This is a genomic window from Paractinoplanes aksuensis (genome assembly GCF_024137025.1).
Taxonomy (GTDB): domain Bacteria; phylum Actinomycetota; class Actinomycetes; order Mycobacteriales; family Micromonosporaceae; genus Actinoplanes; species Actinoplanes aksuensis.
In genome coordinates, this window is the sequence record NZ_JAMYJR010000024.1 from 1 (window position 1) to 55672 (window position 55672).

Annotated in this window: 57 protein-coding genes and 1 tRNA gene (1 of these 58 cut by a window edge); 29 read left to right on the forward strand and 29 right to left on the reverse strand. The window is 71.8% G+C overall.

Annotated elements, in window-relative coordinates; all coding sequences use genetic code 11:
• Positions 1 to 292: 292 nt before the first annotated feature.
• Positions 293 to 364 (reverse strand) — tRNA-Val (locus M1L60_RS21945).
• Between the two features lie 50 nt (positions 365 to 414).
• A complete protein-coding gene (locus M1L60_RS21950) occupies positions 415 to 816 on the reverse strand; it encodes a TIGR02611 family protein (protein WP_253239346.1) in 402 nt (133 codons plus the stop codon).
• Positions 817 to 1092: 276 nt separating this feature from the next.
• Between M1L60_RS21950 and M1L60_RS21955 the strand changes: the two genes are divergently transcribed.
• From M1L60_RS21955 to M1L60_RS21970, 4 genes are all read left to right on the forward strand, one after another.
• Positions 1093 to 1524, forward strand: a complete 432-nt coding sequence (locus M1L60_RS21955; RefSeq protein ID WP_020514863.1) for an SsgA family sporulation/cell division regulator — start codon at positions 1093 to 1095, stop codon at positions 1522 to 1524.
• 183 nt (positions 1525 to 1707) lie between these two features.
• Complete coding sequence (locus M1L60_RS21960) at positions 1708 to 2559, forward strand: helix-turn-helix domain-containing protein (protein WP_253239347.1); 852 nt, start codon at positions 1708 to 1710, stop codon at positions 2557 to 2559.
• A 66-nt stretch (positions 2560 to 2625) separates the two neighbouring features.
• Positions 2626 to 3081 carry an RrF2 family transcriptional regulator gene (locus M1L60_RS21965; RefSeq protein ID WP_184956002.1) on the forward strand — a complete coding sequence of 152 codons (456 nt, stop codon included), beginning with the start codon at positions 2626 to 2628 and terminating at the stop codon, positions 3079 to 3081.
• 67 nt (positions 3082 to 3148) lie between these two features.
• A complete protein-coding gene (locus M1L60_RS21970) occupies positions 3149 to 3328 on the forward strand; it encodes a DUF4236 domain-containing protein (protein ID WP_253239348.1) in 180 nt (59 codons plus the stop codon).
• Here M1L60_RS21970 and M1L60_RS21975 read toward each other — a convergent pair.
• On the reverse strand, positions 3325 to 4224 hold the full coding sequence (locus M1L60_RS21975) for a hypothetical protein (RefSeq protein ID WP_253239349.1): 900 nt from the start codon (positions 4222 to 4224) through the stop codon (positions 3325 to 3327). The genes M1L60_RS21970 and M1L60_RS21975 overlap by 4 nt on opposite strands.
• Before the next feature lie 76 nt (positions 4225 to 4300).
• On the opposite strand from M1L60_RS21975, the gene M1L60_RS21980 reads away from it, so the two are divergent.
• From M1L60_RS21980 to M1L60_RS22005, 6 genes are all read left to right on the forward strand, one after another.
• Positions 4301 to 5869, forward strand: coding sequence for a fibronectin type III domain-containing protein (locus M1L60_RS21980; RefSeq protein ID WP_253239415.1), 1569 nt, complete (start codon positions 4301 to 4303; stop codon positions 5867 to 5869).
• 272 nt (positions 5870 to 6141) lie between these two features.
• A complete protein-coding gene (locus M1L60_RS21985) occupies positions 6142 to 8304 on the forward strand; it encodes an ATP-binding protein (RefSeq protein WP_253239350.1) in 2163 nt (720 codons plus the stop codon).
• A 214-nt stretch (positions 8305 to 8518) separates the two neighbouring features.
• Positions 8519 to 9418, forward strand: coding sequence for a helix-turn-helix domain-containing protein (locus M1L60_RS21990; protein ID WP_253239351.1), 900 nt, complete (start codon positions 8519 to 8521; stop codon positions 9416 to 9418).
• A 244-nt stretch (positions 9419 to 9662) separates the two neighbouring features.
• A complete protein-coding gene (locus M1L60_RS21995) occupies positions 9663 to 11768 on the forward strand; it encodes an EAL domain-containing protein (protein WP_253239352.1) in 2106 nt (701 codons plus the stop codon).
• Positions 11769 to 11800: 32 nt separating this feature from the next.
• Positions 11801 to 12310, forward strand: a complete 510-nt coding sequence (locus tag M1L60_RS22000; RefSeq protein WP_253239353.1) for a GNAT family N-acetyltransferase — start codon at positions 11801 to 11803, stop codon at positions 12308 to 12310.
• Positions 12311 to 12340: 30 nt separating this feature from the next.
• The gene (locus M1L60_RS22005) at positions 12341 to 12760 is read left to right on the forward strand and encodes a VOC family protein (protein WP_253239354.1); all 420 of its coding nucleotides are present in this window, start codon (positions 12341 to 12343) and stop codon (positions 12758 to 12760) included.
• Here the strand turns inward: M1L60_RS22005 and msrA are convergent.
• From msrA to M1L60_RS22040, 7 genes are all read right to left on the reverse strand, one after another.
• Positions 12757 to 13260, reverse strand: a complete 504-nt coding sequence (gene msrA, locus M1L60_RS22010) for a peptide-methionine (S)-S-oxide reductase MsrA (protein WP_253239355.1) — start codon at positions 13258 to 13260, stop codon at positions 12757 to 12759. The genes M1L60_RS22005 and msrA overlap by 4 nt on opposite strands.
• A gap of 87 nt (positions 13261 to 13347) precedes the next feature.
• The gene (locus M1L60_RS22015) at positions 13348 to 13761 is read right to left on the reverse strand and encodes a PIN domain-containing protein (protein WP_253239356.1); all 414 of its coding nucleotides are present in this window, start codon (positions 13759 to 13761) and stop codon (positions 13348 to 13350) included.
• Entirely contained in the window at positions 13758 to 13979 is a 222-nt protein-coding gene (locus M1L60_RS22020; RefSeq protein WP_253239357.1) for a type II toxin-antitoxin system VapB family antitoxin, read from the reverse strand. The genes M1L60_RS22015 and M1L60_RS22020 overlap by 4 nt, the downstream gene beginning before the upstream one ends.
• 74 nt (positions 13980 to 14053) lie before the next feature.
• The gene (locus M1L60_RS22025) at positions 14054 to 14833 is read right to left on the reverse strand and encodes an endonuclease/exonuclease/phosphatase family protein (RefSeq protein ID WP_253239358.1); all 780 of its coding nucleotides are present in this window, start codon (positions 14831 to 14833) and stop codon (positions 14054 to 14056) included.
• Positions 14830 to 16278, reverse strand: a complete 1449-nt coding sequence (locus M1L60_RS22030; protein WP_253239359.1) for a phosphatase PAP2 family protein — start codon at positions 16276 to 16278, stop codon at positions 14830 to 14832. The genes M1L60_RS22025 and M1L60_RS22030 overlap by 4 nt, the downstream gene beginning before the upstream one ends.
• 9 nt (positions 16279 to 16287) lie before the next feature.
• Positions 16288 to 17247 (reverse strand): YihY/virulence factor BrkB family protein, encoded by a 960-nt coding sequence (locus M1L60_RS22035; RefSeq protein ID WP_253239360.1) that lies wholly within the window; start codon positions 17245 to 17247, stop codon positions 16288 to 16290.
• Between the two features lie 28 nt (positions 17248 to 17275).
• Complete coding sequence (locus tag M1L60_RS22040; RefSeq protein WP_253239361.1) at positions 17276 to 18241, reverse strand: diacylglycerol/lipid kinase family protein; 966 nt, start codon at positions 18239 to 18241, stop codon at positions 17276 to 17278.
• A 65-nt stretch (positions 18242 to 18306) separates the two neighbouring features.
• On the opposite strand from M1L60_RS22040, the gene M1L60_RS22045 reads away from it, so the two are divergent.
• Entirely contained in the window at positions 18307 to 19077 is a 771-nt protein-coding gene (locus M1L60_RS22045) for an MBL fold metallo-hydrolase (RefSeq protein WP_253239416.1), read from the forward strand.
• Positions 19074 to 19670 (forward strand): DedA family protein, encoded by a 597-nt coding sequence (locus M1L60_RS22050; RefSeq protein ID WP_253239362.1) that lies wholly within the window; start codon positions 19074 to 19076, stop codon positions 19668 to 19670. Before M1L60_RS22045 ends, M1L60_RS22050 begins: the two co-directional genes overlap by 4 nt.
• Here the strand turns inward: M1L60_RS22050 and M1L60_RS22055 are convergent.
• Positions 19645 to 20589 carry a serine hydrolase gene (locus M1L60_RS22055; RefSeq protein WP_253239363.1) on the reverse strand — a complete coding sequence of 315 codons (945 nt, stop codon included), beginning with the start codon at positions 20587 to 20589 and terminating at the stop codon, positions 19645 to 19647. The genes M1L60_RS22050 and M1L60_RS22055 overlap by 26 nt on opposite strands.
• Before the next feature lie 149 nt (positions 20590 to 20738).
• On the opposite strand from M1L60_RS22055, the gene M1L60_RS22060 reads away from it, so the two are divergent.
• The gene (locus M1L60_RS22060; protein WP_253239364.1) at positions 20739 to 21632 is read left to right on the forward strand and encodes a methyl-accepting chemotaxis protein; all 894 of its coding nucleotides are present in this window, start codon (positions 20739 to 20741) and stop codon (positions 21630 to 21632) included.
• Here M1L60_RS22060 and M1L60_RS22065 read toward each other — a convergent pair whose 3' ends face one another.
• The 5 genes from M1L60_RS22065 to M1L60_RS22085 form a co-directional block, all read right to left on the reverse strand.
• Positions 21633 to 22169, reverse strand: a complete 537-nt coding sequence (locus tag M1L60_RS22065) for a DinB family protein (protein ID WP_253239365.1) — start codon at positions 22167 to 22169, stop codon at positions 21633 to 21635.
• A gap of 112 nt (positions 22170 to 22281) precedes the next feature.
• Positions 22282 to 22992, reverse strand: a complete 711-nt coding sequence (locus tag M1L60_RS22070; protein WP_253239366.1) for a sensor domain-containing protein — start codon at positions 22990 to 22992, stop codon at positions 22282 to 22284.
• A gap of 363 nt (positions 22993 to 23355) precedes the next feature.
• Positions 23356 to 24384 (reverse strand): S1 family peptidase, encoded by a 1029-nt coding sequence (locus M1L60_RS22075; RefSeq protein WP_253239367.1) that lies wholly within the window; start codon positions 24382 to 24384, stop codon positions 23356 to 23358.
• Positions 24385 to 24545: 161 nt separating this feature from the next.
• On the reverse strand, positions 24546 to 25805 hold the full coding sequence (locus tag M1L60_RS22080; protein WP_253239368.1) for an FAD/NAD(P)-binding protein: 1260 nt from the start codon (positions 25803 to 25805) through the stop codon (positions 24546 to 24548).
• Complete coding sequence (locus M1L60_RS22085; RefSeq protein ID WP_253239369.1) at positions 25802 to 26299, reverse strand: winged helix-turn-helix domain-containing protein; 498 nt, start codon at positions 26297 to 26299, stop codon at positions 25802 to 25804. The genes M1L60_RS22080 and M1L60_RS22085 overlap by 4 nt, the downstream gene beginning before the upstream one ends.
• A 156-nt stretch (positions 26300 to 26455) precedes the next feature.
• Here M1L60_RS22085 and M1L60_RS22090 point away from each other — a divergent pair, with 156 nt between their 5' ends.
• Both M1L60_RS22090 and M1L60_RS22095 read left to right on the forward strand, forming a co-directional pair.
• On the forward strand, positions 26456 to 26980 hold the full coding sequence (locus M1L60_RS22090; protein WP_253239370.1) for a flavin reductase family protein: 525 nt from the start codon (positions 26456 to 26458) through the stop codon (positions 26978 to 26980).
• 178 nt (positions 26981 to 27158) lie between these two features.
• Positions 27159 to 27626 carry an NADPH-dependent FMN reductase gene (locus M1L60_RS22095; RefSeq protein WP_253239371.1) on the forward strand — a complete coding sequence of 156 codons (468 nt, stop codon included), beginning with the start codon at positions 27159 to 27161 and terminating at the stop codon, positions 27624 to 27626.
• On the opposite strand, the gene M1L60_RS22100 is transcribed toward M1L60_RS22095, so the two are convergent.
• Positions 27619 to 29265, reverse strand: coding sequence for a S8 family serine peptidase (locus M1L60_RS22100; RefSeq protein WP_253239372.1), 1647 nt, complete (start codon positions 29263 to 29265; stop codon positions 27619 to 27621). The two genes, M1L60_RS22095 and M1L60_RS22100, sit on opposite strands and share 8 nt — an antisense overlap.
• Before the next feature lie 135 nt (positions 29266 to 29400).
• Between M1L60_RS22100 and M1L60_RS22105 the strand changes: the two genes are divergently transcribed.
• Positions 29401 to 29523 (forward strand): ribosomal protein bL36, encoded by a 123-nt coding sequence (locus M1L60_RS22105; RefSeq protein WP_127501833.1) that lies wholly within the window; start codon positions 29401 to 29403, stop codon positions 29521 to 29523.
• A 64-nt stretch (positions 29524 to 29587) separates the two neighbouring features.
• On the opposite strand, the gene M1L60_RS22110 is transcribed toward M1L60_RS22105, so the two are convergent.
• From M1L60_RS22110 to M1L60_RS22120, 3 genes are read right to left on the reverse strand one after another with little or no spacing between them, the layout of a single operon-like run.
• Positions 29588 to 30214, reverse strand: a complete 627-nt coding sequence (locus M1L60_RS22110; protein WP_253239373.1) for a response regulator transcription factor — start codon at positions 30212 to 30214, stop codon at positions 29588 to 29590.
• Complete coding sequence (locus M1L60_RS22115) at positions 30211 to 31353, reverse strand: sensor histidine kinase (protein ID WP_253239374.1); 1143 nt, start codon at positions 31351 to 31353, stop codon at positions 30211 to 30213. Before M1L60_RS22115 ends, M1L60_RS22110 begins: the two co-directional genes overlap by 4 nt.
• A gap of 5 nt (positions 31354 to 31358) precedes the next feature.
• Entirely contained in the window at positions 31359 to 32255 is an 897-nt protein-coding gene (locus tag M1L60_RS22120) for a hypothetical protein (protein WP_253239375.1), read from the reverse strand.
• 106 nt (positions 32256 to 32361) lie between these two features.
• On the opposite strand from M1L60_RS22120, the gene M1L60_RS22125 reads away from it, so the two are divergent.
• Complete coding sequence (locus tag M1L60_RS22125; protein ID WP_253239376.1) at positions 32362 to 33699, forward strand: hypothetical protein; 1338 nt, start codon at positions 32362 to 32364, stop codon at positions 33697 to 33699.
• Positions 33700 to 33716: 17 nt separating this feature from the next.
• A complete protein-coding gene (locus M1L60_RS22130; RefSeq protein ID WP_253239377.1) occupies positions 33717 to 34250 on the forward strand; it encodes a dihydrofolate reductase family protein in 534 nt (177 codons plus the stop codon).
• A gap of 297 nt (positions 34251 to 34547) precedes the next feature.
• On the opposite strand, the gene M1L60_RS22135 is transcribed toward M1L60_RS22130, so the two are convergent.
• Positions 34548 to 35027: an MmpS family transport accessory protein gene (locus M1L60_RS22135; protein ID WP_253239378.1), complete on the reverse strand. Its 480-nt coding sequence runs from the start codon at positions 35025 to 35027 to the stop codon at positions 34548 to 34550.
• 75 nt (positions 35028 to 35102) lie between these two features.
• On the opposite strand from M1L60_RS22135, the gene ligA reads away from it, so the two are divergent.
• Both ligA and M1L60_RS22145 read left to right on the forward strand, forming a co-directional pair.
• Positions 35103 to 37082 (forward strand): NAD-dependent DNA ligase LigA, encoded by a 1980-nt coding sequence (ligA, locus tag M1L60_RS22140; RefSeq protein WP_253239379.1) that lies wholly within the window; start codon positions 35103 to 35105, stop codon positions 37080 to 37082.
• A gap of 21 nt (positions 37083 to 37103) precedes the next feature.
• Positions 37104 to 37973 carry an aminoglycoside phosphotransferase family protein gene (locus M1L60_RS22145; RefSeq protein ID WP_253239380.1) on the forward strand — a complete coding sequence of 290 codons (870 nt, stop codon included), beginning with the start codon at positions 37104 to 37106 and terminating at the stop codon, positions 37971 to 37973.
• A gap of 16 nt (positions 37974 to 37989) precedes the next feature.
• Here the strand turns inward: M1L60_RS22145 and M1L60_RS22150 are convergent, their stop codons facing one another.
• From M1L60_RS22150 to M1L60_RS22160, 3 genes are all read right to left on the reverse strand, one after another.
• Positions 37990 to 39477 (reverse strand): XdhC family protein, encoded by a 1488-nt coding sequence (locus M1L60_RS22150; protein ID WP_253239381.1) that lies wholly within the window; start codon positions 39475 to 39477, stop codon positions 37990 to 37992.
• A 132-nt stretch (positions 39478 to 39609) separates the two neighbouring features.
• Positions 39610 to 40182 (reverse strand): nucleotidyltransferase family protein, encoded by a 573-nt coding sequence (locus M1L60_RS22155; protein WP_308208521.1) that lies wholly within the window; start codon positions 40180 to 40182, stop codon positions 39610 to 39612.
• Positions 40183 to 40397: 215 nt separating this feature from the next.
• Complete coding sequence (locus M1L60_RS22160) at positions 40398 to 42455, reverse strand: M14 family zinc carboxypeptidase (RefSeq protein ID WP_253239382.1); 2058 nt, start codon at positions 42453 to 42455, stop codon at positions 40398 to 40400.
• Positions 42456 to 42663: 208 nt separating this feature from the next.
• Between M1L60_RS22160 and M1L60_RS22165 the strand changes: the two genes are divergently transcribed.
• Positions 42664 to 43737 carry an RNA ligase RtcB family protein gene (locus tag M1L60_RS22165; protein ID WP_253239383.1) on the forward strand — a complete coding sequence of 358 codons (1074 nt, stop codon included), beginning with the start codon at positions 42664 to 42666 and terminating at the stop codon, positions 43735 to 43737.
• The gene (locus tag M1L60_RS22170) at positions 43734 to 44378 is read left to right on the forward strand and encodes a peptide chain release factor-like protein (protein ID WP_253239384.1); all 645 of its coding nucleotides are present in this window, start codon (positions 43734 to 43736) and stop codon (positions 44376 to 44378) included. The genes M1L60_RS22165 and M1L60_RS22170 overlap by 4 nt, the downstream gene beginning before the upstream one ends.
• Here M1L60_RS22170 and M1L60_RS22175 read toward each other — a convergent pair.
• Positions 44320 to 45060 carry a dienelactone hydrolase family protein gene (locus M1L60_RS22175; protein ID WP_253239385.1) on the reverse strand — a complete coding sequence of 247 codons (741 nt, stop codon included), beginning with the start codon at positions 45058 to 45060 and terminating at the stop codon, positions 44320 to 44322. The two genes, M1L60_RS22170 and M1L60_RS22175, sit on opposite strands and share 59 nt — an antisense overlap.
• Before the next feature lie 223 nt (positions 45061 to 45283).
• Here M1L60_RS22175 and M1L60_RS22180 point away from each other — a divergent pair, with 223 nt between their 5' ends.
• The 5 genes from M1L60_RS22180 (at position 45284) to M1L60_RS22200 (ending at position 50362) form a co-directional block, all read left to right on the forward strand.
• Complete coding sequence (locus tag M1L60_RS22180; protein ID WP_253239386.1) at positions 45284 to 46078, forward strand: S66 peptidase family protein; 795 nt, start codon at positions 45284 to 45286, stop codon at positions 46076 to 46078.
• A 60-nt stretch (positions 46079 to 46138) separates the two neighbouring features.
• Positions 46139 to 48124 (forward strand): AfsR/SARP family transcriptional regulator, encoded by a 1986-nt coding sequence (locus M1L60_RS22185; protein ID WP_253239387.1) that lies wholly within the window; start codon positions 46139 to 46141, stop codon positions 48122 to 48124.
• A 77-nt stretch (positions 48125 to 48201) separates the two neighbouring features.
• A complete protein-coding gene (locus tag M1L60_RS22190) occupies positions 48202 to 48795 on the forward strand; it encodes a hypothetical protein (RefSeq protein WP_253239388.1) in 594 nt (197 codons plus the stop codon).
• Complete coding sequence (locus M1L60_RS22195; RefSeq protein WP_253239389.1) at positions 48792 to 49439, forward strand: bifunctional 4-hydroxy-2-oxoglutarate aldolase/2-dehydro-3-deoxy-phosphogluconate aldolase; 648 nt, start codon at positions 48792 to 48794, stop codon at positions 49437 to 49439. Before M1L60_RS22190 ends, M1L60_RS22195 begins: the two co-directional genes overlap by 4 nt.
• Positions 49436 to 50362 (forward strand): sugar kinase, encoded by a 927-nt coding sequence (locus tag M1L60_RS22200; RefSeq protein ID WP_253239390.1) that lies wholly within the window; start codon positions 49436 to 49438, stop codon positions 50360 to 50362. The genes M1L60_RS22195 and M1L60_RS22200 overlap by 4 nt, the downstream gene beginning before the upstream one ends.
• 71 nt (positions 50363 to 50433) lie before the next feature.
• Here M1L60_RS22200 and M1L60_RS22205 read toward each other — a convergent pair whose 3' ends face one another.
• From M1L60_RS22205 to M1L60_RS22220, 4 genes are all read right to left on the reverse strand, one after another.
• Complete coding sequence (locus M1L60_RS22205; RefSeq protein ID WP_253239391.1) at positions 50434 to 50688, reverse strand: hypothetical protein; 255 nt, start codon at positions 50686 to 50688, stop codon at positions 50434 to 50436.
• Positions 50689 to 50731: 43 nt separating this feature from the next.
• Positions 50732 to 51877, reverse strand: a complete 1146-nt coding sequence (locus M1L60_RS22210; protein ID WP_253239418.1) for an RNA polymerase sigma factor — start codon at positions 51875 to 51877, stop codon at positions 50732 to 50734.
• Between the two features lie 143 nt (positions 51878 to 52020).
• Entirely contained in the window at positions 52021 to 52362 is a 342-nt protein-coding gene (locus M1L60_RS22215; RefSeq protein WP_253239392.1) for a YciI family protein, read from the reverse strand.
• A gap of 145 nt (positions 52363 to 52507) precedes the next feature.
• Positions 52508 to 53533 (reverse strand): class I SAM-dependent methyltransferase, encoded by a 1026-nt coding sequence (locus M1L60_RS22220; RefSeq protein ID WP_253239393.1) that lies wholly within the window; start codon positions 53531 to 53533, stop codon positions 52508 to 52510.
• Between the two features lie 83 nt (positions 53534 to 53616).
• Here M1L60_RS22220 and M1L60_RS22225 point away from each other — a divergent pair, with 83 nt between their 5' ends.
• Positions 53617 to 54522: an NADP-dependent oxidoreductase gene (locus M1L60_RS22225; protein ID WP_253239394.1), complete on the forward strand. Its 906-nt coding sequence runs from the start codon at positions 53617 to 53619 to the stop codon at positions 54520 to 54522.
• A gap of 180 nt (positions 54523 to 54702) precedes the next feature.
• Positions 54703 to 55672, forward strand: partial view of an N-acetylmuramoyl-L-alanine amidase gene (locus M1L60_RS22230; protein WP_253239395.1) — the beginning only. Its footprint extends 1079 nt past the window's final position; 970 of the gene's 2049 nt are visible here — the first part of the coding sequence; its start codon is at positions 54703 to 54705; its stop codon lies off the right edge, out of view.

Genomic DNA, 55672 nt, shown 5'->3' on the forward strand with positions numbered 1-55672 from the left:
GGCGGCGAACCCACTTCCAACCCAACCCGAAGCCAACGGCGAAAGCCGCAGAGAAGCACGGGCGACAAGGCGGCGAACCCACTTCCAACCCAACCCGAAGCCAACGGCGAAAGCCGCAGAGAAGCACGGGCGACAAGGCGGCGAAGCCACTTCCAGCCCAACCCCCGCCTACGGCGAGTGCGGCAGAGGGGTGCGGGTGGCGAAGCCCCCGCCTGGCGCGACGAAGTCGCGCCGGAAAGAACGAGGCGGCAAGGTCTGCGCTTTCCGCAGACACACTGCCGCCCCCGACTCGTGGGCGATACTGGGATCGAACCAGTGACCTCTCCGGTGTGAACGGAGCGCTCTCCCGCTGAGCTAATCGCCCTCAACGAAGTCAGACTGTACTAGACCTCGCCCTGAAACTGCGAACAGGGGTCACCCCAGGTATTCGCGTGCCTTGTCGATCAGGTCGATGCCGAAGCTGACGCGGACCGAGACGTAGACGACGGCGCTCACGAAGAGGAACGTCGCGAGGCCGACGAGGCCTTTCACCGGCCAGCTCTGGCGGCCGATCCAGTGCGTCCAGGACAGGACGTGCTTCTTGGTGAACTCGAGCAGGTGTTTGGCCCACGCGAACTCGATGGCCCAGATGGCCAGGCCGGCGATGACGATCGCCCAGCCGGGGCCGGGGAGCGGGATCGCCACGATGCCGACGGCGACGACGATGGCGCCGAGGGCGGCGATGGTGATTTTGAGCGCGAGCCGACCCGTCGGGTTGGCTCGGATCTTGTCCAGCACACCCGCCGGGGCCCGGTCTTCGTCCGGTTTCGTCGTCATTTCATCCCCCAGTGTCCCCGAGCCCCGTCACCACCCGGGAGAAATGGACGTTACCGGAGTAAGTCAACTGCTGGACCACCCGACGCCGGGCGGAACCGAGTACTTGGGGCAGAACAGTACAAGATATCGCTTTACGTCTTGTGCGAAAGGGTTTTCGGAACCGTCTTCCCACTACTGGGTGAGATCAGCGTATGGCGGAGCGTAACGACAGGGATCACCTGAGTATGGGAAACGCGGGGTTCACCAGCCTCGCGCGGTGCCGGGGGGAGTTCGTCCATGAGTACCATTCGTCCAACGACCGTCGAGGTCGAGACCTCGCTGCGGCTCGTAGCGCCTGACGCCACGGCACTGCCCGTGCGCGCCAGTCTGCGTTACGACCCAGCCGACCCTTATGCGGTCCACGTGTTGTTCCACGCAGAATCAGCCGGTGGGGAAGCCGTGAGCTGGTCCTTTGCGCGGGAGCTGCTCGTGACCGGGCTCGATGAGCCCGCGGGTATCGGAGACGTCCGGGTGTGGCCGTGGGCCACGCCGCGGGGCGACTTCGTGGCCCTCGCGTTGTCGTCCCCGGACGGCAATGCGCTGTTCGAGGTGCCTCGGAGCGTCCTTGTCCGATTCCTCCGTCGCACCTATGTGGTGGTGCCGCGGGGCCGGGAATCGGAACATCTGGACGTCGACGCGGCAGTGAATCGGTTGCTGGCGGGCCGATAGCAGGAATGCGACGGGAGCGACTCGCACGGACACTGCCGGTCCGTACGGGTCGCTTTTCCGTATACGGAACTTAATGCCCATAAGCGGACATTGGCCACCAGAAATCGCGTTCCGGCATGCCCATTCGCTCAAGCTGTGTTTCAACGGGTGCATCGCTGGTCAGAGCCAGTTACCGTCGGCGCGATGTCCATTGCTGCTCCGCGGCTCGAGACCGCGACGACCACGTTCCGCCCGCCCGGCTGGGCGGGCGTCGGCACCTGCGCTCTGGACGCTACCTCGGCCCAGGCCCCGAGCCGGCTTCCCTACCACGTCCTGCTGCTGGCCACCGCCGGTCACGGCACGGTCGAGGTCGACTTCTTCGGGCACTCGTGCCGGCCCGGCACCCTGCTCTGGATCCGTCCCGGCCAGGCCCTGCGGGTCGGCCGCAACGGCCTGATCGCCTCGGTCGTCACCTTCGACCCGCGGCTGGCCGGCGACGAGGAGCATCTGCGCAGCCGCTGGCAGCTGCGCGGCGAGGACGAGGACGCGGTGATCAACGAGTTCGCGCAGCTCGCCGTCGACTCCGAACGGCACGCGCCGGGGCCGATCGCGGCTGAGCTGCTGCGCCACCAACTTCGCGTACTGCTGCTGCGGGTGGCCTTGATGGCGGCGTCCGACCAGTCCGGTCCTGAGAGCCGGACCTACACCCGGTTTCGCGGGCTGCTCGAGGCCGGGCACCCGCACAGCCGCCGGGTCGAGGACTACGCCGAGGAGCTGGGCTGTTCCGTGCGTACGCTGACCCGGGCCTGCCTGTCCGTGACCGGGCGCACCGCCAAGCAGGTGGTCGACGACCGGGTCGCGCTCGAGGCGCGCCGGCTGCTCGCATGCACCCCGCTGTCGGTGGCCGAAGTGGGCCGCCACCTCGGCTTTCCCGAGCCGACCAACTTCGGCCGGTTCTTCCACCGCGAGGTCGGGATGAGCCCGGGGCACTTCCGGGCCGAGGTGTCGGCCGAGCCGCACGCCGCGATTCCCGCACAGCGACGATCATCTGACTGAGGGTAATTCCCACAAAACCGTGGGGTATGTGCGCCTGGCATGGCGCCGGGCAGGCATGATGGATGGGTGCAGATCTCCGCGCGCGGCGACTACGCGGTCCGGGCCGCCCTCAGTCTGGCGAGGGCCTACCCGGCATTGATGTCCGCCCAAGCCATCGCCCAAGACCAGGAAATGCCCCGCAAGTTCCTCGAGGCGGTGCTGGCCGATCTGCGCCGGGCCGGTGTCGTCCGAGCTCAGCGTGGCGCCGAGGGCGGCTACACATTGTCACAGTCGCCGCGCGATGTGACGATCGGCCAGATCCTGCGCGCCGTCGACGGCCCGCTGGCCGGGGTGCGCGGTCTCCGTCCAGAAGAGACGCGGTACACCGGCGCGGCGGAGAATCTGCCCAATCTCTGGGTCGCGGTCCGGGCCGCCGTACGCGAAGTGGTCGATGAGGTGAATCTGGCCGAGCTCATCAGCGGGCGGATGCCGGCGCACGTCCGCAAGCTGACCACACGCCCCGACGCGTGGCAGCCGCGCTGACGTTTGCCGATTTCCTCCTCCGGGAATCATTCGGACATCCGAACGAACCTTTGGGAGGGACGTACCGATGGGCCTCGTTTTCCGCAAGCGTAAGAAGTTCGGCCCGTTGATCCTGAACTTCACCGAGAACGGCTACTCCTCGTGGAGCATCAAGATCGGCAAGTGGTCGTGGAACTCGCGCAGCCGCGCGCACCGCTACGACCTGCCCGGCCCGTTCTCGTGGAAGCAGGACAAGAGCCGCTCCTAGACGGAAATAACCACGTCCCCGCCGAGCCGTCCGTGTGACGGCCGGCGGGTGACTGTTCCCCCGTCGATCAACGTGTGCAGCACCCGCGTGGCGTCCGCGGCGCGGTAGACCGTCTCGGTCAGCGCGAACGTCCGCAACTCGGTCACCGTGGCCTCGCCGTTCGCGGCCAGGTGGGCCAGCAGTTCGCGCCGCAGCGGGCCCGGGTGCGGCGTCAGCGAGATGTCGATCAGGTGCCGTTCCGGGTCGCCGGGGTCGCGGTAGCGGACGCCCGCGAACTCGTCGACCGCCCACAGCGCCTCCTTGAAGCCCTCGAGGCTCTTGCCGGCCGTGGTCGCGTACACCAGCAGCTCGCCCGGCTCGTCGGAGTCGGCCAGCTCGATCTGGGTGAACAGCGGCCAGCCGGCGCGATAGGGGTCGGCCGGAGCACCCGGCGGCAGCACCAGCAACAACTCGGCCGGTTTGCCGGCGGTCAGCGCGGCGACGGTCGCCGGCTCGGGCGGCGTGCTGCCGGCCGCGTCGAGAAACCCCAGCACCGGTACGCGTTGGGCCCCGACCGCCTTCAGGCCGACCGCCAGCCGCTCGTCCGTTCCCCCCGAGATCGTGTGCACGGCCAGCCCGGCCCCCGCGCCCGATCCGTCGGCGATCGCCGTGAGCCGCGGCGCCAAAAGACCCGGATCGTCGCCGGTGGCCACCATGATCAGCTCGCGGCCTCGTACGAGATCGGACTGCTCGGCCAGGACGCGCATCGCGGCCTCAGCCGCGGCGCCCCCGTCGGCATCGGCGTAGCCGTGGGCATAAGTCACTCGGCGGGCACGGTGCAGGGCGGCGGGAGCCCAGGCCTCGAGGTGCCTGACCAGCAGTTCCCGCTTGACGGTGGCGATCGATGAAAAGGACATATGCGAGTTCTACAGTGTCCGAGAAGCGAGGAGTTCGCAACCTTGCACTTGTACCTACAGTGGTCACGTGAGCACTATGGGAAACGTGGCCCCTCCGCAGCTCGCCGAACTCACCGCGCGCGCTCAGACGTTGACGTCTGAGGGCGATCTCGCCGGTGCGCGCCAGGTGCTGGCCAATGTGCTCGATCCGGTCGACGTCACCGACCCCCGCCACGCCACCGCTGACCTGGCCCTGGCGGCCGCGCTGCACGCCCGCGTCCTGATCGCGCTGGGCGACGCCCACGGCGCGCGCATGTGGGCCGAATACGCCCATGTGGCCGAGGAACGGCTGCATGGTCCCCACCACGACCGTACGGTGGGAGCCGCCGCCACCCATGCTGCCGTGCTGCAACGGGTCGGGCATTTCGGCCGCGCGGCCCAGGTCTACCGCCAGCTGGTCGGCGACCTGACCGAGATCGACGGCCCCGACTCGCCACGCGTTCTCGCGGCCGAGGCCGACATGGCCACCGCCGAGCACGCGGCCGGCCATTGCACCGCGGCCCGGTCCCGGCTCACGTCGGCCTGGCGCCGCCACGTCCGCCGCTACGGCGAGGCGTCCGCCCCCGGCATCAAGATGCTGGCCCGGCTGGGCGCGATGGAACGCGAATGCGGCCGCGACGCCGAATCGCGCGACCACCTGGCCCAGGCCCAGGGGCTGTGCGCGCGCTATCTGCCCTCCGACCACCCGCTGGTCCGCCAGGTCACGGCCCTGGCCACGGCCGAGCCCACGGGCAAGCATGTCTGCGGCCGCGTCGAGCAGTCCGACGGTCCCGGCGTCACCACGGTGGGTGCGCCCGGCGTCCGCACCCTGCCGTTCCCGCGGCGGCCCACGGTCCCCGAGCCCGACCCCGACGAGGACCCCGACCAGCCGCCGCCCGACAACCGCCCGACCGACCCCAACGGCTCGGTCTATCAGCAGCCGCTCTATCTGGCCGACGTGCACCAGGCGCCCGGCGACCTGACCGGCCGGCACGCCCGCGCCGACACCCCGCCGCCCGTGCCCGGCCGGCGCGCCCCCGACTACGGCCCCGACGGGCGTCCGCAACCGGTCGGCTCGGCCCCGGCCAGCACCTACACGCTCCCGCCCAATACGGAAAGGCGTCTTCCCGTACGGCCGGAGTCCGCATCAAATCCGGCCGGCCGCCGCCGTCAGCCCTTCCTGCTGGCCGCCGTGCTGGTCGCCGGGGTTGCCGCTGCGGTGGCGGTCGTCGCGCTGACCCTGCCCGACGCGAACGGCGACGAAAATCCGGCGGCCGGCCCGACCCCGCCCGCGGTCGCCTCGTCCGCCCCGGCCGCGAGCAAACCGGCCGCGCCCACGAGCCGTCCCCCGGCGGCCGACCCGGGCGCACCCACCGGCGTGAAGCTGCGGGACAGCCGCGACAGCGTCCTGCTGCAGTGGACGTACCCGAAGAACTCCGAGGGCCCGGTGCTGGTCTCGGGCGGCCGCGCGGGCCAGCCCCAGAAGCCGTTCCAACAGCTCCCCGCGGGCAGCGCCGACTACGTCGTGTACGGCCTGAACGAGCAGCTCAACTACTGCTTCACGATCTCGGTGGCGTACGGCACCAACAACATCGCCCGCTCGGTCCCGGTCTGCACCAAGCGCTGAGGCCGTTTGTTACAGGAAGCGTCGCGTTTGGTTACGAGTATGTTTCCGGATCGCGCTGAGCCCGCCGGCGGCTGTCGCTGCCGCCCCTGGTTTTCGTAGTTTCGGGGCACCCGGTGGCGGCAGCCGGGTGAGAGGAGTTGGCGCTGTGCGACTTTTCGTTCGGAACCCCGGCACCAGCATGGCCTGCGCGGTCTGACCTTCCCCCTGCGGCCGGGCCGGGCATCCTCCCCCAGGGCAGCCCGGCCCGGTCTTCCCAGCTATCTTCTTTCCCGGTGTCACAGCTCGCGGCCTCCCTCGCGCTGCCCACGGCGACCGGAGCCTTCGTGGGCCGCACCGCGCTGCTCGCCGAACTGCGGGCGGGGCTGGCCGAACCGTCGGCGATCGTGCTGCTCACCGGGGAGGCCGGCGTCGGCAAGACCCGGCTCGTGGCCGAGGTGCTCGACGGGTGGCCGGTTCCGGTGGTCGTGGCCCACTGCGACGATCTGCGGGAACCGCAACCGCTGGGGCCGCTGCGGGACGGTCTGCGGCTCACCGGTCCTTTGGTCGACGGGCCGCCGCTCGACCCGGACGCGGAACGGGCCCGGCTGCTGCGCGCCATGGCGGCCGTGTTGCGGGAGCGGGCGCCGCTCGTCGTCGCGCTCGAGGACCTGCAGATGGCCGACCCGGCCACGCTCGAACTGGTCGACCACCTCGCCGCGCATCCGGTGCCCGGCCTGAGGGTGCTCATTACTTCCCGTACGGGAAAACCGGGCTTCACCCCGCTGGCCGTGCCCCCGCTGAGCCGGGAAGAGGTGGGCGCGCTGGCCACGGTTCTGCTCGACCCGGGCGCCGAACCCACCGGCCGGTTCGTCACCCACCTGTACGAACGTACGGCCGGCATCCCGTTCCTGATCGAGGAGGTCGTGCGCTCGCTGGTCACCGAGGGCGATGTCGAACGCCTCGGCCGCGAGGGGCCGGCCGACGTGGCCGTGCCCGCCCTGCTGCGCGACGTGCTGCTGACCCGCCTGCGCCATCTGGGCGAACGCACGCGCGAGGTGCTGGGCGCGGCGGCCGTGCTCGGTCCCGCGGCCGACCCCCACCCGATCTCGGTGATCAGCGGGGCCGACGAGGACGCGGTCGGCCGGGCGCTGACCGAGGCCCGCGACGTGGGCCTGCTGCACGAGCTGGACGGCCGGCTCTGGTTCCGGCACACGCTGGCCCGCCAGGTCGTGCACGAGCTGGTGCCGCCGACCACCCGCCGCATGCTGCACCTGCGGACGGCCCGCCTGCTCGAGGAGCAGAAGCCGCGGCCGGTGGCCCGGCTGGCCCACCACTACCGGCTGGCCGAGAGCCCGGCCGATCACGTCCGCAACGCCGAGGCCGCCGCCGATCTGGCCGCGGCCCAGGGCGACGACGCCACCGCGGCCCGCTTCCTGCTCGGCACGACCGTCCATCCTGAACTGCCCCGGCCCGTACGGGTTCGGCTCGCGGTCAAACTGGGCCGCTCCTCCATCGAAAGCGTGGCTCAGGCCGACGCCATCCCCGTGCTGCGCCGCCTGCTGGCCGACCGCCGCCTGCCGCCCGGCGCGCGCGGTGACCTCGGTCTGGCCCTGGGCCGGATGCTCCGGCAGCAGGGTGAGGCCCAGCAGGGGTACGAAGAAATTGAACGAGCCCTGCCCTACCTGCGACAACAGGGGAGGCGAGCGCGGGCGCTGGCCGTGCTGTCCGCCCCCGACACCGTGGTCGGGCGGCACATCACCGAGCATCAGCGGCGCTGCGACGAGGCCGCGACGGCCGCCCGCGAGTCGGGCGAACCCGCCGTACGCCTGGCGGTGTTGATCGCCCGGCTCTCGCTGGCCCTGGAGACGGGCGACGGCCTGGCCTGGCCCGCGATCCAGGCCGCGCTGGCCGACGAGACGTTCGCGGGCTACCCGCGGGAACGGGCCCGGGCCTGCCTCAACTGGGCGCAGGGGGCCCTGCACACGGGCCGCGCCGACCTGGCCGCGGGCCTGCTGGCGGTGGGCCGCGACCTGGTCGACGACGCCGACTACGAACGTCTGCGCCCGGTCGTCGAACTCACCCAGTTCGGCCTCGACCTGGCCGCCGACCGCCGCGCGGGTCTGGCCGAGAAGATCAGCCGCTTCCTGGCCCGGCCCTACCGCCTGCCCCTGGCGATGATCGACGCCAAGCTGTACCTGGCCAAGCTGCGCCACCGCGAGGGCGACGCGGTCCGGGCCGAGTACGGCCTGCGCGAGGTGATCGCCGAGGCCGTCCGCACCGGCGCGATCTGGCCGCTGGTGCCGGCCCGCACCGCCCTGGCCGAATTGCTGCTGGCCCGCGGCGACGCTGACGCGGGGCTGGCCGAGGCCCGGGCCGCGCTGGCCCTGGCCGAGGCCAAGGGCCTGCCGGCCTGGGGTGTGGACGCGGCCCGCCTGATACAGCGTTTCCCGCGCTGACGCACTACCGGCGGACGCTCGAGATCACGACCTCGTGGCCCGGGCCCGCGCTCTCCACGGCGTCAGCCGGTGCCTGGCTGCACTCGGTCATCCGGACGCACGCATGGGGAACAGGCTTGGGCCATGTATATGAAACTCGGCATCCCGGATCCTGATTCGGCCGGTGAGCAAGAACCGTCAAATCGGCGCGCCGGGGGGCGGGTACGGTCCGAGGATGTCGTCGGGTGCCTCGGAAATGCTTCGGCTGCTCGCTGCTGTCAACGCGCGGCGCAGCGAGGACGTCTCGTTGTCGGTGCTGGCCAAGTGGGCGCACCGGTCGCGGTTCGACCTGCATCGGCGGTTCTCGCGGGTGGTGGGTGAGACGCCCAAGGCGTACACCACGCGGGTGCGGATGGCCCGGGCCGCGGCCGACGTCGTGGCCGGCGGGCGGCGGATCTCGGTGGTCGCGGCCGAGCACGGGTTCGCCAGCCACGAGGTGTTCACCCGCACCTTCAGCCGGCATCTCGGGCGCAGCCCGGTGCGTTACCGCGCCCGAGGACTGCATGTGGCGGGACGCCGGGTCGCTGTCGTGCACGCCTCGGTGGTGGCGGCGACGGCACCGTGCATCAGCCTGTATCGCATCAGCTTCAATGAGAGGAAGGCCGTCGTGCCGCTCGATATCTCCGTTCAGGACCTGCCTGCCGTGCATGCCCTGGTCGCCCGCCGCCGGATCACGCGGGACGAGATCGCATCCGCGCTGTCCGAGATCCTGCCGATGGTGTTCGGCTACGCCCAGCAGCACGGGCTGGCCATCGCCGGGCCGCCGTTCGCCCGCTACCCCGAGGTGGGCATGGGGTCGCTGGTCATCGAGGGCGGCATCACCCTCGCCGGTCCCCCGGCGGAGGCCCCCGGGGACGGGATCGAGGTGCTGGTCATCCCGGCCGGGAAGGCCGCCGTGACGATCCACCGAGGCCCGTACGACACCTTGCCCGAGTCGTACCAGGAGATCGAGAAGTGGCTGCGCGACCAGGGCCTGACGGCGGCCGGGGCGCCCTGGGAGACGTACCTGACCGATCCCGGCGAACGCCCCGACCCGGCGACGTGGGAGACCGAGCTCGTCCAGCCCGTCCGGTGACGTCAGTCGTCCTTCCTGGCCTCGAGCTGCGGCCTTCAACCGCACCCGCGCCAGTGCCGACCGATTCCGCCCCACCATGGTCCGCTCGTCGGAGATGATTTGGCCGCTCGACGTGTGTCGTGGGCGGGGGTGGGCATTGCCTCAGTGGTGATCGATTTGATTGGGGCCGTGAGGTCGCTATCATCAGCGAACGCCGCACTCGGAAGCACTCCAATGCGGGAGTGCTCGAAACCGGAGGCGTTGGATGGCGAATCAGCGCTTCGCGGTGATGGTGGGCGTCGACGACGCCGGCTCGCTGCTGCGTTTCGCCGAGCGGGACGCCGAGGCCATGCGCGATCAGTTCGCGGCCGAGGGCTTCGAGACCTGCCTGTTCACGGGGGCTGACGCCACCGCCGGTGAGATCAAGGCGACGCTGCGTCAGGCCGTCATGCGGTCCGAGAAGTCGGATGTCCTGGTTGTCTACTTCGCCGGTCGCACTGTCACTCCGGAGTGGAGTCGGGGCACCGATACCTATCTGATCACCCACGATCTCGACGAATCGGCCCTTTCCGAAAATCCTGATTCGGGCGTACGAATGGCATTTCTCGAACGGGACGTTCTGGAGTTCTTCGCCGGCACGTCGGTGCTGTTCGTCGACGCCGCCGGGGACCCGCCCGAGTTCTCGCGGCCCACCTACAGCGCGCTCACCTCGTACGCACCCGACGCCGTCACCCGCGAGGACCCGGTCATCCGGCACGGGGTGCTGACCGCGCACATCCTCGCGACGCTCCGCCGGCTACCGCGCGTGACGTTCGGGTCGCTGGCTTCGGCCGTACGCGAACAGGGTCTGACGCCGCAGGCCATGAGCCCGCCGTGGGGCGACGGGGTGGTGCTGGCCGGTCCGGCCGACCAGCCGGGGCTGCCCGCGTCCCGGCCGCTGGCCAACCCGATGGACGCTGCCGCGGGCGAGATCCTGCAGCTCATCAGCCGTCTGACCCACCACGCCCGGATGCCCCGGCACGCCGCCCCACGCTCCAGCGGCAGCCGCGCCGAGGCGGGAACGGCCGCGCCCTCGCGCGTCGAATATCTGCGGGCGGCCACCGACGCCCACTCGTCGGCCCTGCTCGAGTACACGGCCAGCGGCTTCCAGACGATCGACTCGTCCAAGCGGTTCGACCTCGACGTGATCCGGCCGCTGCTGCGTTTCCCGGCCGGCGCCGACTGGTTCGGCCACACCGTGCACGACGATCACCGCACCGTGCTGTGCGTGCCACTGCGCCTGGCGGAGGGCCGCTCGCTGCTGCTGGCGCTGGTCGACCCGGTCACCGATCTGCTCGGGCTGGGGCAGCCGCTGGCCAAGATCCTCGAGACCATCTGGCGTACGGATTTCGCGGCGTCCCCGGACGAGGCCGAGATCGAGGTCCTGACCGCGCTGCGCGGCGCGTTCGGGCGGCTGCCGGCGCCGCTCTACGAGCACTGCTTCGAGCTGTACCGGCGGGTCATGGAGTCGTACTGCGTGGTCTTCCAACCGGTCGTGACGCTCGGTAAGACCGCGCGGCGCGTCGGGGTGCACAGTTACGAAGCGCTGGCCCGGCGCTCGGTCAGCGACCAGCGCGCCCCGGTGGCCATGCTGCGGCTGGCCGAGGTGTGGGGTGACCGTTTCGTCGTCGAGCGCGACAAGGTCATCCTGCGGATGGCGCTGCGCGCGTACGCCCAGGCCCACGCCGAGGGCCCGTGGGCCCAGCCCAAGCCGGTGTCGATCAACGTCGCCGTCCGGTCGTTGCTCAGCGACGCGTACGTCGAGGTGCTGCGCACGACGATCGCCGAGCTCGGCATCGACCCCGAGGCGGTGACCCTGGAGATCTCGGAGCAGGACCCGATCGAGCCCCGCCGCGGCGAGCAGTGGGCCGAGGCGCCGCACGCTTACTTCCACAACCGGCTGGCCGCCATCGCCCGCGACGTCGGGGTGGCGTTCGCGGTCGACGACTTCGGCGAGGGGTACGCGTCGCTGTCGCGCATGGCCGAGCTGCCGCTGACCCAGATCAAGGTCGACCGGGCGATCCTGCACCACCCGCTCGCGGCCAAAGAGTTGTCGCTGGTCATGGATACGGCCCGGTACGCCGGGCACGCTCCCCGCGTGGTCATCGTCGAAGGTGTCGACAACGAGTCGCCGCTGACCTTGCGCGAGATCTACGAGCAGCGCATCCGGCACGTGCAGGGCTACATAACGCGTCAGCCGGCCGCCCCGACGCTGAGCGTCATCTCGCCCGAGACCAGCGAGTACATCGCCGCCCTGGTCCGCGGCGACGACGAACACCGCGACACCCTGATCACCCGGGCCGACGACCTGCCCCTGCAACGTGGCGCGTAATTCGGGTTGACGGGCGTGTGACAGTCAGCGTGATGCCGACATCTGTGTGTTTTGTGCCTCTGCCGCCCGCCGTTCTGTCCGCGCTGCTCGATGGCGATCTCGAAAGGGCGCGCGCGGCCACCGGCGTGCCGCTGACCGAATGGTTCCTCAGCGACGAGATCGCCTGGCTGTGGCGGATGCGTCTCGACCAGATCGCCGCCGACCCGGGCGCCGCCGAGTGGATCGTGCGCGCCGCCGTGTCCGTGCCCGACGGCGCGGTGGTCGGGGCGGCCGGCTTCCACGGCCCGCCCGACCAGGACGGCATGGTCGAGGTCGGCTACAGCACCGACCCCGCGTACCGCCGGCGCGGATACGCCCGGGCCATGCTGACCGAACTGCTGCGCTGGGCGGCCGCCGAGCCGGACGTGAAGACCGTGCGGGCCAGCATCCGGCCCGACAACCAGGCCTCGCTGGCAACCATCGCCGGTTTCGGCTTCACCCATGTGGGCGAACAGTGGGACGAAGAGGACGGCACGGAGTATCTCTACGAGCGGCGGCCGTGAACTGACCGCAATGGCGGGCACGGTAGGGCCATGACCTCTTCGATCGACCGTGCCGGCTCCCGCATCGACCACCTCAACGTGGCCGTGCCCGACCTGGCCGCCGCGGTGGCCTTCTACGAGCCGGTGCTGGCCGCCATCGGCATCAGCAAGATGCTCGAGATCCCGCCGAACGCCACCCCGAACCAGCCGACCGCGATGACCGGCTTCGGGCTGGCCCGGGTCAAGCCGTACTTCTGGCTCATCGACGGCGGCACCGTGGGCACCAACATGCACGTGGCCTTCACCGTCGACAACCGCGACGACGTGGTCACGTTCTATGAGGCGGCGCTGGCGGCCGGCGCCACATCACTGCTGGCGCCGGCCGTCCACCCCGAATATCACGACGACTATTTCGGGGGTTTTGTGCTCGACCCGCACGGCATCAACCTGGAAGCCGTCTGCCATACCTAGGCCACGCGGTGCGGCAGCTTCCAGTCGGGGCGCGGGAAGTGGCAGGTGTAACCATCCGGGATGCGCTCCAGGTAGTCCTGGTGCTCGGGCTCGGCCTCCCAGAACGGGCCGGCCGCGGTCACCTCGGTGACGACCTTGCCCGGCCACAGCCCCGACGCCTCGACATCGGCGATCGTGTCCTCGGCGACGCGCTTCTGCTCGTCGCTCTCGAAGAAGATCGCCGACCGGTAACTGGTGCCGATGTCGTTGCCCTGCCGGTTCAGCGTCGTCGGGTCGTGGATCTGGAAGAAGAATTCCAGCAGATCCCGGTACGACGTGACGGCCGGATCAAAAGTGATCTCGATCGCCTCGGCGTGGCCGTCGTGGTTGTAGTAGGTCGCGTCGGCCACGTGCCCCCCGGTGTAGCCGACTCGGGTCGAAACCACCCCGGGCCGGCGCCGGATCAGGTCCTGCATACCCCAGAAACAGCCCCCGGCCAGAATCGCCTTCTCGGTAGCCATGCCACTCACCTCGTTCATCGCGGAGTTGCCCCGCCAAGCGTTACCCGCCGACGGCCCCACGGCTACTGTCACGTCGGTCACGTAAGGTCAAGGCAAGTCGCGAACGCGGCGCTCGGCCAGGTCAGGCAGATACCTGGCAGCGGTGACGAAATCGTTGTCGTCGTGCAGGACGACGAGGCCTCGGGCGGCAGCGGACGCGCAGATCAAGAGGTCAACACAGGACAGGGCGCGATGCGCGCCGGCTTTCAGCAACTTGTACTGCGCCGACTCAACCCACTGCCAGGCCGCCTTCGGAACGGGGACGTCAGGGTACAGATCGCCGAACATGTCGACCATTTGCTCGTACTCGTCGGAGTTGCGCGCCGAACGGCGGAACTCCGTGCGCTGGGCCTGGCAGGATCCGATCGCGTGTTCGGCGATCACGTCGGCCCAGCCCTTCTGGGTGCCGGGATCGCGCAGAATCCGCCAGACCGCCGACGAGTCCACCAGGTACCTGATCATTCCGGCGGGACCTTGCCGGCGGCGTGCGACTGCTGCCAGCCCTCGTAATCCCAGTGCTGAGCAGCCGCCACATGGCGGTCAAGCGCGGCGATACGTCGATGCCGGGCCGCGTACTCGCGCAGGGCGAGATTTACTGTTTCCTTCTTGCTCGAGGCGCCGGACAGCCTCATCGCCTCGGCCAGCGCTTCGTCGTCGAGGTCGATCTGTGTTACCCCCACCGAAGCCCCCAATGTTGGTCATGTATCCCGGACTCCAACATAGCCACAGTGGCCGGCAGCGTCGACCGCAGCTTTCAGACCGGCAGGTCGACGCGGACCGGGTAGTGGTCGGAGGCGTATTCGGTCTCGTCGCCTCGGACGACTGTCATGTTTTTGGCGCCGTCGGCCAGGGAGGGGCTGGTCAGGACGTAGTCGAGGCGCATGCGGGAGAACTCGCGGCCACCGCCCTTCGTGGTGGGGACGGTCAGGGGGTTGCCGGAGCCGGCCAGGGGCCACAGGTCGGTGAAGCCGGCGTCCAGGAACGCGGCCACGGCCCGGGTGTCGGCTGTGCCGTCGCGGAAAATGTGGCGGGCTCGTAGGAAGCCGGGCTGCGGGGCCAGTGTCTCGGTGTGGTCGGTGCCGGGGTTCAGGCCGTTGAGGTCGCCCGCGACCACCGTGGGGATCCGGTCCGGGCGGTAGCGGTGGGCCAGCCACACCGCCTCGCGCATGCGGCGGTACGGCGAGAACGGGTTCAGGTGGGCGCTCACCACGCGCAGCGGGCCGGCGTCCGTGGCCACCGTGACCACCGCGGCCGCGTGGTGCAGGCGCCAGCGGACCTCGGCGCGGTCGATGATGTCGAGCGGCGGGCGGACCAGCACGGCCACCGGCTGGCCCAGGAACGACCGGGCCAGGTGGGGCACCATGCCGACGGCTTCCGCCACCTCGTTCATGGTCCGGCCGTGGTTGCGGTCGAAGTTGCGCAGCTCTTGCAGGGCCAGCAGGTCCGGCTGCTCGCGGCGGATCACCGTGGTGATCGCGTCGAGGCGGCCGGTGCCGCCCGTCTTGATGTTCCAGGTGAGCAGCCGCAGCGTCATGCCGACACCGCCTGGCGGTCGCGCACCTCGTGGGCCTCCTCGGCGGCCTCGGTGACCGTCTCGGTGCGGGCGTTGGGGCGGATGATCAGGTACAGCGCGCCGACCCAGCACAGCGTCAGCAGCGACGCGCCCAGCACGTCCGTGGGGTGGTGCATGCCGCGGTACATGCGGGACAGCGCGACCATGGCCGGCATCACGAAGGCGAGCACGGGGAAGATCCAGCGCCACCATTGGCGTACGCGGGGGAAGGTGACGACGGCGATGGCCGCCCACAGGCACATGGTCGCGGCGATGTGGCCCGACGGGAACGAGGACGTGGGCATCTGACCGTCCATCTGCTCGACCGACGGGCGCTCGCGTCCGGTGGCCGCGGCGGCACAGAGGAACAGGGTCAGCTCGCCGATCATCGTGAGCACGACGAACACGATCGGTCGCCACTGGCGCCATAGGCCCAGGGCCAGGGGGCAGAAGACCAGGCACACGATCAGTACGGCGTGGGTGTCACCGGCCTTGGATGCCAGCCAGCTCAAGTGATCCAAAAATGAAGTGCGGAAGGTCTGCAGCCAGCGCGGCACGGCGTCGTCGAACGGGGGCTCCCAGCGGGTCACCGCGTAGCCGACGAAGTAGAGCACGCCGAAGGTGAACACCCAGCCGACCAGGATCTCGGCGCCCTTGGCCCACGGGTGGGGCAGCACCTTGTCCTCGGCCGGGGCGGGCACCAGGTCGTCGGCGGCGTCGGGGTCGAGGCCGTCGGTCGCGGCCGGGGCCGGTTGCCCGGCCTCACGGCGCCAGACCCGGAACGCGTACGCCGTGACACTGATCCAGGCCAGGCCGAGCAACCAGCCGGCCAGCACGTCGGTGAGGAAGTGCACGCTGAGCGCGATGCGGGTCAGCCCCACGGCAACGATGATCGTGGCCGCCACCGAGAGGATCCACGCCTTGTGCCGGCCGCGGGTGGCCGACAGCGCGATCAGCGCGAGCATCCCGTACACAATGGTCGCCCCCAGGGTGTGACCGCTGGGGAAGCTGTTGCCGCCGCCGAACGCGACCGGGTCGGCGACCACCGGGCGCACCCGGCCGACCAGCGCCTTGAGCGACGGGTCGAGGATGACCGCGCCGAGCCCGGTGACCGCCGCGTACAGGGCCAGGCGGGGCAGACGCCGGATCAGCAGCAGCACGACCACCATGACGACCAAGGGCACCAGCACGCCCCGGCCGCCGGCCGAGGTCACCACCGTCAGCGCCTTGACCAGGGCGGGATTGGGCGCGACGAGGTCGTTGAGGCCGGTCGCGATCGACTGGTCGAGCTGCCGCATCGGGCTCCACTCGGACCGGACGAGCAGAAGCAGGGTGCCGAAGGCCAGGCCGGCCAGCACGACTGCGGCCAGGCCGGCGACACTGCGCTCGGCGAAATGCCGGAGGGGCGCTACCTTGTTGTCGGTCACGGCCCGGTTTTACCCGGAGCGCCGATTCCGTACACCGCTGGTCGGACGGGGCGAAGGCTCCCACTTGTCCTTCTTGGCGGGGCGGGGCGAACCGACCCGGGCCGCCTCGAGCTGCGCGGCGAAGGCGATGCCCAGGAACAGCGCGATGCCGGTCAGGTTGGCCCACAGCAGCAGCGCGATGATCGCGGTCAGCGGCCCGTAGGTGGCCCCGAAACCCTCGGCGAAGCGCACGTACCCGGCCAGCAACAGGCTGGCCAGCCACCACAGCGCGGTCGCCAGCCCGGCCCCGAACAGCAGCCACGACAGGCCCGGCTGGTGGCGCCGTGGCGAGTACTTGAACAGCAGCCCGACCGCGAACACGATCAACAGCAGACTCAGCGGCCAGCGTACGAAGTCCCAGGCCACCCGCAGATCGGCGGCCCACTCCCAGTGCCGGGCGGCGGCGTTGCCGAACGGCCGCCCGGCCACCAGTAACAGGAAGCCGAACAGAGCGGGCAGACCGGCCACCGCGGCCAGGATCGTGGCCCGCAGGTACTTGAACAGCACCGGCCGGTCCCGTTCGACGCCGTAGATCCGGTTCGCGCCGCGTTCGATCTGGCTGACCGCCGTGGTCAGAGCGAACAGACCGGTGATCAGACCCAGGGTCAGGGCCAGCTCGCCGGCGTCGCTGCTGCCCTCGGTGTCCTCGAGCAGCTCGGCCACGAGCGGATCGCTGGCGCCCGGGGTCAGCTCGAGGATCGTCTCGGCCACGACCCGGCCGCCGTCCTCGGCGCCCAGGTCGGCGGCCAGCCCGGACAGCGCGATGAGGAACGGCACGATGGCCAGACAGAGCTGGAACGCGAACGCCCGCGCGTGGCTGAAACCGTCGCCGTAGCGGAACCGGATGAACGCGTCGCGGATAAGCGGCCAGCGGCCGTAGTGCCACAGAGCCTGGACGGCGTCGTCGGCCGAGAGCTCGTCCCCGCTCATGTCGCGGGTTTGCGGTACGGGCTCCGTACTACTCACGCGCGGCCTCGCGGATGTCCTCGGCCGCCTCGGCCGCGGTGCTCACGTCGTACGCCAGGTCGGGGTCGCTGGCCGGGCGGGGCACGCTGAGCAGGAGCGCGCGGGGCTTGATCGAGATCTTGAGGTGCCGGCCGGGCTCGATGAGGTCGCCGTCGAGCTGCCGGGGCTGGGCCGACCGGGAGTGGATCTCGATGCGCTCGGCGGTGTACGTCTCCATCAGCGGCACGCTCTCGCGCCGCCGGATCACGCCCCAGGCCAGCGACATCCAGTGGCCTAGGTTGTTCGGGCTCAGGATGGCCACGTCGAGCTTGCCGTCGGCCGGGTCGGCCTCGGTCAACAGGGTCACCCCGCCCTGCAGGCGGCCGACGTTGCCGACGATCACGCTCCGCGGGCGCCGCGGCATCACCTTGCCGCCGTCGAGCACGATCCGGGTCTGCACCGGCCGTTCCCGCAGCGCCTTGAGGCCGCCGCCGATGTAGGCGAGCCAGCCGATCCGCTTCTTGGCCTCGTCCGACGTCTTCTCGAGCATCTGGGCGTCGAAGCCCATGCCGGCCATCACCACGAAGCATTTGCCGTCGACCACGCCGACGTCGATGCGCTTGCGACCGCCCTCGATCGCCACCTGCACGCCGGTCGCCGGATCGGTGCCGAGGCCCAGATTGGCCGCGAGCAGGTTGCCGGTGCCGGCCGGCAGCACGGCCATGGTCACGTCGGAGCCGGCCAGCGCGGTGACCACGGCCATCACGGTGCCGTCGCCGCCGCAGGCGAAGACCATTTCGGCCCCGTCCTCGACGGCCTGCCGGGCCTGACCCTCGCCCGGGTCCTCGGGGGTGGTCTCGTACCAGGCCGGTTCGGGCCAGCCCACGCTCGCCAGGCCCTCGCCGATGATCCGGCGCAGCTCATCCAGGTCGGGCACCTTGGTCGGGTTAACTACTACGGCGCTGCGGGGTCCAGTCACGGCGACAGTGTGCCCGACCAGGGTGGGGATCGAAACTCGCCTTCTGTACCGTGAATTACGTGAGCATGACCGCGGTCACCTGGTGGGGCCACAGCACCGTCTGGCTGGCCGACTCCGGCACGTCCCTGCTGACCGACCCGGTGCTCACCGGCCGGGTGGCTCACCTACGCCGCATGGCCGGCCCGCAACCGGCCCTGCCCGGCGTGCCCGACGCGGTGCTGCTCTCCCACCTGCACGCCGACCACTTCCACGTCGCCTCCCTGCGCAAACTCGGCGGCACGCCCAAGCTGATCGTGCCCCGTGGCGCCGGCGGTTTCGTGGTCAAGGCGCTGGGCTTCGAGGCCGCCGCCCGCACCGTCGAGCTCGCGCCGGGTGAAGAGACAACCGTGGGTTCCGTACGGGTCCGGGCCGTCAAGGCAGCCCATGACGGCGGTCGCGGTCCGTGGTCGCGCGAACGCGCCCTGGCCATCGGGTTCGTCGTCGAGGGCGAGTCCCGCACCTGGTTCGCGGGCGACACCGGCCTGTTCGACGAGATGAACGACCTGGCCCCGCTCGACCTGGCCCTCGTGCCGGTCGGCGGCTGGGGCCCCACCCTGGGCTCGCTGCACCACCTGGACGCGACGGCCGGGGCCGAGGCCCTGCGCCGGGTCAAGGCGTCCTGGGCGGTCCCGGTCCACTACGGCACGTTCTGGCCGGTCGGCATGGGCCGCGTCCGGTCCCACATGTTCCGCGACCCCGGCGAAGAGTTCGCCCGCGTCGCCCTGCGCACCGCTCCCGACTCCCACGTGCGGGTGCTGGCCCAGGGCGAGACGCTGACGATCGGCCGGCCCGCGTGACGGCCACTCTTGGCACGCTGGCCTGGCTTTTCGCGGTGGTGGCGTTCGGCGCCATCATTCCGATCGTCCCGACCGGGGCGGCGGTCAGCGGGGCCGCGGCCCTGGCCTTCCACGAGCACCACCCGGTGCTCATCGTCTTCGTCATCGCGGCCGGCGCCGCCGCGGCCTACGTGGGCGACCTGGTCATGTACGCGATGTGCCGGGTCGGCGGCGAGAAGCTGGCCAAGCGCCTGCGCTGGCTGCGCGACGAGGAACACCTGGTCTCGGTCAAGGAGAAGCTGCAAGAGAAGCAGATCCCGGTGCTGCTGGTCTCGCGGCTGATCCCCGGCGGCCGGGTGCCGGTGCTGCTGGCGGCCGCCTTCCTGGGCATGCCCTGGCGTACGTTCGTGGTGGCCAACGCCCCGGCCTGCGCGCTGTGGTCGACCGTCTACGCCGGCATCGGCGTGGCCGGCGGCTCGATCTTCCCCGAGCCGTGGGAGGGCGTGGTCGCGGCCGTCCTGGTCATCCTGATCGTCAACCAGACCATCTCGTGGATCTCGAAGCGCCGCGAGGCCCGGGCCGCCGAGGCTAATACTTCAGGTGCTGGCGCGTGAGCTTCGCAACCTTCTGAACTGTGGCGATGCCGCCCGACATGGTGCCGTTGTCGTGGGACAGCACCGCGATCGAGACGTCGGTGCCCGGCCCGGTGACCCGCCCGACCGAGTTGATGATCCACCGGTAGTTCTCGGTCGAGCGGGCCAGCCAGCCGTTCTTGACCGTGAACTTCTCGGTGCTCTTGGCGACGGCCGGCACGCCCCAGTCCTGGCTCTCGTCGACCGTGCTCATCAGCGTGTACGCCAGCTTGCGCGAATCCGCGTCCAGCGGCCCCGACGTGTCGGTCAGCTCGGCCAGCAGCTTGACCTGGTCGTTCACGGTGGTGCGGGTCAGGCCCCAGGCACTGTTGACCTTGGTCTGGGTCAGCCCGAGCCGCTTGTTGCAGGCGCCCACGCCCGAGGCCCGGCCCAGCTTCGAGAACAGCGAGGTGGTGGCATCGTTGTCGCTCAGCCGGATCATGCGCTTGGCCAGGGACAGTTCGGTGGCGGTGAGATCACGCCCCGAGTCCTGGGCCTTGAGCAGCAGACAGGCCAGCACCTGCACCTTGACGACGCTCGCGGTCTCGTACTTCTCGGTCCCCCGGAACGAGTAGCGCTGCCCCGTGCGCCGGTCGAGCACGGCGACCGAGAACTCCGGGGCGGACGCGGCGTACTTCTTGAGCGCCGCGTCGAGCGCCTTGACCCGGGTCGCGCGCACCTCGGCCGCGCTCGGCCCGGTGCTGGTGGCGGCCGGTTGCGGGGCGGCGGCCTGGGCTTGAGCTTGGGCGGCCTGGGTGGGGACGGCAGCCGCGCGGACGGTGGCAGCCCGGGCGCCGGTGCCGGAACCGGAGTCACGCATCATGCCCACCCCGACCAACCCCGCACCCCCGAGGACACCCACCGCGGCCGCGGCCAGAATCCAGTTTCGCGTACGTCGCACGCCTGCCATAGTGCCAAGTCGCGACGGTCCATGGGCGTCCTAGGGTGCAGCGCGTACGAGATTGACAGCAAGTATCGACTTTCGGCGTACCCGGCGTTCACCAAGGGTGATCGCGTTTGAGGCGTGCCTTCCTGGCGCATCATGGGAACATGCGCATCCCGTTGCTGTCACCCGCCGCGCTCGCCGAACTGGCCCGCTCCGCCGTGGTCCAGGTCGTCGAGACGGCGGCCGCGGCCGCCACCGTGCCCGTACGGGTGGTCGGCCTGCTCGGCCAGACCGAACTCCTGGTCAGCCGCGTCACCATGATCGCCGACGAGGCCGAGGCCCTGATCCACCGGGTGACCGCCGTGGTCGAGGCCGCCGAGGCGACGGTCGCCGACGCCCGCAGCATCGCCACGTCCGCCTCGAGCGTGGTAGGCAGCGCCGAAGAGATCAGCTCGCGGGCTGGGGTCGTCGTGGGCAGCGCTGAGGAGATCAGCTCGCGGGCCGGGGTTGTGGTGGGGCGGGCCGAAGAGGTCAGCGGGCGGGCGGCTTCGGTCGTCGGCACGGCGGAGGAGATCAGCGGACGGGCCGGGACGGTGGTCGGGCGGGCCGAGCAGGTCAGCGAGCGGGCCGAAGGCGTGGTTCTGCGGGCGGTCGGCATCTCGGACGCGGCCGCGGGCGTGGTCGAGCGGGCCACCGAGGTCAGCGCCCAGGCCGAGAACGTGGTGGGCCAGGCCGACAAGACCGCCAAGGAAGCCGCCCTGCTGCTCGCCGCCTACTCGGAGGCGCTCATGAAGGGCGCCCCGATAGCGCGCCGCTTCGTCGACGAACTCTCCCCCGAAGAGGTGACGGCCGCGATCCGCATGATCGACCAGCTGCCGGCCCTGCGCTCACACCTGGTCGACGACGTGATGCCGCTGCTCGGCAAACTCGACCAGGTCGGCCCCGACCTGCACAAACTGCTCGAAGTCACCGAAGACCTGCACCTGGCCATCGCCGGCCTCCCCGGCCTGAAACTGCTCCGCCGCCGCGGCGAGGAGCGCGTCGAGGAGTCCCGCTGATCAGACCGTGGGCTTGAGGGTGTCGCGGAGCAGGTCGAGGTGGCCGCAGTGTTGGGCGGTCTCGCGGATCATCTGCGCGAGCATCCAGCGGAGGCTGACCGGCGCCTTGCCGAACGACGGTCGCGCCGCGCGCTCGTCGAGGCTGCTGATCCCGGTGACGGCGGCCCGGCTGCGGGCGCACGCTGATTCGTAAAGCGTGCGCAAGGACTCGACCGAGTCGTCGCGGGCCGAGGTCCAGGCCCAGGTCTCGTCGGTGCCGACGGTGGTCCAGGGCTCGGGGAAGTCGGCGCCGAGCAGGATGTAGGTGAACCAGAGATCCTCCATGTGGGCCAGGTGCTTCACGATGCCGCCGATGGTCATGTCGGTGGCCGGCAGCAGCCGCTCGCCCGCGACCTGGTCGCTGACTCCGTCGAGTGCGGCCAGCACCATCGCACGATGCTCGTCGAGGAACTGGGTCAACGTCTCGCGCTCGGGCGGGTGCAGCTGCGGAAAGTCTGGTGGCGGTTCGTTCAGGACGGCCCCCTCCCCCTCGTTCACCGGTTGACGGCCATGATTCTGCCGGGTTCGGCCCCTCGCGGGCGGCGTCCAATCCGGATCTGTGGATAACTTCGCCCCATCCACACCGGCTTGCGGCAGGTTGAATCTTGCGCTATCGGCCGAGGAACGTGAGGGCGATACGCGCCTCGAAGCGGGCCGCGGCCCGGACGACGGCGGGAAGGGTGAGCGCGAAGATCAGCCCGGTGACCAGGTAGCAGATGACCGAGGCGGCGTAGGTGTCGCTGAGGCCCAGCAGCTCGGGCAGGTCGTCGCCCGGCAGCGACCAGCCCCACAGCGCGAAGCTGACACCGCCCAGCATTCCGGCCCACCAGGTCGCCACGAACGACACGGCGATCGTGTTCGGGATGAAGCGCAGCATGGCGTGGCTCAGTTCCCACCAGGTCATCCGGTCGGTGATCAGGGGTAGCAGGCGGCCTCCGCGGTAGGCGGGCTCGGGCACCTCGACGCCGAGCACCGCGCCCGCCCGCGCTCGCTCCTGGGTGGCGAACTTGCGCGACTGCAGCAGGGCCAGCATCAGCAGTGGCACTCCGATCCACACCACCGCCAGGCTCAGCCCGGCCGTGAACGCAGTCCCACAAACGACGAACGACGCCACCGCCAACGGGAGCCCACTCAGGACATACCGCGAGTCCTCCACGACCCGCCGCGCCGGTGGAGCTTCGAGCTGTGCGGGCGCCGACGAGCTCCCGAGCTGGGCAGTAGCGGAATGCATCTCCAGCTGAGCGGGTGCCAGCGGTGCCTCCGGCTGAGGAATCTCGAGCTGAGCGGCGGCCTGAGAAGTCTCGAGCTGGGTTGTCGTCATATCCACGACGCTATTGACCCGCGTCGCATCAACCGATCCGGCAAGCCACCCGATCCGGGGTAGGGCTAGCCCTACCCCGGACACGGCAGCCAGCGGCGAGCGGCACGGCGAGCGCGAGGCGGGACGGCACGACGGGCGCGGGCGAGGCGGGCGGTGTGGGCGAGGCGGGCGGAGCCTGCGAGCCGGGGCGCCACAAACTCTGGGCCGGAAGCCGGGTGGGGGCGCGAGCACCGCTCAGGCCGTCCGCTCCTCAGTGAACGCGTCGGTTAATCCCGTACTTTCAAAAAGGCCGCAAGCAAACGGCCCTGCCGATACCGACAGGGCCGTTGCTGAAGAAAACCGAGCAGCTGAAGAAGCAGAGGATCAGAAGACCTGGACGCCGTAGACGTTCAGGGCTTCCGTGACGGGCTGGAAGTACGTGGTGCCGCCCGAGGTGCAGTTGCCGCTGCCGCCTGAGGTGAGGCCCAGGGCGGTGGTGCCGGCGTAGAGCGGGCCGCCGCTGTCGCCCGGCTGGGCGCAGACGGTGGTGCGGATCAGGCCGGAGACGGAGCCCTCGGCGTAGTTGACCGTGCTGTTGAGGGCGGTCACGCGGCCCGAGCGGATGCCGGTGGTGGAGCCGCGGCGGGTGACCGTGGCGCCGACGGCGGGGGTGCCGGCCGAGGTGATCTCCTGGTTGCCGACGGTGCCGCTCTTGGTGATGGTCGTGTTGGTGTAGCGGACGATGCCGTAGTCGTTGCCGGGGAAGCTGGTGCCGGAGCGGGTGCCCAGGGTGACCGAGCCGTTCGTCCAGCTGGACGCGATGTTGGTGCAGTGGCCGGCCGTCAGGAAGTAGTAGGTGCTGCCCGAGCGCACGTTGAAGCCGAGCGAGCAGCGGCCGCCGCCGGCGTAGATGGCGTCGCCGCCGCTGATGTTGGTGCTGATCCGGCCGGGCGCGCGTTCGATGCGGGCGTTGTCGCCGAGCTTGGCCACGGTGGCCTCGACGGCGGCGAGCGCGGCGCCGGTGACCGTGCTGTCGACCTCGACGACGACCTGGTTGCTGACCGGGTCGACGGCGAACGCGGTTCCGGGGGTCTTCAGGCTGCTCTTGAGGGCGTTGTCGGCCGCGGCGAGCTGGGCGCCGGTGCGGCTGACGAAGCGGGGGGTGGCGCCGGCCGCCTTGACCGACTTGGCGGTCACGGCGTCGGTGACGTTGACGACGACCTTGCCGGCCGAGTCGATGTACGAGCCGGCGGCGTTGACGCCGAACTGCGAGTCGAGCTTCTGCGAGAGAGCGCTGGGGGCGAACGAGTCGCCGGAGGGGGCGGCCGACGCGGGTGAGGCGGCGAGTCCGGTGCCGACGAGCATGCAGGCAGCAAGGCCGACGATCGGCCGGCGCAGCTTCCGGTTGAGCACGGGGGTCCTCCCAGGGGGTGGGGGTACGCCGTAGCCGGCGTACCGCTCTGCCCTCGGAGTATTGAGACTTCTCGATGGTTCGACAAGATGTTCACATTTTTGACGCCCGTGAACGAAACCCGCCTGACCTGCGCGAACGCCCACGCATAGCGCGAATCGTATTATCCAACCGGGATGGCTAGACCCCGGGCCTGAGCGCGGATCTCGGGCACGGCCGTGGTCTCCCACCGGGCGCCGCGGCGCAGCGGCCCGATGAGCCGGCGGTCGGGCTGGACCCGCCCGTCGGCGCCGATCAGCCGGCCCGCCGGGTCGATGTCGAGCCCCAGCCCGTGCGGGCCGACCCGCGCCTGGCCGGCCTCGAGCAGGCTGCCCACGAACGAGCCCGCGGCCTCGGGCAGGCGGCCCGGTCCGGCACAGTTCACGACAGCGCCGAACCACTGGACGCCGGCCTCGAGCTCGACCAGCAGGCCGCCGGCGGGCGGCGCCGACATCGAGCGGATGCCGCCCGCCCGCACCTCGAAGCGGCCCTCCTCGCGCAGCAGCGCGACCCGGGCCCCGACCGACGGGGCCATCCGGTGCCGGTGGCACTCCCAGGGACGGGCCAGGTGGCGCAGGAACGCCTCCTGCTCGTCGGGCGTGAAGGCGGTCCACAGCTCGTCCAGGTACGGGCGCAACCCGTCGACCACGGCTCGCCAGTCCCCGGCCCGGGCCGCCTCGGCCCGTACGGCCCGCACGATGTCGCGCAGGGTCGTGCAGTCGTCGAGCGCGAGCCCGATCGGGGGCGCGGCCACCTCGGTGTGGGTCAGCGGCAACTGGCCCCGGCGGCTGACCGCGGTGATCGGGGCGTCCCGGTCCGAGGCGGTGAGCGTGAGCGCGACGTCGATCGCGGTCAGCCCGGCCCCGACCAGCAGCACCGGCACGTCGGAGGGGATCGCGTCGAGCGCGCCCTTGGCCCACGGGTCGGCGATGTAGTCGGGGTGGTCGGGCCGGGCCGCGGGCTGGGCGGCGGCCGGGTTGCCGGTGGCCACGACGACGCCGTCGGCCCGCACCTCGGTGCCGTCGGCCAGGCGGACGCCGGTGGCCGAGAGACCGATGGCGTGGGCCCGCCTGACCTCGACACTGTCCGAAATATCGGCAAATACCGACTGCAGGTACCGGCCGTACTCGGCGCGCGGCCGGAACTCGTCCGGCGAAGACCCGGCCCAGCGGGCGAAGTGCCCGGGATCGTCCGGATCGGCGCTCATCGCCCCGGCCCGCGAGTTGAGCAGATGCCACGGCCGGGCCGAGCCGTAGGCCAGACCGCCGCCCGGCTCGTCCGGCTCGATCAGGACGACCCGGTCGTCGGTGCCGCGCAGCAGTTCGCGGGTGGCCAGCACGCCGGCACACCCGCCCCCGACGACGGCGACGGTCCGACGGGTCACCGCTCGACCACGGTGACGCAGGCGTCGTCGGCCAGGCGGTAGCCGAGCCCGTAGACGGTGGTCACGACCTCGGGGTCGGCCAGTTTGGTGCGTAGGCGGCTCACGTGCACGTCGACCGTCCGGTTGGTGGTGTGCGTGTGCCCCCACACCTGGGCCAGCAGCTGACTGCGGCTGAACACCTGGCGCGGGTGCCGCGCGAGGAACAGCAAGAGATCGTACTCCAGGCGGCTCAGGTCGAGCTGCTGCCCGGAGCGGACGGCCGTGCGGGCGCCGGGTTCGAGCCGGAGCGCCTCACCGGTGGCCGGCGGCTCCTCGACCGAGACCGCCGACCCGGCCGCGTCCACGAAGTCGCGCAGGGCAGCCACGACCCGGTCGCGGCCGGCTCCCGAGCCCGAGATGCTGATCGTGACGGTGACGGGCGGTTCCGGCAGGTCGGGCACGGGGTGGAGACGGCGGCGCGGAACAGCGGGGTGGGCGACGGCGAGCGCGGACATGGGGTTCTCCCTCCGGTAACGGCCCGATCAATATATCTCCTATCTGCGAGATAGGTTAAGACCTCGGCCGGTGAGTCGCCCGACATATTCCCTAGGAGAGCTAGGATTTGAGACGGCCATTGACACGGCCGCCAGAAGGGGCGCACGGTGATGTTCATGCGAGCCGCCACCCCGCCTGATTCCGGGATATCCCACTATGTGGATACCGATCTTTTCCGGACGCTGCTGCGCCGGCACGCCGCCGCCGTCGTCGTCATCACCGCGCCCGGCGAGCCACCCGCCGGTTTCACCGCGACCTCGTTCACCTCGGTCTCGCTCGACCCGCCCCTGGTCTCGTTCTGCCTGGCCCACACCGCCTCGGCCTGGCCGGCGGTCGAGGCGGCCGGCATCGTCGCCGTGCACGTGCTGACCCAGGAGCAGGAACACGTGGCCCGCACGTTCTCGACCAGCAACATCGACCGTTTCGCGGCCCACGGGGCCTGGCGGCCCGGGCCGGGCGGGGTGCCGCTGCTCGACGGCGTGCTGGCCCGCATCGTGTGCCGGGTCGAGCAGCGGGTCGAGGCCGGCGACCACACGATCGTGCTGGCCTCGCCCGAGACCGGCTGGCACCACGAGGACAGTTCCGTGACCCCGCTCGTCTACCACGACGGGCATTACACCCACCTGCGGCACGCCGCCTGATCAGGGTCCGTTTCGTAACTGAGGCGGGGCTGCGGCGAGGCCCAGATCCCGCCTGGCGGCGTCCCGTGAAGGCCTGGTCACAACACCGGTAGCCAGGCCTTCACGGGCCACCACCAGACGAAATCTGGACCGCGCCTCGCTCCCGCCTCAGTTACGAAACGGACCCAAGGAGAGTCAATTGACCCAGTACGTCGTCGTGTCCGGAAACCCCCGGCCCGGTTCCCGGACGTCGATCCTGGCCACCGCCGTCGGGAAGGCCCTGGCCCGGCTGGAGCAGCCGAAGGTCATCGAGGTCGGCGAGCTCGGCCCGGGCCTGCTCACGCCGGGCGACGAGGCTACCGCGGCCGCCGTGGCCGCGCTGAAGGCAGCCGACGTCCTGGTGGTGGCCACCCCGACCTACAAGGGCAGCTACACCGGCGTCCTCAAGGTGCTGCTCGACCAGTTGCCGGCCCAGGCGCTGGCCGGCAAGCGGGCGGTGCCGGTGGTCACGGCCGGGGTCGCGCCGCAGGCCGCCGCAGCCGAGGCCCTGCTGCGCCAACTGCTGACCGAACTGGGGGCGGACGTGGCGGAAGGCCTGCCCGTCGTCGAGGCAGACCTTCCGGATTCCGCGGCCGTCGCGGAGAAGTACGCGGCTACGTTCAGCTGACCTCGAGGGTCAGGGGCTGCGTGCCCCGGGCGCCGAAGTTGTCGGTGAAGGCCACCGTGAAGGCCGCGCTGCCCGCGGTCGCCGGCATCCCCTCGAGGACGCCGGCGGCCGACAAGGTCAGGCCGTCGGGCAGCGCGCCCGAGACGACCGACCAGGTGCCGGTGCGGCCGCCGGCCACGGCCAGCTGCTGGTAGTAGTAGTCAGTCGTGGCCGCGGCGGGCAGCGACGTCGTGGTGATCACCGGGGTGGTCGTGCGTACGGTGACCTTGATCGAGCGGGTGACCGCCTGCGGCACGTAGTCGGTGAAGCGGACGGTGACGGTGGCCGTGCCGGGCCCGGTCGGGGTGCCGGTGATCAGGCCGTTCGGCTTGAGCGCGAGGCCGGTGGGCAGCTTGCCGCCGGCCAGGCTCCAGGTGCCGCGGCGGCCCGCGGTCAGGGCGAGCTGACCCGAGTACGCCTGTCCGGCCGTCACGGTCAGAGCCGCGCTCTTGATGACCGCCTTGGCCGGCGGCCGCGGCACGTACAGCAGCCGGTTGGCCGAGCCCTTGGGCCCCTTGACCTTGCCCGGGGTGGCGTTCTTGACCAGCAGGTTGCGCACCTGGAGCGGGCTGAGGCCGGGCGACGCGTCCAGGGCCAGCGCGGCCGCGCCGGCCACGTGCGGGGCCGCCATCGAGGTGCCGCTGGCCACGGCGGTCAGGTCGTCGGCGCCGTAGTAGTCGGAGCGGATGTTGACGCCGGGCGCGAACAGGTCGAGGGCCGTGCCGTAGTTCGAGAACGTGGCCCGGCGGTCGGCCGAGTCGGTGGCGCCCACGGTGATCGCGGCGGCCAGGTTGGCCGGGCTCGAGGTGTTCGCGTTGCGGTTCTCGTTGCCGGCCGCCACCACGTACGTGATCCCGGAGTTGATCGAGCGCTGCACGGCCGCGTTGAGCGCCGGGCTGGTCGAGCCGCCCATGCTCATGTTGGCCACGGCCGGCTTGACCGCGTGCGCGGTGACCCAGTTGACGCCCGCGATGACGCCGGACAGCGAGCCCCGGCCCTTGCAGTCGAGCACCCGGACGGCGACCAGCTTGACCTTCTTGGCGACGCCGAACAACTGACCACCGATCGTGCCGGCCACGTGCGTGCCGTGCCCGTTGCAGTCCTTCGCGGTGCTCGTGCCCGAGAACGCGTCGTAGCCGTAGGACGCGCGGCCGCCGAAGTCGAGGTGCGAGATCCGGATGCCGGTGTCGAGCACGTACGCGTGCACGTTGTCGCCGTCCGCGGTCGGCGTGTAGGACTTGGACGCCTTGGTGACCCGCTGGTCGATCCGGTCGAGACCCCACGTCGGGTTGTTCTGGGTCGCCTGCAGCGTGAGGATCCGGTCCTGCTCGACGTAGCGCACGTCCGGGTCGGCCGCGAGCCGGCGGGCCTGGGTCGCGCTCATGTCGGCGACGTACGTGCTGCCGCCGTCCACCGAGAGGGCCGAGGCGGCGCCGGCGGCCGGCTCGTCGAGCGTGACGATGTACCGGCCCGGGATCGCGCCGGGCAGGCCCGCCCCGACGACGGTCCCCTCCGGGAGGGCGGCCAGGGCGGGGACGGCGGATCCGGCGAGGACGACGGCGGCGGTGGCGGCCGCGGTGGCCAGGGAGCGCATACGCATGGCCCTGTGATCGGTGCGGCCCCCGTCGACATGAGGCGAAACCCTGCCCGCAACGCGGAAATACCGGCCTTGCCACGGTCGTTACATCACTCGCGACCGGCGGACGCCTCGCCGGCGCGGAGAGAGGTACCGATCATGAAGGTCCGAAACTCGCTGCGGTCGCTCAAGAGCAAGCCCGGAAGCGTGGTCACCCGTCGTCGCGGCCGCCAGGTTGTGATCAACAAGAAGAACCCGCGCTGGAACGGCCGACAGGGCTGATCGCGCTGAGATAACCTGGACGAGACAAAGCCGGAGTTCCCGCCGCCACGGGGGCTCCGGCTTTTCAGTTGTGGTGGGCCCGCAGGGCCAGGCGTACGCGGTTGGGGCTGTTGGTCTTGGCCATGAGCGCGGTGATGTGGGTCTTGACGGTGGTGATGCCGATGTGCAGCCGCTCGGCGATCTCGGTGTTCGAGAGCCCCTCCCCCACCAGACGCAGCACGTCCTGCTCGCGCGCGGTCAGGCCCGCAACCGGCTGTCGCCGGTCCGCCCCGGCGCTGGTGGCCCGGTCGACCAGCCGCTTGAGCACGTCCCGGCTGAACGGGCTGTCCCCGGCCGCGGCCCGCCGGATGCCGTCGAGCAGCTCCGCGGGTGGGGCGTCCTTGAGCAGGAACCCGCAGGCGCCCGCGTTGAGCGCCGGGTAGAGGTGGTCGTCGTCGCCGAACGTGGTGAGCACGAGCACCCGGACGGAGGGCCGCTCGGCCAGCACCCGGCTGGTCGCGCTGATCCCGTCGACCCCGGGCATGCGCAGGTCCATCACGATGACGTCGGGCGCCAGCCGGGCGGCCAGCGTGATCGCCTCGCGGCCGTCGCCGGCCTCGCCCACCACCTCGAGGTCGGGCTCGGCGTCGCACAGCATCCGCAGCCCGGCCCGGATGAGCTGCTGGTCGTCGGCGAGCAGGATCCGGATCACGCGGCCGCCCCGCTGTGCGCGGGCAGCACTGTGGCCACCCGCCAGCCGTCGCCCTCGGGTCCGGCGGTCAGCGTGCCGCCGAGCACCTCGACCCGCTCCCGCATGCCGGTGAGCCCGTGGCCACCGCCCGGCGCGGGCGGTGTCGCACCCCGGCCGCCGTCGTCGCTGACCTCCCAGACCACGTTCCCGTCCTCGACCGCCACCCGCAGGCGAGCCCGGGCGTCGGGGCCGGCGTGCTTGGCCACATTCGTCAGCGCCTCCTGCGTCAGCCGCAACACGGCCAGCCCCCGTACGGAATCGATCGTGCCCACCGCCTCGTCGATGTCGGCCTCGACCGTGAGACCGGTGCGGCGGGCCGTGTCGACGGCCGCGCCCAGTGCCGCGGGCAGGGCGCCCGGTTCGACCGCGGCCAGCGCCGCGTCGGTCGCCGTGCCCTCGTCGCGCAGCACGGCGACTAGTCGCCGCAGGTCATCCAGGGCCGCCGTGCCGGTGCGGTGCACGTCGTCGAGCACCTCCCCGACCCGTGGGTCGATGCCGGGCAGCACGTGCCGGGCCACCCCGACGCGCAGCACCATCGACGCCACGTGGTGGGCCACCACGTCGTGCAGCTCGCGGGCGATGGCGCTGCGCTCGTCGGCCCGGTCGGCCCGCCGTTCCGAGGCCGCTTGCTGCTCGGCCCGCGTGGCCAGCTCCCGCGATGACCGGACGACCAGGCCGATCAGCAGCGGCAGACCGACCGGCAGGATCAGCCCGGCCAGTTCATCGCCGTCGCGCAGCACGCCGAGAGCGAGGTGGACGCCGGTCAGCAGCGCCGCCGCCACCAGGTAGATCCACGGGCGGACGGCCCAGACGACCAGTTCGCCCAGGGCCCAGCTGGCCCCGACCTGGTTGATCGTCGTGTCGTCGATCAGCTGGAACGCCACCACCAGCAACACCAGCTGCACCCCGAAGTTGACCCGGGGCCAGCGCGACAGCGCGATCAGCAGCACGAACGCGGTGATCGCGAGCGCCCACTGCGGCCCGGTCGGCGCCGGCTGCTCCCCCGGGTGAAAGATCAGGTAGCTCAGCCCGCTCAGGTCGAGCAGGATCATCCGGGCCCACGTGTCCCGCTTGTCGAAGAGGCGAGCCAGCCAGCCCATGGTGATCACTTTAGGGTCTGGGCCCACCGCACACCGATGGCGGTGACGGCGACCAGGCCCGCCAGCGCGGCCAGGGTGAGAGCGTCGGGCCGCAGCAACGGCTGGCCCCGCAGCGCCTGCCAGGTCGTCAGAAGCGTGATTCCCGCGTACGCCACCCCGGCCACCGTGATCAGCCGCGCGCTCACCGCCTCGCCGAACCGGGCCCGACGGGTCAGCAGCAGCGCCAGCAGCGGCATCGCCTGCAGGCCGTGCAGGCCCACGAAGTGCCCGATCCGCAGGTCGCCGCCCGTGGTGCTCCAGCCCAGCAGCGGCAGTCCCGGCCCGCCGTCGCGGACCCCGACCGCGTGGGCGCCCGACAGCGCCTCGGCCGGCGTGGCCTGGTTCGGCATCACCATCGGCCAGGCGACCATCAGGCCGAGCAACGAGAGCAACAGACCCCACCGGATCGCCGCCGCGGCCACCCGGTCCGGGATCCGCCGGCGCAGGGCGACGACGGCGATGACCAGGTGGGCCACGAACAACACCATGATCGAGGCGCCCATGATCGACCAGAGCCGGCTGTCGAGCGGGTTGGTGTCGTTGAAGTGGCTGCGGTGCCCGCGCACGGTCTGCGCGGTGATGATGGCCATCTCGACGAACGACACGGCGACGATGACTGTGCCGGCCCACTCGCCGACCCGGCTGCGGCGCGGGAGCACGGACAGCATCCAGGCCAGGGTCAGCGCGTACAGGGCGAACGAGACGGCGAACTTGAACGGCTTGGCCCAGATCGGGGCGCCGACCAGGATCCGGTCGTCGGTGACCAGGCCCACGGCGGCCACAAGGGCGAGCAGCGCCATCGCGGCGGTCAGCACCAGCAGCGGCCGGTGCCATCGAACGGTGCGCTGCGCAACGGTAGTCATAACGGCAGCGTCCGGCGTTTCCGAGCCCGGATCGCCCGACCACGAGCCTCGGTTGCGGCCGACGGTCGGAGCGCGTCTCCTCCCCAGGGAGGAGATACTGGCGCGCGTGATCGACTTTCCCGCCGATGAGACGGGCCGGCGCAGCAGTGCTGCTTTCGGCCGCCACGTGGTCGCCGACGCCCTGCGCGCCGCCGATCCCGCCGCTGCCGACGCCGCCGCCGCGCAGACCGACTGGCGCCGCGGCTACCTGCCGCACTTCCGGGCGCTGGTGTCGGCCGGGACGGCCGACGGGTACGACATCGCGGCGGCCGGGCTGGCCGCGGTGCACAAGCGGATGCCGGTCGCACTGGAGGCGCCCGAGCAGCCGTTCGACACGCACACCACGACCGGGAGCGCGGCCCGCGAGAGCGAGGTCGTTCTTCCGTACGGGAAAGAACTGCTGCGCGGCGACGGCCTGCGCCGGCGGCTCGACGCGTGGGTGACGGCCGGCGTGATCGAGGAGTCGTGTGCCGAGGCGGTGCGCGAGGTGATGGCCCACCCGGACTGGCTCGACCTGTCCGATCAGCGGCTGGTCGCGATCGGGGCCGCGGCCGAGATGGGCCCGGTGCCGGCCGTGCTGGGCTGGGGCGGCACGGTGGTGGCGATCGACCTGCCGGCGGTGTGGGAGCGGGTGGCCGCGGTGCCCTCGGCGGGCACGCTGATCGCGCCGGTGCTTCCGGGGCGCGACCCCGGGGCCGACCTGCTGACCGAGCTCGGGGCGGTGGCCCAGTGGCTGGAAGGGATCGACGGACGGCTGATCGTCGGCAATTACGTGTATGCGCCCGGGGCGGCGTACGCGCAATTGTCAGTGGCTTTTGATGCTTTGGCCCTGCGGCTGCGGGCGAGCCGGGACGACGTCGCACTGTCTTTTCTGGCCACGCCGACCGATGTCTTCGCGGTGCCGCCCTCGGCCGTCGAGCAGTCCACACAACGGTTCCGGGACAGGTCGCGGCGGGCCCGGGTGGCCGGGGCGCTCTCAGGCGGGCGGCTGCTGCAGCCCAACTATCGCGACGACGCCATCAACGACAGCCTGGTGCCGCAGCAGGGCCCGAACTACGCGCTGGCCAAGCGGATCCAACGCTGGCGGGCCGCGGTGGCCCGGCGTGACGGCGTGGTCAGCTTCGCGGTGGCCCCGCCGACCTGGACCCGCTCGGTGACCAGCAACCGGCTGCTGGCCGCGGCCTACGCCGGGGCCCACCTGTTCGACGTCGAGATCTTCCGGCCCGAGACGGCCAACCGCCTGATGGCGCTGCTGCTGGTCCACCAGATCCGTAAGCCGCGCCCGGCCGCGCCGATGGCGTGGCAGGACGAGGCGGTGTCGGCGGCCCACGGCGGCCTGTGGCGCACCGCCTATCACCCCCGGACGGCGCTGGGTCTGGCCGCGGTACGGGGTTTTCTGCCCTGACGGGGTAAGTGCGGGTCATGCGCAGACTCATCGTGACCGAGAACATCACTGTGGACGGCATCATCGCGCCCATGGGCGCCTGGTTCGACCCGATGACGCAGGACGACGAACTGGCCGCCGTCAACCAGCAGCACAGCGCCGACGCCGACGGGCTGCTGCTGGGCCGGGTGACCTACGAGGAGTTCGCCGGGTTCTGGCCCCACCAGGAGGGTGAGATCTCGGCGTATCTGGATCAGGTCGACAAGTACGTGGTCTCGACCAGCCTCGAGAAGGCCGAGTGGCAGAACAGCACCGTCCTCCGCGGTCCGCTGACCGACGAGATCAGCGCACTGAAAGAGCGCGACGGCAAGGACATCACCGTCACCGGCAGCACCACGCTGGTGCGGTCGCTGATCCCGACCGGGCTGGTCGACGTGTACCGCCTGTTCGTCTATCCAGTGGTGCAGGGCAGCGGCACTCGCCTGTTCGACGGGGTCACGCTGCCGCTCGCGCCGACCCGGACCAAGGCCTTCGCGTCGGGCGTGGTGCTGCTCGAGTACACCCCCCGCTGACGATCTCAGGGCTGGGCGGCGGCGTCCGAGGTGATCAGCACGACGTTGCCGTCGGGGTCGTCGATCATGGCCGCGTACGGGCCGGCGGTCTGGGCCGGGGCCATGCGGCCGTGGTGGCCGGCCCCGGTGAGCGTGGCCCACTGCTCGTCGACTTCCGCGTCGGCGCCGACGAAGAACTCGAGGAACTGCTGGTAGCCGCGCGGTGCAGGCCGAGATCCGTACGGCCGAGGAGTCGCTGCTGGCTCTTCTACCCGACGACGAGCGGGCCGGTTTCCTGGCTGCGCTGAAGGCTCTCTCCTAGGCCGAGCACTGGGGGGCGGCGTAGCGGCCGCGCTGGACGGCGGTGGTCAATTCCTTGCCGCCGACGGTGATCGAGCAAGTCACCGCGCCGGTGCCGCCCTGTTTGCGCTGGGCCATCAGGACGAGTGGGGGCTTGTCGCCGAGGTACTCGAAGGTGATCCGCCAGGGGAGCTTCACCTCGCCCTTGCGGATGATGTCGCGGTCCTGGTCGGTGTATTCGACGCTGGCCACGTCTCCGTCATTGTTCGAGGCGACCACGTAGACGACCTCGATGGGCGACGACGGGGGCGGTGGCGGCGGGATGGCCGCGCTGCCGCTGTCGGACTGGCGGAACAGGAAGCCGACGGCGCAGGCCAGCAGCACCACCGCCAGCACCGGGATCAGAAGTACGAACCACAGACCGCGCCGCGCCCGCGTCGGAGGCGCCTCGGGCGGCACGATGTCGTCCGGCACCGGCCAGGGGTCGACGTTCGTCACGCCCTCACAGTAGGAGGTGGTGCCAACCGGCCTCGGCTGCGCGGAATTGTCGTACCGGGGACGTAGGTTGTCGGCATGACGGACTCCGCCCTCACCGAAGCCGACTTCGCCGCCGCGGTCGGTCAGGCGCAGGCCGCCGCGAAGTCGTATTACGACACCGGCGACGTGCTGATGACCGACGCCGACTACGACGCGCTGCTCGACCGCATCGCCACCGCCAAACAGGCCCACCCCGAGTGGGACGACCGCGGTCTCACCACCCAGGTCGCGGCCGGGGTGTCCGGCGGCGGCGACGTGCGCCACCCGGTGCCGATGATGTCGCTCGAAAAGATCAACGGCGACGACGGCGTACGGGCCTTCGTGGCGAGCCTGGGCGGTGAACCCTGCCTGGTCGAGGTCAAGCTCGACGGTCTGGCCATCCGCGTCGAGTACGAGTCGGGGCGGCTCGCGCTGGCCGCGCTCCGGGGCGACGGCAGCACCGGCGAGAACGTCACGGCCCAGGTGCTGCGGGGCTTGGCCGGCCTGCCCGCGCGGCTCGCCACCGACTGGACGGGCGAGGTGCGCGGCGAGGTCTACATGACCGTCGCCGACTTCGAGGCGGCCGGGGCCAACCGGGTCGCGGCCGGGGGCAAGCCGTTCATCAACTCGCGCGGCGCGGTGGCCGGGTCGATCCGCACCGTCGACCGGGCCTACGACGCGCCGATGACCTTCTCGGCCTACGACATCTCGGGCTCGTTCGACTCCCACCGCGAGCGCATGGCCCGCGCCGTCGAGCTCGGCTTTCCTGTGGCCGGCAAGCTGGCCACGGGCGAGATCCAGGTCGCCACCGACGCCGAGGCCGCGCTGGCCGCCGTGGCCCGCATCGGCGAGTTGCGCCGCAGCCTCGAGTTCCCGATCGACGGCGCGGTGCTCACAGCCGACCTCGAGTCGACCCGCCGCAAGCTCGGCTCGGGCAGCCGCACCCCGCACTGGGCGGCCGCCTTCAAATACCCGGCCGACACCGGCTCCACTGTGCTGCGCGACATCGAGGTCCGGGTCGGCCGCACCGGTCGCATCTCGCTGCGGGCCGTGCTCGACCCGGTGTTCGTCGACGGCACCACCATCACGTACGCGACGCTGCACAACCCCAAGTTCGTCGAGGATCAGGGCCTCGCCATCGGCCAGACCGTCGCCGTGTGGCGGGCCGGCGACGTCATCCCCCGGGTCACCGCCCCCATCGGCGAGCAGCCGCACGGCCTCACCCCGTGGGCGCCGCCCGAGACGTGCCCGCAGTGTGGCGAACCGTGGGACAAGTCCAGCCTGCTCTGGCGCTGCCACACCGCGTCGTGCAGCGCCACCAACGCGCTCGAGTACTGGTGCAGCCGCGAGGCCATGGACGTCGAGGGCGTGGGCGAGGCACTGTGCGTCGTTCTGGTCAGCAAGGGCATCGCCAACGACGTGGCCGACCTCTACACACTCACCGAGGACCAGCTGGCCGAGCTGCCCGTCGGCAACACCAAGGCCGGCGGCGTGGTGCTGCTGGGCAAACTCAACGCGGCCAAGGTCGTGGCGTCCCTCGAGCGCAGCAAGGGCCAGCCCTTCAACCGCGTCATCACCGGCCTGGGCATCCGCATGACCGGCCGCAGCGTCGGCCGGTGGCTGGCCGCCCGCTTCAAAACCATGGAAGCGCTGCGCGCCGCCACCGTCGAAGAGATCGCCGAGATCGACAAAATGGGCCTGATCAAAGCCCAGCACGTGGTCGACGGCCTCACCGCCATGTCCGGCGTGATCGACCGCCTCGCGGCCGCCGGCGTCACGATGTCCGTCCCCGAGACCGAGGGCGAGAAGCCGTTCGAGGGCCGCACCTATGTGGTCAGCGGCACCGTGCCCGGCTACACCCGCACCACCGTCAGCGAACGCATCGAACAACTGGGCGGCCGGGCCAGCGGCAGCGTCTCCGCCACGACGACAGCCCTGATCACCTCCGAGACCACCACGGCCAAGGCCACCAAGGCGGCCAAGCTCGGCGTCCCGATCATCGACCCGGCCGAGTTCGCCGAGCTCCTGGCCGAGTGAATGCATCCTGATCAGCTCGCCGTGACCGAGCACGACGTCACGGCGCTCATCAGTGCGCAGTTCCCGCAATGGCGGGGTCGCCCGGTGCGCCGGGTCACCGCGCAGGGGACGGTCAACGCCGTCTTCCGCATCGGTGACGGGCTCGCTGGAAGGTTCCCGCTGCAGCGTGCAGATCTCGGGGTCGCTCGCGACCGGCTGGACAAGGAAGCTGAGGCGGCCCAGGAGCTGGCGGGCCGGACCAGGTTCCCCACCCCGGAGCCGGTCGCCATCGGTGAACCCGGGTTCGGCTACCCGATGCCGTGGTCGGTGCAGACCTGGATCCCGGGCGTGGTCGCCACCGAGCGGGACCCGGCCCGGTCGGTGGCCTTCGCGGTCGACCTGGCCGAGTTCATCGAAGGTGTGCGGGCCATCGACACCGCCGGCCGGACGTTCTCCGGTGGCGGCCGCGGTGGACGCTTGACGGCTCACGACGAATGGGTGCAGACCTGCTTCCGGCACAGCGAGCACCTGCTCGACGTCCCACCGCTCTGCCGGGCCTGGGCCGTGATGCGCGAGCTGCCGCGCGGCGACGCCCCCGACGTGATGACCCACGGCGATCTCATGCCGGGCAACCTCCTGGTCGCCGACGATCGGCTGGCCGGGGTTCTCGACGTGGGCGGCCTCGCGCCCGCTGACCCGGCGACCGATCTCGTGGGCGCGTGGCACCTACTCGACGACCGCCCACGACAGACGCTCCGGCGGGAACTGGGCTGCGACGACCTCGAATGGGAGAGGGGCCGGGCGTGGGCATTCGAGCAGTCGATGGGGCTCGTCTGGTACTACCACGAGACCAATCCGGTCATGAGCCGCACCGGCCGGCGAACCTTGGAGCGCATCATGGCCGAAAGCTAGGGCCTATCTGGTTGTGTCACTCGCCGTGGATGCGGCCCTCGGTGGCGGTCAGGCGGGCGCCGGTGCCGCCCCAGCGGAGGGCGACGATCTCGGCGGCGATGCTGACCGCGGTCTCCTCGGGGGTGCGGGCGCCCAGGTCCAGGCCGACCGGGGAGGCCAGGCGGTGCAGGTCGGCGTCGGCCACACCGGCTTCCTGCAGGCGCTTGTTGCGGTCGTCGTGGGTGCGGCGGGAACCCATCGCGCCCACGTAGGCCACGGGCAGGCGCAGGGCGACCTCGAGCACGGGGACGTCGAACTTGGGGTCGTGGGTCAGCACACACAGGACGGTGCGCTCGTCGATGCGGCCCGCTTCCACCTCGGCGATCAGGTAGCGGTGGGGCCAGTCGACCACCACCTCGTCGGCCGAGGGGAAGCGGCGGGCGGTGGCGAAAACCGGTCGGGCGTCGCAGACGGTCACGTGATAGCCGAGAAACGAGCCGATCCGGGCCGTCGCCGCGGCATGGTCGGTCGCCCCGAACACCAGCATGCGAGCGGGCGGCGCGAACGAGGCGACCAGCACCGAAAGACCTTCGCCACGGCGCTCCCCCGACGGACCGTAATGCAGAACCCCGGTACGCCCGGCGGCGAGCAACCCCCGCCCGTCATCGGTGGCAGCGTCGTCGATACGGTCGCCCCCCAACGATCCGTCGCGCCCGTCGGGCGTGATGAGCAGGTGGCGCCCCGCACCCAGACTGCCGTCCTCGGGAGCCGAGCCACGGGCGCCGTCCGCGGACACCGGCCCGCGAGCGTCGTCCCAGCTGCCGGCCGTGGCCTGCGCGCTGCGACCATTGTCGGCGGCGACGCTGATGGAGGCTGCGTCGTGAACGTCACCCCGACCGCTGGCTTCGGGCTCGGGGCCGCGACCGTTGCCAGGGGCGACGTTGGTGTTGGCCTCGCGGGGAGCGGCGCTGTTGTTGGCCGCGCCGGGAGCGTCGTCCCGGCTGCCAGTCGTGAGCCCGGTGCGGGGGCCACTGTCGGGGGCGGCGCTGCTGGTGGCCAGATCGAGCAATTGGCGCGCGTCGGGGAGGCTGCTGGGTGCGGGACTGGTGCTCGTGACGGGCGGGTTCTGGCTTGTGGGGATTCGGGTCAGCAGGGCGACCGGGCGGGACTCGGCGATCGCTCGGGCCAGGGCGGGGAGCTGTGGAAACGACTCGCGGTCGACTCGTTCGATCAGTAGCTCGATCGTGCCGCCGCAGGTCAGGCCGACCTCGAAGGCGTCGTCGTCGCTGACGCCGAAACGCGCGGTGCGGGCGGCGCCGGTTTCGATCACCTCGCGGCACAGCTCGTAGACGGCGCCCTCGACACAGCCGCCGGAGACGCTTCCCACCACCTCGCCGTCGGGGCCGACGACCATCGCGGCGCCGGGCTGGCGCGGCGCGCTCGACCACGTCGCGGTCACCGTGGCCAGCCCGACCGGGATGTCGGCCTGCCACCACTTCAGCAAGGCGTCCAGCACATCACGCACGGGGCCACACCTCCACGTCCTCGATGGGCGACCACTTTCAGCCGAGCGCTTCGCACGTCAGGCACGGACGACTGCCTCAGCCGGGCGCCTCGGGCGGCGGGCCCTGGGGCGGCCGGGCCGGCGTCGGGTGTGTCACGCATGGGGGTTCAGCTCCGGGACGTCCAGGTCGAGGTCGTCGGCCACGTCGTCGACGGGGACGACGCGTACGGGGTGGGACTTCAGATACGACCTTGCCCCGGAATCGCCGGTGGCACTCGTGAGGACGCCGGGCCAGTGGGCGCGGCCCAGCAGCACCGGGTGGCCGCGGCGGGGGCCGTAGCCGCCCATGACCAGGGCGTCGGCGGTGGCGTGAGCCGTCACTCGGCGTACGGCTTCGGGGGTTACGCCGGGCATGTCGACCAGCAGGACCACTGCGGCTTCGGCCGGCGTTTCCGTCAACGCTTCCAAGCCGGTGCGCAGGGATGATCCCAGGCCCGTGGGCCAGTCGGGGTTGATCACTGTCGTGGGTAGAGCGGGGGCGGCGGCCCTGACCTGCTCGGCCGCCGCGCCCAGCACCACGACTATCTGTGACAGGGCCGCCGCACGCAGGGTGTCGACGGCCCTTTCGACCAGCAGCTGTTCGGGGTACGGGATCAGTGCCTTCGGCATGCCGTAGCGGCTCCCCGCACCCGCGGCGAGCACCAACCCGGCTGTGGTCCCGGTCACGGATCAAGCTTAGGCCGGTTCCCGACCGTGTTGCGAGCGTCGCCCGGCGAAATCCGAGCCCCCGGCGACGAAGCCGACCGCCGCCCGATCCACCCCGGCCCGGCGAAGCTGAGCGCAAACCCGCCCCGGCTCCGACCCCGGCGGAGCCGAGTGCCGCCCGGGCCCGGGGACGGGGCCGGGCGGCGTCCGCGCTGGTCGTGGCTGGGTTCAGGGCGTCATTGTCCGGCGGCGGCCTTGTCGCGGGCCACGCGGACCAGTTCGACCAGGCCGCCCGCGTACTCCTGGGCCTCGGCGTGGGCCTCGTCGAACGGGGGCTGGAAGCCGACGCCCTCCCACTGCTGGGTCGCCTCGTTCCAGCGGTCGTTGCCGACCTCGAAGTCCCAGGCGTCGATGCCCAGCTCGTAGTAGAGCTGATCGGCCGAGTTGCCGGCCGCGGAGTACAGCACGTCGGCCACCGGGCCGGTGTACGACGGCCAGGTCACCGTGCCGCGTTCGGCCGAGATGGCGCCGACGATGCGGCGGGCACTGTCCAGGAAGAACTTCGACTCGTCGATCGACGGGCGGGGCAGCGTGACCCGGCCGTCGGCCCGGTAGGCGCCGGGCGGCCACATGAAGTAGCCGCCGTAGCTGTGCACGTTCATGGCCAGCCCGATGTTCGGGTGCGACTCGGCGAGAGCGATCACGTTGCCGCTCTCGGCCTCGGAGAGTTCGGCCGTGCCCGCGTACGTGCCGGAAAGGCAGTTGGCACTGGCGCCGACATAGCCGTCGAAGTAGGAGCCGACCGTGTAGTTACGGTTGATGTCGACGCCCCACGAGTCGCGGTTGCGCGGGTCGCGGGCGGCGCCGGTGCAGTGGTTGACCAGGTTCTTGCGCTGGAAGTTGTAGTCGTTGAACGAGTAGTTGGCGCCGTCGGGGTTGACGGTCGGGATGATGAACACGTCGGCCGAGTCGACCAGTTCGCGGGTGGCCGGGTCGGTGGCGTAGTTGGCCAGCAGCCGTTCCGCGAACTCCAGCGTCACGAGCGGCGTCGCCCATTCACGGGCATGTTCCTGTGAGTACGCCAGCACGCCCGGCTTCGAGCCGTCGCGCACCTTGCCGATGCGCAGCGCCTGCACGGTCCACGGTCCGGTCGGCACCTCGGTGCCCTTCAAACCGTCGTCGAGCCGCACCGGGCCCGCGATCGGCATGGGCAGACCGGCCGAGCCGGCCTCGACGACCGCGCGGAACTGCTGCGGGTAGCGGGCCGTGATGAACGCGGCCACGTCGTCGGTCGTGCTGATCACCTTGCCGCCGCTGTCGGTGGCCAGCCGCACGGTGAGAACGCGGTCCCGGTAGGTGGCCGCGAGCGGGCGGTTGGCCTGACCCGGGTCGACCGTGCGGACCTGCACGCCGTTCATGTTCTGGGCGCCGAACTTCACCGACTCGACGACCACGGCGGCCGCGTTCGGATCACCGAGATAGGCCACGGCCGTACGCCGGTAGCCCTGCGTCCGGTTGGGCAGGTTGATCACATCGACGAGCTCGGGGTACTGCCGCGCCAGCCGCTTGATCCGCGCCTTGACGTCGATCGGCGTCATGTAGGCGTCGATGAAGTCCTTCTGATAGCCGCTGGGGGTGGCCGGCGGCGTAGCACCGGGCCAGACGCCCGGGGTGGTCGGCCGGGCCGTGCCACCGAGGCTGGAGGTGGCCGTCACCTGCACCGGCTTGCCCGGCAGGGGCTGCGGCAGCGCGTAGTGGTACTGGTATTCGCCCGCGTCCTCGAACCGGACCAGCGGGAACGACCCGGTCGCGCCGTCGGCCGTACGCCAGGTGACAGTGATCTCGACGTCGGGGTCGTCGCTGGACGTGGTGGCCACCTGGGTCTGCAGGAACGTCCGCCCGTTGCTGGTCCACCAGTACGCCTGCAGGAAGTGCAACGTGTCGGCCTGCACAGCCAGCCGGGACTGCGTCACGGGCCGGGGCGCCGACGCGCGCTGGATGACTTGCACGGGCACGGCGCCCTGCCCGGTCAGCGTCGCGAATTGCTCACTGTCGACGACCAGGTCGACCAGTACGGCGCCCGGTTGGGTCCGCGGCCGAGCAGCGAGATCAGCGCCTTGAGCCACGAGGCGCCGCAACGCGTCTTCGTCGGCCAGCTTGAACCGGACGAGCGCCGTCTCGCCGGCGCTGAGCGTGATGGGCGGCGGCGGGGCCGCGTACGCCGGCACTGACACCGACGCGGTGATGAGAGTGAGGGCGGCGGCAGCGGCCACCCACCGAGGACGAAGCGACATCGAACCCCCTGCTTCATTGAAGGATGTCGCTACCCACCCCATCGCCCGCATGGACCGATGTCAATGTCGAAGGAAATTCGGTTGTCGGCCCGGCCTTGATCAGCGACAGTCGAGCCATGACGTACTGACGGACTGCCCTCAGCCCTTCCTCGAGGCCGCGCGCTCTGACGCGCCGCCGTCACCCCGTCATTCCCTTTTCGGAGTTGTTTTGTCTCAGCAGTCTGCTCGTGCCACCGTTCGCGTCTTCGCGAATCCCGGCAGCTGGATCGAGTCCGACGCCCTCGTGCAGTGCGACCAGGTCGCCGCGCTCGACGGGATGATCCGGGTCGCCGGAATGCCCGATCTGCACCCCGGCAAGGGGGCGCCCATCGGGGCAGCCATGTTGTCGTCGGTGCTCTACCCGTTTCTCGTCGGCTCCGACATCGGGTGCGGGATCGCCGTGTTCCCGATCCGGATCAAGCGACCCAACCTGGAGCGGATCGCCGGCCGCTTCCCCGACCTCGACCGGGCGCTGACCCCGGACGCCCCGGAATGGCCGGACGACATCCCGGCCGGGCACACCGACAGCCTCGCCACCGTGGGGCGGGGCAACCATTTCGTCGAACTGGCCCGGATCGACAGCGTTCTGCAGCCGACCGGACTGGCCAAGGGCGATCTCGTGCTGATCGTCCACAGCGGATCGCGGGGGCTCGGCGAGAGCATCCTGCGGGCCCACACCGAGGTGCACGGGGCCGGGCCGGCCGCCGACCCCGGCGCGTACCTGAGGGCCCACGACGACGCGGTGCGCTGGGGGTCGCTCAACCGGCGGCTGATGGCGGCCCGGGTCGGGCGGGCCCTCGGAGCCGAGGTCGGCGCGCCGGTGGTCGACGAGTGCCACAACCTGGTCGAGGTGCGCGACGGGCTCTACCTGCACCGCAAGGGCGCGGCGCGCGGCGACTCGCGCGAGGTGCTGGTCGCGGGGACCCGGGGCACGCCGTCGTACCTGGTCGCGGCGCACGCGGGGGCCGAGGCCAACTGGTCCGTGGCTCACGGCGCCGGGCGCAAGATGTCGCGCTCGGACGCGCTGCGCCGCGGGAAGGCGAAACACACTGTGGCCGAGCTCCGGCGTACGAAAGTGGGGTCTCTGGTGGTCTGCGGCGATCGGCAGTTGCTGTTCGAGGAGGCGCCGACGGCCTACAAACGGATCGAGCAGGTGATCGGGGACCTCGAGGCGCACGGGCTGGCCACGCCGGTCGCCGTCACGGTTCCGCTGGTCACCTACAAGACGAGGGGGCAGCGGTGAAGGCGCACCTGATGCTCTCGGCCGGGCGCGGGCCGCGGGAATGCGAGTGGGCGCTGGTCGAGCTGCTCGTGCGGTTGAAGGCGGAAGCGGCAGCGCGCGGGCTGCGGGCCGGGGTCGCCTCCGACACGTCGCGGTCGGCCCTGGTCACGATCGAGGGGACGGGCGCGCGCGAGTTCGCCCAAGGCTGGACGGGCACGCTCTGCTGGCAGGCTTCGAGTCCCTTCCGTACGGGTCTCGGCCGCAAGAACTGGTACGTCATCGCGCAGACGGTGAGCCTCGACCTGCCGCACACGGTCTTCTCCGAGCGCGACGTCGACGTGGTCGCCACCCGCACCGGCGGCCCGGGCGGTCAGCACCGCAACAAGGCGAGCACGGCCGTGCGGGCCACCCACCGCCCGTCCGGTCTGGTCGTGGTGGTCGACACCGAGCGCCAGTTCGGGCTCAACCGCCGGATCGCCCTGCGCCTGTTGCGCGAGCGGCTCGAGGAGCAGGACGTGGCGGCCGAGCGGGCCGCGGTGGCCGGCCGGTGGCGGGTGCACGATCAACTCGTACGCGGGAACCCGGCCCGGACCGAGCGGCCGGTCAGCGAAGCGAGCGGCCCCCGAGGAACGAGACCGCCTCGGCGAGCCCGAGGTCGGTGAGCGCCGGGTCGTAGCGCGGCCCGACGTCCCGCATGAAAGCGTGCTCCCCGCCGGCGTACACGTGCAGTTCCAGATCCTCCAGACCCGCCTCGTAGAGCGCGGAGATGATCTGGGCCCGGGCGCCGGCGGGCACGTGCGGGTCCCGCGAGCCAAAGATGATCATCAGGTCGCCCCGGACGTCGGCCGCCCGGCTCAGCGAGTCGGCGGTGTCGGCGCCGAGCGAGCCGTTGTGCAGACCGGTCGGATAGAAGCAGACGGTCGAGGCGACCCGCTCGTCGAAGGCGGCCCGGAAGGCCAGGTGCCCGCCCAGGCACCACCCGCCCACGTGCAGGGTCGTGACGTCCTCCCGGGCGGCCAGGTAGTCGAGGGTGCTGACCCTGTCCTCGTCGAACTCGGCCGTGGTCATCGAGGCGGCGCCGGCCAGCCCGGCCTGCTTGCCCGCGTCGTCGAACTCGAGGGCGACGCCGGCCAGCTCACCCCGCGGATAGATCTCGGGCACGCACACGATGAACCCGGCGGCGGCCAGACGGCGGCAGGTGCGCAAGGTCGACTCGGTCAACTGGAAGATGTCGGAGTAGAGCAGCAGGGCGGGCCGGTTCCCGCCACCGTCGGGGGTCAGCACCTTGGCCCGGATCTCGTGACCCGCCCCGGAAATCCGTACGTCTTCCTCGAACACCTTCATGTCTGCGCACCCTACTGGGAAGATCGTCGCCGGCGTCGGAGGTGGCCACCGGTGGCCTGTCTGCCGCCGTACTCGACCCTGCCCCTCGAAGGTGTGATCCGGAACCCGCTGGATCGCGAGGTCGCCTGTCTGGAGGAGCGATAATGCGGACGTGCAGAGTGCATCCGAGTATGTCTATATCGTTCGGCCACCGCGGCTGCGGGCCGGCGATCAGGTGCGACTGGTGTCACCGACGGACCCGCCGGACCGGGCGGACGTCGAGCGCACGACCCACTGGCTCGAGAGCCTGGGCCTCAAGGTCTCGGTGGGCGAACACACGCTGGACGCCCGATCCGGCGCCGACCGGACGGCCGACATCGACGGAGCCCTGCGCGACCTGTCGATCAAGGCCATCGTCGCGGTCGGCCACGGCTCGTACGCCCATCGGATAGCCGACGGCCTGGACTTCACGACCGCGGCCCACCTGCCGACGCTGCTGGTCGGTTTTCGCGACTGCACGATCCTGCACCTGGCCTTCTGGGAGCGGGCCGGGCTGGCCGGCATCTACGGCGAGCCCGACCGCTCGTTCGTGGCCGCGGCCTTCGGCGCCGAGCCGACCGTGCTGCAGAGCGGTCCCGACTCGCACACGGCCGAACTGACCACCACCGGCCGGGCCGCCGGCGTGCTGCTGGGCGGCGACCAGGAACAGATCGCCACCGCCGCGGGCTGGATCCTGCCCAGCCTGCACGGCGCGATCCTGCTGCTCGAGGGCCAGTCGCTGAGCGCGGCCCAGATCGACCGTCAGCTGACCATGCTGCACCGCACCGGCCGCCTGCAGGGCGTCAGCGGGGTGGCGCTGGGCCGCTACCTCGACTGCGGCCCCGGCCCCGTGCTGGATGTGCTGCGCGACCAGCTGGCCCCGCTCGGCGTGCCGATCCTGGGCGGCCTCCCGATCGGCCAGGGCGCCATCCCGATCGGCACCCCGGCCGTCCTCGACGCCGACGCCGGCACCCTGACCATCGAGCCCGCCGTCACCTGACCGTCCGGCCCGGGCGGAAAGTGGAGGCGATCTTGCTGCGGGCGGTCGTATGTTCGGCGGGTGCTCGTGCGGATGCTCGGGCCGTTCGAGGTGAGCGGCGAGGACGGGCCGGTTGTCGTGGCCGGTGGGAGCCAGCGGACCGTGCTGGCCCTGCTCGCGCTGCACGCGGGGCGGCCGGTCGGTGCGGCGGCGCTGGCTGACGCGCTCTGGCCCGAGGGGCCGCCGGTGTCGGCCCGCAACAGTCTGCAGTCCCATGTGGCTCGGCTGCGGGCGACGATCGGGGCGCGGGCGTCGATCGCGCTGACGCCGGCCGGGTACTGCCTGGGTGTGCCGCGGGCGGGGGTCGACGTGCTGCGGTTCGAGGATCTGCTGCGCGACGGCGCGTTGACCGAGGCCGTCGCCCTGTGGCGGGGGCCGGCCCTGCCCGAGTTCGCGGGTGAGCCTTTCTGCGGGGTGGCCGAGCGGCTGGCGGGGCTGCATCGCGAGGCTCTGGCTGATCTCGTGCGAGCCGGCGGGCCGGTCGATCGGCTGCGGGTGGTGGTGGCCGACGACCCGTGCTGGGAGCGGGGCGCCACGGTGCTGGCCGCGGCGCTGCCACGCGGGGAAGGGCTCGAGGTGTTGCGGCGGCACGCCGACGCGGTGGTGGACCGGCTGGGGATCGACCCCTCCGAGGACGTGCGGCTGCCGCTGGCGATCGAGCTGCTGGTCCGGGGCGGGCGGACGAGCGCGGCCCGGCACCGCACGCTGCGGGCGGTCGTGGAGTGGTCGTTCGGGTTGCTCGACCCGGCGGCGCGGCAGGTGCTGACCAGGCTGTCGGCCTTCGCGGGCGCGTTCACGGTGGCCCAGGCCGAGGCGGTGGTGGCCGCGGACGGGGTGGCGGCGGCGCTCGCCGCCCTGGTCGACCGGTCGCTGGTGGTGCGGCACGAGCCGGGCCGGTTCCGCCTTCTCGAGACCATCCGGGCGTACGCCGCCTCGTTGCTCGGCGACGACCGCGCCGAGCTCCACCGACGTCACGCCGACGTGATGCTGGCCGCCGCGCGCCGGCTCGACCGGGCGTTCCGCGGGCCGGGCCAGGCCGACGCCGTCCGGGAGCTCGACGCCCTGCTGCCCGACCTGCGGCTCGCTGTCCTCCGCGGCGCCGGTCCGGGTGGTCTGGCGGCGGCGCTCTACCGCTACGGCTACCGCTGCCAGCAGTACGAGGTGCTGGCGTGGGGCCGGTCGGCCGGGAACCAGCCCGACGCGCGGGCCGCCGCCGCCACCCACGCCTGGGGTCGCGGTGATCTGGCCGAGGCCCGGGCGTTCGCCGCCGGTTTCGACAGTGACGCCATCCACGAGGTGCTGGGCGATGTCGCGCTCGTGTCGTGCGACGCCCCGACGGCCCTCGCCCACTACCGCGCGATGGGCACCGAGCCCGTGCACCGGGTGTCCGGGCTGGTCGGCGAGGCCCTGGTGCTGGCCTGGTCGGGGCGGGTGGCCGAGGCCGTGGCGGCCGCGGAGTCCGCAGTGGACCTGGCCGCGTCGACCGGCAACCCGGGAGCCCGGGCCGAGGCGCTGTACGGCCTGGGCGAGGCGCTGGGCGACAGTGATCCGGAACGGGCGCTGGCCCTGCTGGCCGAGGCGGCCGAGCTGGCCGCGACGGTCGACGAGCGGCTGTTCCGGGGCGCGGCCGAGACGGCGGCGGTCGCGATCGGCAGTCGCCACGGCGACCCGGCGGCCGCGCTGTCCGCCTTCCGGGACGTGCTGGCCATGTGGCGGCGAGTGGGCAACGACACACTGCGGGCTGCGGCCCTGCGCAATCTGGTCGTGCTGCTCGTGCGGGTCGGGGCCGACGAGACGGCGGTGCTGGTCGACGCCGCCCTGCCCCCGGCCGACGTCTACCCGGCCGAACAGGCCGGGCTCGACCGGGCCCGGGCGGCGGCGGGCGAACGGCTCGGGGCCGACCGGGTGGCGGCCCTGCGGCGGCGCGGCGCCCTCCTCCCCGCGGCCCGGGTGCATGACGAAGCGTCACGGGCAATCGACGCAGCGCTGTCCCGGATGGCCGGATAGGTGAGCTTTGGTCGCCGCGCGGTCACGATCGGCGTGCGGGCTGCGCCGCCCGGGCGCGGCGTCGATACCGTTAGCGCGTGTCTGACATCCCGTGGTGGGGGCTCCCCCTCATCGCCGCCCTGTTCGCCCTGGCCGGAGCCGCAGCGGTACAGCTCGCGTCCGCTCGCAACGACTACCTGCGCAGCCGCCGGAAGCGCACCCGGAGGTGGTACGAGGAGCGCCGGGACGCGTATGTGTCCCTGTTGTCGGTCTTCGAGCGCGACACCTACCGGCTGCGGGCCGCGTACGACGCCGGTGAGAAGGCGGTGCCCGTCCTCACCTACATGGACGAGGTCGGCCCGGCCCTGATGCAGGTGCGGCTGCTGGCCTCGGGTCCGGTGCGCAGTGCTGCCTTGGCCGTACACGTGTTGCTGCAGAAGCTGCACGGCGAGATGAACCCGGCCGCCGTGGTCGGGGTCGAGCCGCAGATCCATTTCCGCGAGTTGCTGGCCCAGGTGCCGCTGGTCATGCAGCAGTTCGAGGCGGCCATCCGCGACGAGCTGGGGATCGAGACGGACCGGCCGGCCTCGTCGGCGCCGGTCGACGGCCGGTCGTGGCCCCGGTTGAGACGTCCCGCACGCACCGCACCCCTGGATGGCCGGGCCGAAGTGGGGCAGGATCTGAAAGCGTGACCGATGTGAGCGTTCCCCTCGACGCCGTGTCCGCCGCCGTGGTCGAAAGCGGGATCGTCGCGATCCTGCGCGCCCCCACGGCCGACTACTTCGCCGCCGTGGCCGAGGTGCTGGCCGAGAACGGCATCACGGCCCTCGAGGTGACGCTCACCTCGGCCGGGGCGCTCGACGCGCTGGCCGGCCTGCGCCGCCAGCTGCCGTCGTCGGTGGCGATCGGCGCCGGTACGGTGCTCACCGCCGACGACGCCAAGGCCGCGGTCGACGCGGGCGCCGAGTTCCTGGTGTCCCCGGTGCTCGACGCCGGCCTGGTCACCGCCTCGGCCGTCCCGTTCTTCCCCGGCACGTCCACCCCGACCGAGATGTACGCGGCCCACCAGGCCGGGGCGCCGCTGGTCAAGCTGTTCCCGGCGGCCGGGCTGGGTCCCGACTTCCTGCGCAACGTGCGGGCGCCGCTGCCCCGGATCAACGTCATGCCGACCGGCGGCATCAAGATCGAGGACATCGCCGACTGGCTGTTCGCGGGGGCCAAGTCGGTCGGGCTCGGCGGGCCGCTGGTCGGGGACGCGGTGGTCGGGGGCAGCCTGACCGCCCTGGCCGCCCGCGCCCGCCACGCGGTCAGCGCGGTCGCCTTCGCCCGCTCATGACGGGGCTGCTCACCTTCGGTGAGACCATGGGGCTGGTCGCGGCAGATGGCATCGGCCCGCTGGGGCACGCGAAAAGCTTTTCGTTCGGCATCGGCGGTGCCGAGAGCAATGTGGCGATGGGCGTCGCTCGTCTCGGCGGTGCGGCCACCTGGCTGGGCCGGGTCGGGCCCGACGCCACGGGCGCCCTGATCGGAGCCCGAATCGCCGCGGCCGGGGTGCGCACGCTGGCGATCACCGACGAGTCGTTCACCGGGTTGATGGTGCGCCACCGCCGGTCCGGCGAGTTCGCCCAGGTCGACTATCACCGGGCGGGCAGCGCGGGCTCGCGTCTCTCCCCCGCTGACGTCCCCGCGGCCGAGGTGACGGCCGCTTCGATCCTGCACGTGACGGGCATCACGCCGGCGTTGAGCGAGTCGGCCCGGGCCGCGGTCTTCCAGTCGATCGAGACGGCCCGCGCGGCCGGGGTCGCGGTGTCGCTCGACCTGAACTACCGGGCCAAGCTGTGGAGCCGCTACGACGCCGCACCCGTCCTGCGCGATCTGGCCTCCCGGGCCGACGTGGTCTTCGCGTCGCCGTCCGAGGCCGGGTTGTTCGTCGACACCGCCGACATCCCGGCCGAACTGGCCAAGCTGGGCCCGACCGAGGTGATCGTGAAGGACGGCGGCGCCGGCTGCATCGCCCTGATCGACGGCGAGCGCCACACAGTGCCGGCCCTGCCCGTCACGGTGATCGATCCGGTGGGCGCGGGTGACGCATTCGTCGCCGGCTACCTGGCCGACCGCCTGGCCGGGGCAGCTCCGCTCGAGCGGCTGACCACCGCCATCGCGTCCGGGGCGTTCGCGGTGACCGTGCCCGGCGACTGCGAGGGCGCACCCACCCGGGCCGATCTGGCCGCCCTGACGGGCGACGACGTCCGCCGCTGAGCCGCGCTCTCCGCGTCGACCGATCTCGCCGGACCCGGACCGCGGGCCGGCAAGACGGAGAACGACCGGTCTCAGGCGCGGTTGCCCTCGCGGGCCAGGCGCTTGCGTTCGCGCTGTTCGCGGGTGTAGCGCTTGCGGTTCTCGAGGTCGCGCTTCCACTGCTCGCGGGCGCCCTCGTCACAACCCTGGACGGCGTTCTTGGTCTGGGCCGGGCCGATCATCGACCGGAACCACATGTCGTCGAACGTCTCGTGCAGCCACTGCCGGAAGCGGCCGCGGCCCTCGGCGTCCTTCGTCATGATCGTCGCCCCCTCGTTCGTTGCCACACCAATAATTTGTACCCCAACTATCGGTAGGGCGCCAGCCGGACTAAAGGTTCCGGCGCCGGACGTGCAGGAAGTCACGCTCGACCTCATTGTCGGTCAGGGTCAGGGCCTCGTCGTAGGCGGCCGCGGCCTCGGTCCGGCGGCCCAGGCGGCGCAGGAAGCCGGCCCGGGCGGCGGCGAGATACGCGTACGTGGCGAGCGCCGGCTCGGCCGTCAGCGGCGCCAGCGCGTCCAGCCCGGCCTGCGGACCGTCCCGGAAGCCGACGGCCACGGCCCGGTTGAGGGCCACGACGGGCGAGCCGGCGGTCAGCCGCAGCAGTACGTCGTAGAGCCCGATGATCTCGGCCCAGTCGGTCCGCTCCCAGGACGGGGCCTCGGCGTGCACGGCGGCGATCGCGGCCTCGACGGCGAAGCGCGTCGGCGGCTCCCGGCGCAGCGCATCGGTCAGCAGGGCCACTCCCTCGGCGATCTGCGCGTGGTTCCAGAGGCTGCGGTCCTGGTCGGGCAGCAGCACCAGACCACCCGGTCCGACCCGGGCCGCCGACCGGGCGTCGGTGACCAGCAGCAGGGCCAGCAGGGCGGTGACCGCGGCCACGCGGGGCATCAGCCGGTGCAGGGTGCGGGCCAGGTGGATCGCGCTTGCCGTGAGGTCGTCGCGGATCAGGGCCGGGCCGGCGGGAGCCGTGTGCCCGGTAGTGAACAGCAGGTGCACCACCTCGAGGACGGAATCGAGGCGGGCGCCCATCTCGTCCGGGTCGGGGGTCCGGTACGGGATGCGGGCGGTGGCGATCTTCTTCTTGGCCCGGGTCAGGCGCGCGGCCATCGTGGACTCCGGCACCAGGAACGCGCGGGCCACCTCGTACGTGGAAAGCCCGCACACAAGGCGGGCCGTGAGCGCGACCTGGGCCTCGCGGGACAGGGCCGGATGGCAGCACGTGAAGATCAGGCGCAGGCGGTCGTCGCCCGGGTTGTCGCCCTCGGTGATCAACAGGGGCAGCCGGCGGCGGAAGGCGGCCTGGCGCCGTATCTCATCGAGCGCACGGTTGCGGGCCACCCGGGTCAGCCACGCCCCGGGCCGAGCCGGCACCCCGTCACGCGCCCAAACGACCAGGGCCTGGGCGTACGCGTCCTGGGTGCACTCCTCGGCCCGGTCGAGATCCCGCGTGACCCGCGCGGTGGTCGCCAGCACCTGAGCCCAGTCACGACGGTGCGCCTCAGCCACCGCCACGACGACCTCGTCCGACGGCCGGCCGCCCTCTGGAAGCTCGTCCGACGACCGGCCGCCGCCGGGAAACTCATCGCGCGGCCGGTCGCCGTCGGGGAGGTCGGGCGTCATTCGTGGTCGATGACCGGGCGGATCTCGACGCCGCTGTGGGCGGCCCGCACCTCGGGCAGCAGCTTGGCCAGGCCCAGCACCTCGTCGAGGTCGGTCGCCTCGATCATGTAGAAGCCGCCCAGCGCCTCTTTCGTCTCGAGGAACGGCCCGTCGAGCGTGCCCGTCGAGCGCAGCGTCGTGGCCGTCGGCGACGGCTCCAACTGCTGGCCGCCGAGCACGCGGTCGCCGGCCGCGGCCCGGAACTCAGCGTGCGCGGCGTCGTGGGCCCGCCACTGCTCGTCGGTCATCGCCTCCCACTGTGCGGAGTCGCCGTAGATCAACAGGGTGTACTTCGGCATGTCGGATCCCTTCCGCTTGTCACTGTCATTCCACCGACGAACCTCGCCGACCGGAAATCGACAGCCCGGCCAAATTTCTCAACAAGCGGTTCGGCCGGCACCGGCAGCCTGTCGGCGCGAGCGGGCTACCAGCGCGGGCGGCTGGTCAGCGCAGGCGGTAGAAGCGCCAGAAGTCGTTCGGGATGTCGAGGACCTCGGAGTTCTCGTAGCCGGCCGTTCGCGCCCAGGCCAGCAGGGTCGAGGCGCGCAGAATCGTGCCGTTGGCGATCACCGGGTCCTCGGCGCGGGTGGCCGGCAGGCAGTGGAGCACGCTGAACGCGTACTGAAGCCGTTCGATCTCATCGGCGGGCGCGGTGAACTCGTCGGCCACGCGTTCGTCGCCGATGAAGACGCTGCCGCCGGGCGCGAGCCGGGGTCGGACGGCCCGCAGCACGCCGACCGGGTCGCCCATGTCGTGCAGCGCCTCGAAGATCGTCACCAGGTCGTACTCTCCGTCGATCCGAGCGGCATCGCCCAGCGTGAAGGTCACCCGGTCGGCGACACCGGCCGTGGCCGCGGCCGCCCGCGCCTCCGTGATCGAGGCCTCGTCCAGATCGATTCCCCGTACGGTGATCGCCGGGTAGGCCCGGGCCAGGGCCACCGACGACTGCCCGGCGCCGCAGCCCAGGTCGAGCACGCGCGCGCCCGGAGCCGCCCGCAGTCGCGTTTCCACCTCGGGCAGGGCCGGCAGCCATTCCGTGGTGAGCAACTGCTCGAACATCGGCCGGTTGAACGCCGCGATGCCGTGCCGGATGTGCTGCCCGTACTCGGCGTACGAAATGCCCGCCCCGGTGCGGAACGCCTCGACCACCCGCGGGAAGACCAGCCCCAGCCCGACGGTGAACTCCCCCGGCCCGCCCTCGTCCAGCAGCACCTCGGCCGCCCCGCCGGCCAGCGCGAATTCGTCGCCGTCGACGGTCAGGAAGCCGGCCGCGGCTTGCTGCTCCAGCCACTCCCGGGCGTACCGCTCGTCGATCCCGGCGTTCTTGGCCAGCTCGGCCGGGCCCGACGGCCGGTCCCGCAACGCCGCGTACAGTCCCAGTTCCCGTCCGAGCTCGACAGTGAACAGTTCGGTCGCGCCGATCAACGCGGTCAGCAGCCGCTCGCTCAATTTCTGCGCATCAGTAGTCATGCCCATCACGGTCGGGCCCGTCGCGTGCAGCCCGCGTGCAGCGCCCTTGACCTCAACCTGAGTTCAGCTTGCAGACTCGCGGCATGAGAGCTGCCGTGTTCGACCGGTTCGGTCCGCCCGAGGTGCTGCACGTCGTCCACGTGCCCGATCCGCGGCCCGGCCCGGGCGAGGTGCGGGTCCGGGTGCTGGCGGCCGGCGTCCAGCCGTTCGACGTCGCCGTCCGCGCTGGCGAGATGCCCTGGGCCAAGATCCAGTTCCCGCAGACCCTGGGCCAGGAGTACGCCGGCCTGATCGACGCCGTCGGCGAGGGCGTCGACGACTTCGTTCCCGGCGACCCCGTGCTCGGCTCGACGATGCTCAACGGCGCGGCCGAGCTGCTGTGCGTCGCCGCCGAAAACGTGGTCCGCAAGCCGGCCGCCCTCGACTTCCCCACCGCGGCCGCCCTGGTCGCCGCATCCCAGACCGCGAGCGGCTCCCTGCTCGAACTGGGCGTCGGCGAGGGCGACGTCCTGCTCATGCACGCGGCCGCCGGCAGCGTCGGCACGGTCGCGACCCAACTGGCCCGCCGGGCCGGCGCCACCGTGATCGGAACGGCTAGCCTGCGCAACCACGACCGCCTGCGCCGCCAGGGCGCGATCCCCGTGACGTACGGCCAAGATCTGATCCAGGACGTACGCGACCTGGGCCTGCAGCCGACGGCCGCCCTGGACGCCGCCGGCGGCGAGGCGATCGCCCAGTCGGTCGAGCTGGGCATCCCCCTCGACCGCATCGGCACCATCGTCGACGACAAGGCCGCCGCCGACCACGGCACCCGAGTAGTCCGAGCCGGCCGCGACCCGAAACGCCTGGCCGCGGTGATCGACCTGGCCGCCCGGGGCGAGGTTGTCATACCGGTGCAGCCGTTCCCCTTGGACGAGATCGTCGAAGCCCATCGCACGGTCGAGTCGCGCCACAGCGATGGCAAGGTCGTGCTCCTGATCGCCTCGTGACCGTCCGGCGGAGGCCCGCTGGTACGTGCCGATCGTCATCGCGCCACTCATCGGAGCGCCCGGCGAGCAAGCGGAACACGCCGGACGTTCGGCCAGACTGTCGCGATTTTCGACCGATTTGCCAGGCTTATTAGTCGTTGCCGGGACGGGCGGGATTGACGGCGGCAAGGTGGCTCGTGATTGAGCAAGTGGATCACGGGGGTGGACGTGCACGGCAATCGGACGATTTCTCGCGCCTCGGTGGCGCTCCTGACGCTGGTGGCGGGGGTCGGCAGTGGGCCGGCTCAGGCCCGGGACCAGCGGCCGGCCGGGACGGCTCTCCAGACGGTGGCGCTGACCGGCACCGTCACGCGGGAGGCGATCCGGCCGTTCAGCCTGATCGGAGCGACCTGGGCCGACCCGGCCGCGCGGGTGGACGGGACCGTCGAGGTGCGGACCCGCGCGATGGGCACGGGACGGTGGTCGTCGTGGCAGACGCTCGAGACGGATGGTGGCGCTCCCGGTGATGTACGGGGCGCGTCGGACCCGCTCTGGGTCGGGCCTTCGGACGCCGTCGAGGCCCGCGTGAACGGCGCCCGGAGCCCGCTGCCCGCCGACCTCCGCATGGATCTGATCAACCCGGAGGCCGTGGAACCGGTCGCCCCCAGGCACGCTCCGAACCCGCGAAGCACCGGCAGCGGCGACTTCGCGCGCAAGTCGGCACGGCTGGAGAAGGCGACCGTGCCGCTGCCGGCGAGGCCGATTCCGCGGCTCGTGACGCGGGTGGGATGGCGGGCCAACGAGGCCATCGTCAAGGGGGTGCCTGAGTACACCGGGCCCACCCAGGTGTTCTTCGTGCACCACACGGCGACCGGCAACGGCTACAGCTGTGCGCAGTCGGCCAGCATCGTGCGGGGGATCCAGGCCTATCAGGTGCGCAGCCGGGGCTGGGACGACGTCGGCTACAACTTCCTCATCGACAAGTGCGGGACCGTCTTCGAGGGGCGCCGGGGCGGGGTCGCCCGCACCGTGCTGGGGGCGCACACCCTCGGTTTCAACGCGGAGGCCAGCTCCATCGCCGTGATCGGGTCCTACGGCGGGCGGGCGGTCTCGACGCGGGTCCGCACAGTGATTGCGGCCATGGCCGCTTACAAGCTGGGTGCGTACGGGA

Excerpts from the sequence above, each read along its gene's own strand:
- M1L60_RS22085 (WP_253239369.1), bottom strand. The coding sequence starts at position 26,299 with ATGTCCGCGCTCGCCGTCGCCCACCCCGCTGTTCCGCGCCGCCGTCTC.
- ligA (WP_253239379.1), top strand. The coding sequence starts at position 35,103 with ATGACGGACTCCGCCCTCACCGAAGCCGACTTCGCCGCCGCGGTCGGT.
- M1L60_RS22005 (WP_253239354.1), top strand. The coding sequence starts at position 12,341 with ATGACCTCTTCGATCGACCGTGCCGGCTCCCGCATCGACCACCTCAAC.
- M1L60_RS22120 (WP_253239375.1), bottom strand. The coding sequence starts at position 32,255 with ATGACTACCGTTGCGCAGCGCACCGTTCGATGGCACCGGCCGCTGCTG.
- M1L60_RS22045 (WP_253239416.1), top strand. The coding sequence starts at position 18,307 with ATGACCGCGGTCACCTGGTGGGGCCACAGCACCGTCTGGCTGGCCGAC.
- M1L60_RS22015 (WP_253239356.1), bottom strand. The coding sequence starts at position 13,761 with ATGATCAGGTACCTGGTGGACTCGTCGGCGGTCTGGCGGATTCTGCGC.
- M1L60_RS22070 (WP_253239366.1), bottom strand. The coding sequence starts at position 22,992 with ATGACGACAACCCAGCTCGAGACTTCTCAGGCCGCCGCTCAGCTCGAG.
- M1L60_RS22105 (WP_127501833.1), top strand. The coding sequence starts at position 29,401 with ATGAAGGTCCGAAACTCGCTGCGGTCGCTCAAGAGCAAGCCCGGAAGC.
- M1L60_RS22175 (WP_253239385.1), bottom strand. The coding sequence starts at position 45,060 with ATGAAGGTGTTCGAGGAAGACGTACGGATTTCCGGGGCGGGTCACGAG.
- msrA (WP_253239355.1), bottom strand. The coding sequence starts at position 13,260 with ATGGCTACCGAGAAGGCGATTCTGGCCGGGGGCTGTTTCTGGGGTATG.
- M1L60_RS21980 (WP_253239415.1), top strand. The coding sequence starts at position 4,301 with ATGGGAAACGTGGCCCCTCCGCAGCTCGCCGAACTCACCGCGCGCGCT.
- M1L60_RS22000 (WP_253239353.1), top strand. The coding sequence starts at position 11,801 with ATGCCGACATCTGTGTGTTTTGTGCCTCTGCCGCCCGCCGTTCTGTCC.
- M1L60_RS21975 (WP_253239349.1), bottom strand. The coding sequence starts at position 4,224 with ATGTCCTTTTCATCGATCGCCACCGTCAAGCGGGAACTGCTGGTCAGG.
- M1L60_RS21955 (WP_020514863.1), top strand. The coding sequence starts at position 1,093 with ATGAGTACCATTCGTCCAACGACCGTCGAGGTCGAGACCTCGCTGCGG.
- M1L60_RS22200 (WP_253239390.1), top strand. The coding sequence starts at position 49,436 with ATGACGGGGCTGCTCACCTTCGGTGAGACCATGGGGCTGGTCGCGGCA.
- M1L60_RS22060 (WP_253239364.1), top strand. The coding sequence starts at position 20,739 with ATGCGCATCCCGTTGCTGTCACCCGCCGCGCTCGCCGAACTGGCCCGC.
- M1L60_RS21960 (WP_253239347.1), top strand. The coding sequence starts at position 1,708 with ATGTCCATTGCTGCTCCGCGGCTCGAGACCGCGACGACCACGTTCCGC.
- M1L60_RS22035 (WP_253239360.1), bottom strand. The coding sequence starts at position 17,247 with ATGAGCGGGGACGAGCTCTCGGCCGACGACGCCGTCCAGGCTCTGTGG.
- M1L60_RS22225 (WP_253239394.1), top strand. The coding sequence starts at position 53,617 with ATGAGAGCTGCCGTGTTCGACCGGTTCGGTCCGCCCGAGGTGCTGCAC.
- M1L60_RS22215 (WP_253239392.1), bottom strand. The coding sequence starts at position 52,362 with ATGCCGAAGTACACCCTGTTGATCTACGGCGACTCCGCACAGTGGGAG.
- M1L60_RS21990 (WP_253239351.1), top strand. The coding sequence starts at position 8,519 with ATGTCGTCGGGTGCCTCGGAAATGCTTCGGCTGCTCGCTGCTGTCAAC.
- M1L60_RS22025 (WP_253239358.1), bottom strand. The coding sequence starts at position 14,833 with ATGACGCTGCGGCTGCTCACCTGGAACATCAAGACGGGCGGCACCGGC.
- M1L60_RS22100 (WP_253239372.1), bottom strand. The coding sequence starts at position 29,265 with ATGCGTATGCGCTCCCTGGCCACCGCGGCCGCCACCGCCGCCGTCGTC.
- M1L60_RS22220 (WP_253239393.1), bottom strand. The coding sequence starts at position 53,533 with ATGACTACTGATGCGCAGAAATTGAGCGAGCGGCTGCTGACCGCGTTG.
- M1L60_RS22130 (WP_253239377.1), top strand. The coding sequence starts at position 33,717 with ATGCGCAGACTCATCGTGACCGAGAACATCACTGTGGACGGCATCATC.
- M1L60_RS22160 (WP_253239382.1), bottom strand. The coding sequence starts at position 42,455 with ATGTCGCTTCGTCCTCGGTGGGTGGCCGCTGCCGCCGCCCTCACTCTC.
- M1L60_RS22115 (WP_253239374.1), bottom strand. The coding sequence starts at position 31,353 with ATGGGCTGGCTGGCTCGCCTCTTCGACAAGCGGGACACGTGGGCCCGG.
- M1L60_RS22090 (WP_253239370.1), top strand. The coding sequence starts at position 26,456 with ATGCGAGCCGCCACCCCGCCTGATTCCGGGATATCCCACTATGTGGAT.
- M1L60_RS21950 (WP_253239346.1), bottom strand. The coding sequence starts at position 816 with ATGACGACGAAACCGGACGAAGACCGGGCCCCGGCGGGTGTGCTGGAC.
- M1L60_RS21995 (WP_253239352.1), top strand. The coding sequence starts at position 9,663 with ATGGCGAATCAGCGCTTCGCGGTGATGGTGGGCGTCGACGACGCCGGC.
- M1L60_RS21970 (WP_253239348.1), top strand. The coding sequence starts at position 3,149 with ATGGGCCTCGTTTTCCGCAAGCGTAAGAAGTTCGGCCCGTTGATCCTG.